The sequence below is a fragment of the Lichenihabitans psoromatis genome, from assembly GCF_004323635.1.
Taxonomy (GTDB): domain Bacteria; phylum Pseudomonadota; class Alphaproteobacteria; order Rhizobiales; family Beijerinckiaceae; genus Lichenihabitans; species Lichenihabitans psoromatis.
Genome location: NZ_CP036515.1, coordinates 3,816,697 through 3,873,975 on the forward strand (window position 1 = coordinate 3,816,697; position 57,279 = coordinate 3,873,975).

56 protein-coding genes (2 of these 56 cut by a window edge) are annotated in these 57,279 nt (G+C 62.5%); 22 read left to right on the plus strand and 34 right to left on the minus strand.

Going from position 1 to position 57,279, the window contains the following annotated elements:
- Window positions 1–588, minus strand: the 5' portion of a protein-coding gene (gene glmU, locus EY713_RS17810) for a bifunctional UDP-N-acetylglucosamine diphosphorylase/glucosamine-1-phosphate N-acetyltransferase GlmU (RefSeq protein WP_245572774.1). It extends 720 nt beyond the left edge of the window; 588 of the gene's 1,308 nt are visible here — the first part of the coding sequence; its start codon is at window positions 586–588; its stop codon lies off the left edge, out of view.
- Between the two features lie 279 nt (window positions 589–867).
- On the opposite strand from glmU, the gene EY713_RS17815 reads away from it, so the two are divergent.
- Together EY713_RS17815 and mdoH are read left to right on the plus strand one after the other, a co-directional pair.
- The gene (locus EY713_RS17815; protein ID WP_131117472.1) at window positions 868–2,430 is read left to right on the plus strand and encodes an OpgD/OpgG family glucan biosynthesis protein; all 1,563 of its coding nucleotides are present in this window, start codon (window positions 868–870) and stop codon (window positions 2,428–2,430) included.
- Window positions 2,431–2,477: 47 nt separating this feature from the next.
- Window positions 2,478–4,610, plus strand: coding sequence for a glucans biosynthesis glucosyltransferase MdoH (gene mdoH, locus EY713_RS17820; protein ID WP_245572775.1), 2,133 nt, complete (start codon window positions 2,478–2,480; stop codon window positions 4,608–4,610).
- Window positions 4,611–4,635: 25 nt separating this feature from the next.
- Here the strand turns inward: mdoH and lipA are convergent, their stop codons facing one another.
- The 9 genes from lipA to eno form a co-directional block, all read right to left on the minus strand.
- The gene (gene lipA, locus EY713_RS17825; RefSeq protein ID WP_131117478.1) at window positions 4,636–5,619 is read right to left on the minus strand and encodes a lipoyl synthase; all 984 of its coding nucleotides are present in this window, start codon (window positions 5,617–5,619) and stop codon (window positions 4,636–4,638) included.
- A gap of 143 nt (window positions 5,620–5,762) precedes the next feature.
- Window positions 5,763–6,044 (minus strand): GlsB/YeaQ/YmgE family stress response membrane protein, encoded by a 282-nt coding sequence (locus EY713_RS17830; protein WP_131117482.1) that lies wholly within the window; start codon window positions 6,042–6,044, stop codon window positions 5,763–5,765.
- An 84-nt stretch (window positions 6,045–6,128) separates the two neighbouring features.
- A complete protein-coding gene (locus EY713_RS17835; RefSeq protein WP_131117485.1) occupies window positions 6,129–6,380 on the minus strand; it encodes a GlsB/YeaQ/YmgE family stress response membrane protein in 252 nt (83 codons plus the stop codon).
- A gap of 141 nt (window positions 6,381–6,521) precedes the next feature.
- Window positions 6,522–7,964 carry a dihydrolipoyl dehydrogenase gene (gene lpdA, locus EY713_RS17840; RefSeq protein WP_131117488.1) on the minus strand — a complete coding sequence of 481 codons (1,443 nt, stop codon included), beginning with the start codon at window positions 7,962–7,964 and terminating at the stop codon, window positions 6,522–6,524.
- A 78-nt stretch (window positions 7,965–8,042) separates the two neighbouring features.
- Window positions 8,043–9,452: a pyruvate dehydrogenase complex dihydrolipoamide acetyltransferase gene (locus tag EY713_RS17845; protein WP_131117491.1), complete on the minus strand. Its 1,410-nt coding sequence runs from the start codon at window positions 9,450–9,452 to the stop codon at window positions 8,043–8,045.
- A 55-nt stretch (window positions 9,453–9,507) separates the two neighbouring features.
- Window positions 9,508–10,965: a pyruvate dehydrogenase complex E1 component subunit beta gene (locus EY713_RS17850; RefSeq protein WP_131117493.1), complete on the minus strand. Its 1,458-nt coding sequence runs from the start codon at window positions 10,963–10,965 to the stop codon at window positions 9,508–9,510.
- Between the two features lie 23 nt (window positions 10,966–10,988).
- Window positions 10,989–12,020: a pyruvate dehydrogenase (acetyl-transferring) E1 component subunit alpha gene (gene pdhA, locus EY713_RS17855; RefSeq protein ID WP_131117496.1), complete on the minus strand. Its 1,032-nt coding sequence runs from the start codon at window positions 12,018–12,020 to the stop codon at window positions 10,989–10,991.
- A gap of 205 nt (window positions 12,021–12,225) precedes the next feature.
- Window positions 12,226–12,573, minus strand: a complete 348-nt coding sequence (locus tag EY713_RS17860; RefSeq protein WP_245504059.1) for an FtsB family cell division protein — start codon at window positions 12,571–12,573, stop codon at window positions 12,226–12,228.
- A gap of 109 nt (window positions 12,574–12,682) precedes the next feature.
- Window positions 12,683–13,972, minus strand: a complete 1,290-nt coding sequence (eno, locus tag EY713_RS17865) for a phosphopyruvate hydratase (RefSeq protein WP_131117499.1) — start codon at window positions 13,970–13,972, stop codon at window positions 12,683–12,685.
- A 113-nt stretch (window positions 13,973–14,085) separates the two neighbouring features.
- On the opposite strand from eno, the gene sseA reads away from it, so the two are divergent.
- Window positions 14,086–14,946: a 3-mercaptopyruvate sulfurtransferase gene (gene sseA / locus EY713_RS17870; RefSeq protein WP_131117502.1), complete on the plus strand. Its 861-nt coding sequence runs from the start codon at window positions 14,086–14,088 to the stop codon at window positions 14,944–14,946.
- A 9-nt stretch (window positions 14,947–14,955) separates the two neighbouring features.
- Here sseA and EY713_RS17875 read toward each other — a convergent pair whose 3' ends face one another.
- The 6 genes from EY713_RS17875 to EY713_RS17900 form a co-directional block, all read right to left on the minus strand.
- Complete coding sequence (locus EY713_RS17875; protein ID WP_131117505.1) at window positions 14,956–15,828, minus strand: phytoene/squalene synthase family protein; 873 nt, start codon at window positions 15,826–15,828, stop codon at window positions 14,956–14,958.
- Complete coding sequence (locus tag EY713_RS17880) at window positions 15,825–16,211, minus strand: Mth938-like domain-containing protein (RefSeq protein ID WP_131117508.1); 387 nt, start codon at window positions 16,209–16,211, stop codon at window positions 15,825–15,827. The genes EY713_RS17875 and EY713_RS17880 overlap by 4 nt, the downstream gene beginning before the upstream one ends.
- Window positions 16,212–16,250: 39 nt before the next feature.
- The gene (secF, locus tag EY713_RS17885) at window positions 16,251–17,210 is read right to left on the minus strand and encodes a protein translocase subunit SecF (RefSeq protein WP_131117511.1); all 960 of its coding nucleotides are present in this window, start codon (window positions 17,208–17,210) and stop codon (window positions 16,251–16,253) included.
- Window positions 17,211–17,282: 72 nt separating this feature from the next.
- Window positions 17,283–18,878 carry a protein translocase subunit SecD gene (gene secD / locus EY713_RS17890; protein WP_131117513.1) on the minus strand — a complete coding sequence of 532 codons (1,596 nt, stop codon included), beginning with the start codon at window positions 18,876–18,878 and terminating at the stop codon, window positions 17,283–17,285.
- A 67-nt stretch (window positions 18,879–18,945) separates the two neighbouring features.
- Window positions 18,946–19,290: a preprotein translocase subunit YajC gene (gene yajC, locus EY713_RS17895; protein ID WP_131117516.1), complete on the minus strand. Its 345-nt coding sequence runs from the start codon at window positions 19,288–19,290 to the stop codon at window positions 18,946–18,948.
- Between the two features lie 137 nt (window positions 19,291–19,427).
- Window positions 19,428–20,411, minus strand: a complete 984-nt coding sequence (locus tag EY713_RS17900; protein WP_131117519.1) for an aldo/keto reductase — start codon at window positions 20,409–20,411, stop codon at window positions 19,428–19,430.
- 195 nt (window positions 20,412–20,606) lie between these two features.
- Here EY713_RS17900 and EY713_RS17905 point away from each other — a divergent pair, with 195 nt between their 5' ends.
- The 3 genes from EY713_RS17905 to EY713_RS17915 all read left to right on the plus strand — a co-directional run bounded on the left by EY713_RS17905 (window position 20,607) and on the right by EY713_RS17915 (window position 24,818).
- Window positions 20,607–22,508 carry a SurA N-terminal domain-containing protein gene (locus EY713_RS17905; protein ID WP_131117522.1) on the plus strand — a complete coding sequence of 634 codons (1,902 nt, stop codon included), beginning with the start codon at window positions 20,607–20,609 and terminating at the stop codon, window positions 22,506–22,508.
- Complete coding sequence (gene trpE / locus EY713_RS17910; RefSeq protein WP_131117525.1) at window positions 22,505–24,025, plus strand: anthranilate synthase component I; 1,521 nt, start codon at window positions 22,505–22,507, stop codon at window positions 24,023–24,025. The genes EY713_RS17905 and trpE overlap by 4 nt, the downstream gene beginning before the upstream one ends.
- Window positions 24,026–24,203: 178 nt before the next feature.
- On the plus strand, window positions 24,204–24,818 hold the full coding sequence (locus tag EY713_RS17915) for a hypothetical protein (protein WP_131117528.1): 615 nt from the start codon (window positions 24,204–24,206) through the stop codon (window positions 24,816–24,818).
- A 39-nt stretch (window positions 24,819–24,857) separates the two neighbouring features.
- Here the strand turns inward: EY713_RS17915 and panB are convergent, their stop codons facing one another.
- Window positions 24,858–25,676: a 3-methyl-2-oxobutanoate hydroxymethyltransferase gene (gene panB / locus EY713_RS17920; RefSeq protein ID WP_131117531.1), complete on the minus strand. Its 819-nt coding sequence runs from the start codon at window positions 25,674–25,676 to the stop codon at window positions 24,858–24,860.
- Window positions 25,673–25,984, minus strand: coding sequence for a hypothetical protein (locus EY713_RS17925; protein ID WP_131117534.1), 312 nt, complete (start codon window positions 25,982–25,984; stop codon window positions 25,673–25,675). Before EY713_RS17925 ends, panB begins: the two co-directional genes overlap by 4 nt.
- Before the next feature lie 139 nt (window positions 25,985–26,123).
- On the opposite strand from EY713_RS17925, the gene EY713_RS17930 reads away from it, so the two are divergent.
- The 11 genes from EY713_RS17930 to queF all read left to right on the plus strand — a co-directional run bounded on the left by EY713_RS17930 (window position 26,124) and on the right by queF (window position 35,807).
- Window positions 26,124–26,729 (plus strand): anthranilate synthase component II, encoded by a 606-nt coding sequence (locus tag EY713_RS17930; protein ID WP_131117537.1) that lies wholly within the window; start codon window positions 26,124–26,126, stop codon window positions 26,727–26,729.
- 3 nt (window positions 26,730–26,732) lie between these two features.
- Window positions 26,733–27,752, plus strand: a complete 1,020-nt coding sequence (gene trpD / locus EY713_RS17935; protein ID WP_131117539.1) for an anthranilate phosphoribosyltransferase — start codon at window positions 26,733–26,735, stop codon at window positions 27,750–27,752.
- A 10-nt stretch (window positions 27,753–27,762) separates the two neighbouring features.
- A complete protein-coding gene (trpC, locus tag EY713_RS17940; protein WP_131117542.1) occupies window positions 27,763–28,569 on the plus strand; it encodes an indole-3-glycerol phosphate synthase TrpC in 807 nt (268 codons plus the stop codon).
- Window positions 28,566–29,054, plus strand: coding sequence for a cyclic pyranopterin monophosphate synthase MoaC (gene moaC, locus EY713_RS17945; protein WP_131117546.1), 489 nt, complete (start codon window positions 28,566–28,568; stop codon window positions 29,052–29,054). Before trpC ends, moaC begins: the two co-directional genes overlap by 4 nt.
- Window positions 29,051–30,283, plus strand: a complete 1,233-nt coding sequence (locus tag EY713_RS17950) for a molybdopterin molybdotransferase MoeA (protein ID WP_131117549.1) — start codon at window positions 29,051–29,053, stop codon at window positions 30,281–30,283. The genes moaC and EY713_RS17950 overlap by 4 nt, the downstream gene beginning before the upstream one ends.
- Window positions 30,284–30,433: 150 nt before the next feature.
- A complete protein-coding gene (gene lexA, locus EY713_RS17955) occupies window positions 30,434–31,141 on the plus strand; it encodes a transcriptional repressor LexA (protein WP_131117551.1) in 708 nt (235 codons plus the stop codon).
- A 149-nt stretch (window positions 31,142–31,290) separates the two neighbouring features.
- Window positions 31,291–31,857, plus strand: coding sequence for an invasion associated locus B family protein (locus EY713_RS17960; RefSeq protein ID WP_131117553.1), 567 nt, complete (start codon window positions 31,291–31,293; stop codon window positions 31,855–31,857).
- A 309-nt stretch (window positions 31,858–32,166) separates the two neighbouring features.
- On the plus strand, window positions 32,167–33,312 hold the full coding sequence (locus EY713_RS17965; RefSeq protein ID WP_425374321.1) for a class I SAM-dependent methyltransferase: 1,146 nt from the start codon (window positions 32,167–32,169) through the stop codon (window positions 33,310–33,312).
- 256 nt (window positions 33,313–33,568) lie between these two features.
- Window positions 33,569–34,603 carry a cysteine synthase A gene (locus EY713_RS17970; protein WP_131117559.1) on the plus strand — a complete coding sequence of 345 codons (1,035 nt, stop codon included), beginning with the start codon at window positions 33,569–33,571 and terminating at the stop codon, window positions 34,601–34,603.
- A complete protein-coding gene (locus tag EY713_RS17975) occupies window positions 34,600–35,325 on the plus strand; it encodes an alanyl-tRNA editing protein (RefSeq protein WP_131117562.1) in 726 nt (241 codons plus the stop codon). Before EY713_RS17970 ends, EY713_RS17975 begins: the two co-directional genes overlap by 4 nt.
- A gap of 23 nt (window positions 35,326–35,348) precedes the next feature.
- Window positions 35,349–35,807, plus strand: coding sequence for a preQ(1) synthase (gene queF, locus EY713_RS17980; RefSeq protein ID WP_131117565.1), 459 nt, complete (start codon window positions 35,349–35,351; stop codon window positions 35,805–35,807).
- Here queF and EY713_RS17985 read toward each other — a convergent pair.
- From EY713_RS17985 to tpiA, 7 genes are all read right to left on the minus strand, one after another.
- Window positions 35,789–36,754: a lysophospholipid acyltransferase family protein gene (locus tag EY713_RS17985; RefSeq protein WP_165491181.1), complete on the minus strand. Its 966-nt coding sequence runs from the start codon at window positions 36,752–36,754 to the stop codon at window positions 35,789–35,791. The two genes, queF and EY713_RS17985, sit on opposite strands and share 19 nt — an antisense overlap.
- 93 nt (window positions 36,755–36,847) lie before the next feature.
- Window positions 36,848–37,687 (minus strand): 3-deoxy-8-phosphooctulonate synthase, encoded by an 840-nt coding sequence (gene kdsA, locus EY713_RS17990; protein ID WP_131117571.1) that lies wholly within the window; start codon window positions 37,685–37,687, stop codon window positions 36,848–36,850.
- Between the two features lie 15 nt (window positions 37,688–37,702).
- Window positions 37,703–39,424, minus strand: coding sequence for a cation:proton antiporter (locus EY713_RS17995; protein ID WP_131117574.1), 1,722 nt, complete (start codon window positions 39,422–39,424; stop codon window positions 37,703–37,705).
- Between the two features lie 41 nt (window positions 39,425–39,465).
- A complete protein-coding gene (locus EY713_RS18000) occupies window positions 39,466–40,368 on the minus strand; it encodes a VOC family protein (RefSeq protein ID WP_131117576.1) in 903 nt (300 codons plus the stop codon).
- 9 nt (window positions 40,369–40,377) lie between these two features.
- Window positions 40,378–42,006, minus strand: coding sequence for a CTP synthase (locus EY713_RS18005; RefSeq protein ID WP_131117579.1), 1,629 nt, complete (start codon window positions 42,004–42,006; stop codon window positions 40,378–40,380).
- 111 nt (window positions 42,007–42,117) lie between these two features.
- Window positions 42,118–42,519, minus strand: coding sequence for a preprotein translocase subunit SecG (gene secG, locus EY713_RS18010; protein ID WP_131117581.1), 402 nt, complete (start codon window positions 42,517–42,519; stop codon window positions 42,118–42,120).
- A gap of 138 nt (window positions 42,520–42,657) precedes the next feature.
- A complete protein-coding gene (gene tpiA / locus EY713_RS18015; RefSeq protein WP_131117584.1) occupies window positions 42,658–43,413 on the minus strand; it encodes a triose-phosphate isomerase in 756 nt (251 codons plus the stop codon).
- A gap of 237 nt (window positions 43,414–43,650) precedes the next feature.
- Between tpiA and EY713_RS18020 the strand changes: the two genes are divergently transcribed.
- Window positions 43,651–45,270 (plus strand): adenylate/guanylate cyclase domain-containing protein, encoded by a 1,620-nt coding sequence (locus tag EY713_RS18020; protein ID WP_165491182.1) that lies wholly within the window; start codon window positions 43,651–43,653, stop codon window positions 45,268–45,270.
- Window positions 45,271–45,319: 49 nt separating this feature from the next.
- Window positions 45,320–46,192: an ATP-binding protein gene (locus EY713_RS18025; RefSeq protein ID WP_131117589.1), complete on the plus strand. Its 873-nt coding sequence runs from the start codon at window positions 45,320–45,322 to the stop codon at window positions 46,190–46,192.
- Between the two features lie 171 nt (window positions 46,193–46,363).
- Here the strand turns inward: EY713_RS18025 and EY713_RS18030 are convergent, their stop codons facing one another.
- From EY713_RS18030 to EY713_RS18070, 9 genes are all read right to left on the minus strand, one after another.
- Complete coding sequence (locus tag EY713_RS18030) at window positions 46,364–47,857, minus strand: peptidoglycan DD-metalloendopeptidase family protein (protein WP_131117592.1); 1,494 nt, start codon at window positions 47,855–47,857, stop codon at window positions 46,364–46,366.
- A gap of 172 nt (window positions 47,858–48,029) precedes the next feature.
- On the minus strand, window positions 48,030–48,737 hold the full coding sequence (locus EY713_RS18035) for a protein-L-isoaspartate O-methyltransferase family protein (RefSeq protein WP_131117595.1): 708 nt from the start codon (window positions 48,735–48,737) through the stop codon (window positions 48,030–48,032).
- A gap of 20 nt (window positions 48,738–48,757) precedes the next feature.
- Window positions 48,758–49,522 (minus strand): 5'/3'-nucleotidase SurE, encoded by a 765-nt coding sequence (surE, locus tag EY713_RS18040; RefSeq protein WP_131117598.1) that lies wholly within the window; start codon window positions 49,520–49,522, stop codon window positions 48,758–48,760.
- A gap of 1 nt (window position 49,523) precedes the next feature.
- The gene (serS, locus tag EY713_RS18045) at window positions 49,524–50,819 is read right to left on the minus strand and encodes a serine--tRNA ligase (RefSeq protein WP_131117601.1); all 1,296 of its coding nucleotides are present in this window, start codon (window positions 50,817–50,819) and stop codon (window positions 49,524–49,526) included.
- A gap of 111 nt (window positions 50,820–50,930) precedes the next feature.
- Entirely contained in the window at window positions 50,931–51,725 is a 795-nt protein-coding gene (gene tatC, locus EY713_RS18050) for a twin-arginine translocase subunit TatC (protein WP_131117604.1), read from the minus strand.
- Complete coding sequence (tatB, locus tag EY713_RS18055) at window positions 51,722–52,423, minus strand: Sec-independent protein translocase protein TatB (protein ID WP_131117606.1); 702 nt, start codon at window positions 52,421–52,423, stop codon at window positions 51,722–51,724. The genes tatC and tatB overlap by 4 nt, the downstream gene beginning before the upstream one ends.
- Window positions 52,424–52,498: 75 nt before the next feature.
- Window positions 52,499–52,762: a twin-arginine translocase TatA/TatE family subunit gene (locus EY713_RS18060; protein WP_131117608.1), complete on the minus strand. Its 264-nt coding sequence runs from the start codon at window positions 52,760–52,762 to the stop codon at window positions 52,499–52,501.
- 114 nt (window positions 52,763–52,876) lie between these two features.
- On the minus strand, window positions 52,877–53,389 hold the full coding sequence (gene ldtR / locus EY713_RS18065; protein ID WP_227400698.1) for a transcriptional regulator LdtR: 513 nt from the start codon (window positions 53,387–53,389) through the stop codon (window positions 52,877–52,879).
- Window positions 53,390–53,615: 226 nt separating this feature from the next.
- The gene (locus EY713_RS18070; protein ID WP_131117613.1) at window positions 53,616–54,080 is read right to left on the minus strand and encodes a DUF6163 family protein; all 465 of its coding nucleotides are present in this window, start codon (window positions 54,078–54,080) and stop codon (window positions 53,616–53,618) included.
- 205 nt (window positions 54,081–54,285) lie between these two features.
- Between EY713_RS18070 and hemB the strand changes: the two genes are divergently transcribed.
- The 3 genes from hemB to EY713_RS18085 form a co-directional block, all read left to right on the plus strand.
- Window positions 54,286–55,329, plus strand: a complete 1,044-nt coding sequence (hemB, locus tag EY713_RS18075; RefSeq protein ID WP_131117616.1) for a porphobilinogen synthase — start codon at window positions 54,286–54,288, stop codon at window positions 55,327–55,329.
- A gap of 106 nt (window positions 55,330–55,435) precedes the next feature.
- Window positions 55,436–55,990, plus strand: coding sequence for a YciE/YciF ferroxidase family protein (locus EY713_RS18080; RefSeq protein ID WP_131117618.1), 555 nt, complete (start codon window positions 55,436–55,438; stop codon window positions 55,988–55,990).
- A 63-nt stretch (window positions 55,991–56,053) separates the two neighbouring features.
- Window positions 56,054–57,279, plus strand: the 5' portion of a protein-coding gene (locus EY713_RS18085; RefSeq protein WP_131117621.1) for a branched-chain amino acid ABC transporter permease. The gene runs 115 nt beyond the window's last position; only the first 1,226 of its 1,341 coding nucleotides appear in the window; it begins with the start codon at window positions 56,054–56,056; its stop codon lies beyond the right edge, outside the window.

The following is a 57,279-nucleotide window of genomic DNA, read 5'->3' on the forward strand; positions in this document are numbered from 1 at the left end:
CCCCTCTGCCACCGCCGCTTCCACGGCGTCGGTCAGGTAGAATTCGCCCTGTGCATTGTCGCAACCGATGCTGCTGAGCAGTCGGACCGCGATCGTTCCGTCGAGCGCCATAAGCCCGGAATTACACAGATCGATGGCGCGTTCGGCCGGCGTCGCATCCTTCTGCTCTCGAATGGCCGTCAGCGATCCGTCCGCTGATTGGACGAGACGCCCATAGCCGGTCGGGTCGGCGGCCTTGAAGCCCAAGGTGGCCACGGCGCTGCCATCGGCAAGGGCGGCGCGAAGTCGGCCAAGAGTGTCGGGCCGGATCAACGGAACGTCGGCATAGAGCACGACCAGATCATCGAAATCGACGCCGATGGCGTCACGCGCGCTCAGAACCGCATGGGCGGTTCCGCGTCGCTCGTGCTGGAGCACGATCGTGGCGTCCGGTGCGATCGCGCGGATCTCTTGAATCACCGCGTCGCGGCCGGGCGCCACCACGACCGCGATATGATCGGCGCCCATGGCTTGAGCGGCTGCGACGACGTGAGACAGCATCGAACGGCCCGCGATGCCATGCAGCGCCTTCGGCTTTGCCGATTTCATGCGGGTGCCTTCGCCTGCAGCGAGGATGACCGCGATGCAGCGCCTTTCGGTCTGACCAACTTGGCTTATGACACCCTCCCTCACCCGCGATGACGTGCCGAGTGTGCGCTTGCGAACACACTCGCGATCCTACGGTTCGAACCCTCGCCGATCCGTCGCAATAACGGTTCAAAAACGCCTCGCTGCCGCAATAAATTCGGTTATAGAGTGCCTTGGCCGGTCCGCAAATTCGGGGTCTCGGCTCCCCGAAGCACCAGTGACGAAGCGCCAGTCTCATTGATGATCATACGTCGAGATGTTCTGAAATTGGCCGCGTTGAGCATCGGTGCGACAGCATCGGGTGCCCTCGCTCAGTCGACACAGCCCACGCCTCCGGCCACGACGGCCGGCAGTTCGACGGCGTCATCCGCCCCAATCCCGAATTTCGACGCCGCTTCGATCGTTGATCGGGCGCGCGACCTCGCCAAGAAACCTTTTGTGGCTCTCGATACGGATCTTCCGGCGCCATTCGCCAAGCTGCCGTACGAGAAATATGTCGCGATCCGGCCCCAGCCCGGATCTGCGACGTGGGCCGGCGATAACGTTGGTTTCGCGCTCGAACCGCTGCATCGCGGCTTCCTTTTCTCGGCACCGATGGAGATCAATGTCGTCGAGAACGGCAAAGCGCGACGGCTGGGTTATGACCCGTCGCGTTTCGACTTCGGTGGCTTGCAGGTTCCAAGCACTATCCCGGATATCGGCTTTTCCGGTTTCCGCGTGCTGCAGCCGATGGGGCCGGACGGTTTTCACGAAGTCGCGATCTTTCAAGGCGCGAGTTTCTTCCGAGCGATCGCGCGAGGACAGAACTTCGGTGTGACGGCCCGCGCGCTATCGATCCGCACCGCAGATCCTAAGGGGGAGGAATTCCCAATGGTTCGGGCGGTCTGGATCGAACGCCCGACGCTGGCCAATAACGCGCTCGTGCTGCATGCCCTGGTCGATAGCGAAAGCATGACGGGCGCCTATCGCTTCACGCTGCGGCCGGGCGACATCACCATCATCGACACCGAATGCACCTTGTTCACCCGCGCGATCGTGGACGGTGTCGGGCTCGGCACCATGGCGGGGATGTCGTTCTTCGGCCCAGCCAACCGACGCAACCGCGACGATCTGCGCGAGGGCGTCTACGAGACCGGCGGCCTGCAGATCCACAACACCAACGGCGAATGGCTGTGGCGGCCGGTGTCCAATCGCGAGACGCTGCAAATTTCGTCCTTCATCAACAATAGCCCGCGCGGTTTCGGCATGTTGCAGCGCGAACGACGGTTCGCGCAGTTTCAGGACGACGATCAGCATTGGGAGCTTCGCCCTTCGCTGTGGATCGAGCCACTGAGCGATTGGGGCGAAGGCAACGTCGTGCTGGTGGAAATCCCGTCCGACGCCGAGATCAACGAGAACATCGTATGCTTCTGGCGGCCAAAGGCGCCGTTGCAGGCCAACACCGAAATGGCGCTCTCCTATCGGCAATCCTGGTGTTGGACGCCGGTCGAGCGGCCGCCCCTCGCGATCGTGACGGAGACTCGCCAGGGTAAAGGCGCGTCGGGCAAACGTCGGCGCTTCTTGGTCGAATTCACGGGCGACATCTTCGCCGACGCGAAACAGGTCGCGGATCTGAAACCCGCGCTATCGAGTTCGGTGGGGACGATCGCCTTGCTGCGGACGTTCGTGTCGCAGCCTAACAAAACCTATCGCCTGCTGTTCGAACTCGACCCCGCAAGCGAAAATCTGTCCGAGTTGCGGTTGGCGCTCGAAAACAACGGCAAACCTGTGAGTGAGACTTGGCTTTACAGATGGACAGCGTAGCAGGCGAAGACCAAGCCACAGCGGAACCGGCCGAGCGAAGCCGGCGCATGCAGCCGTCGATGCCCGCCGAGCAGCCGCTTGCCATGCCGGTTCAGTCTCTGTCCCGCTTCGACAAATCGACCCGTCGGTCCTGGCAGGAGGCGCGCAATCGCACGATTCCATGGTTGTCGCGTCTGGTCGTGTTCGGCGGCGGCCTTGCGATCACGGCCTATGGCACATGGCAAATGTACCGGGTGGTCGATGTCGGCGGCGTTACCCTGCTCGAATGGGTTTTGCTGGTCCTGTTCGTGGCAAATTTCTCCTGGATCGCGTTGTCGTTCGCGAGTTCGGTCGTCGGTTTCGTCTGGCTGCTGTTCTTCGCGCCGAAAGCCCCCGACTTGCCGTCGTCGTTGTCGGCCCAGACCGCCATCGTCATGCCGATCTACAATGAGGCAACCGCGCGGGTGTTCGGCGCGCTTCAGGCGATCTGCGAGGATGTGGCCCGCACCGGAGTTGGCCAGCATTTCGATTATTTTCTGCTCTCCGACACCACCGATCCGGATGTGTGGATCGCGGAGGAGCGGGCCTATGTGGCGCTGCGGGAACGGCTCCGCGGCAAAGGCCGGGTTTTCTATCGCCATCGATCGAAGAATACGAGCCGCAAGGCCGGCAATATCGCGGATTTCGTCACCCGCTGGGGAGGCGCTTACGAGCATATGGTCGTGCTGGATGCCGATAGCCTGATGACGGCACATTCGATCGTCAGCTTGGCATCGGCTATGGAAGCCGATCAGGATGCCGGCATCATTCAGACGCTGCCGCTCATCATCAACCGCAACACGCTGTTCGCTCGCCTCCAGCAATTCGCGGCTCGCGTCTATGGCCCGGTCATCGCGGCCGGCTTGGCCGTGTGGATGGGGCGCGACGGCAATTACTGGGGCCACAATGCTATCATCCGAACGGCAGCCTTCGCGGCGCATTGCGGGCTGCCCGATCTGCGCGGACGGCCCCCGTTCGGCGGCCACATCCTCAGCCATGATTTTGTCGAGGCGGCGCTGATCCGCCGTGCCGGCTACGGCGTGACGATGCTGCCGGTGCTCGGCGGCAGCTTTGAGGAAAGCCCCCCCTCACTAATCGATGTCGGCATTCGCGACAGGCGCTGGTGCCAGGGAAATCTGCAGCATATCCGTGTGATGTTCGCTCGCGGTTTCCACCTTGCGTCTCGGCAGCATTTCGCCAACGGCATCATGGGCTACATGGCCTCACCGCTGTGGATGGCGCAATTGCTGGTCGGTATCGTTCTGGTGCTGCAATCGACATACATCCGGCCAGAATATTTCACACAGGATTTCTCGCTGTTTCCGGCTTGGCCGCGTTTCGACGCGCAACGCGCCCTCGACCTCTTCGCGATCACGATGGGGTTCCTTCTGGCGCCGAAACTCTTCGGCCTCATCATCGCGATCGTCCAGACGCCCATTCGCCGGGCCAGCGGTGGCGCCATCCGGTTGATCCTATCGGCACTCCTAGAGGTCATCATGTCGGCCCTGCTGGCGCCGATCATGATGCTGGTACAATCCGGCTCCGTCATGCAGATCCTGTTCGGGCGGGATACGGGTTGGAGTCCGCAGCGGCGCGACGACGGCTCGATTCCCATGCGCGACATCGTGCGCCGTCACCGTTCACATGTCGTGCTCGGTGCCGCGACCCTGGCGGCCGGTCTTCTGATTTCGCCGTCGCTCGTCGCTTGGATGTCGCCAACGGTCGCCGGACTGCTACTCGCGATCATACTGTCCTGGGCCAGCGGACAATTGTCGATCGGCCTCTTTCTCAAGCGTCTCGGCCTGCTGATGACGCCAGAGGAAACGTCTGTTCCGCCCATCGCGCAGCGTGCGAATGCTTTGGCTCTCGATCTCGCCCGCACCGGCTACGACGACGCGGATGGCCTGCTCGCCATCTACGACGACCCGTCGTTTCGTGACATTCACGAGGCCTTCTTGCCGGTTGTCCCGTCGCGCAAACGTGGCGATGTCGATATCGAGCGCGCCATGGCGGCCGCCAAGCTGACCGAGGCCGCGACGATCGACGAGGCTTGCTCCTGGCTTAAGCGGAAGGAACGTACAGCCGTCCTAACGGACCGCGCCTTGATCGACATGATGGTGCGGTTGGGCGGTCAGCGCGAGCAAGCCCTAACGAGCGACTGACCGAGACTCGGCTTGGCGGAGCTCGTCAGGTCGCCGAGGGTCCGATTGCCTTCGCGCGAGCCAGACGCAGACGAGCGAAGTCTTCGCCCGCATGATGCGACGACCGTGTCAGCGGCGACGCCGAGACGAGCAGAAACCCTTTGGCGGTGGCAATGCTGGCATAGGCTTTAAACTCATCCGGCGTCACAAACGACATCACGGGATGATGCTTTTTGGTTGGTTGAAGATATTGGCCAATCGTCAGGAAGTCGACATCGGCGGACCGAAGGTCGTCCATCAGTTGCAAGACCTCGTTCCGCTGCTCGCCCAGCCCCACCATGATGCCGGATTTCGTGAAGATGGAAGCGTCGAGCTCCTTGACCTTCTGCAACAGCCGGATCGAGTGGAAGTAACGCGCGCCGGGCCGGACGCTCAGGTAATGCGACGGCACGGTCTCGAGATTGTGATTGAACACGTCCGGTTTGGCCGCCACGACGGTCTCGATCGCGCCAGGCTTGCGGAGGAAGTCGGGCGTGAGGATCTCGATCGTCGTGGTCGGTGCCGCCACGCGAATGGCCGCGATCACGGCTGCGAAATGCGCGGCCCCGCCATCGGCGAGATCGTCACGGTCGACCGAGGTGATCACCACATGCCCGAGACCAAGCTTGGCGACCGCATCGCCGATCTTGGCGGGTTCATCCGCATCGAGAGCGCCGGGTAGGCCGGTCTTCACGTTGCAGAACGCGCAGGCCCGGGTGCAGGTGTCCCCCATGATCATGAAGGTCGCGTGCTTCTTTTCCCAGCACTCGCCGATGTTCGGGCAGCCCGCCTCCTCGCAGACCGTCACCAGACCATGTTGACGGACGATCCGGTTGGTTTCGGCATAAGCCGGCGATCCGGGCGCTTTGACACGGATCCAATCAGGCTTCCGCAGCACCGGTTGATCGGGCCGATGCGCTTTCTCGGGATGGCGCGCGCTCTCCGTCTTTGAGCGCGCATCCTTGCCGAGGAGATCGAGAACCAAAACCATGGGGCGTTCGATGCTTCTTGCTTGCGGGCCGCTGGGATCGACAGCTTAGCCCATCATTTGGGTTGCAACACTATCTCGTGCCGCATGGCCGATATAAGCCCCGGGCGACACGCCGCAAGCTTACCGCATCCATAGCGCTTCTGTCAGACTTGCGCAGGATGAAGCGCGCGCCACACGATGAGGAGGATAACCGAGCCGGCTAAGGCCGCGACGAAGTAGTCGATCGATCCGACCAGGCCGAAGTTCAACACACGGGCCAGATTGGAGCCGATGTAGGAGCCCGCGATGCCGATGAGGATATTGGTGAACAGCCAGTGACGTGAGCCGACGATCATCCCGGCGATCCAGCCGGCTAGGCCGCCAAGAATGATCAACGACAGAAACCCGATGCCCGGCGTTCCCATCACGGCAAGCGGTTGATCCATTGTTCCCCTCCAACAACACGCCGCTGCGGAACGTCCGCGCGGCCTAAGCTCGCCTAGCTGAAGAGCACGACGGGGGTTTGACCGTCAGGCCACGATCCGGGCGATCGCGACCACAACCACCGCGCCGATCGTCGAAATCACGATATCGGCAATCAGCGGATTATGGATCGGGAGGGGAACGCCGAAGCCATGTACGATCAAGCTTCCCACAAAAGCACCGATCAAGCCCGTGACGAGATCGCGGATCAAGCCTCCGCCACCCATGATGAGGCTGGCAAGCCAGCCAGCCACAAGGCCGACGAACAGGACGGTGATCAGGCTATGGGCTTCGAACATCTTCAGCTTCCGGAAATCGCGACACGATGACCGTGCGGCAAGGTTGAGCGGCTTCTATAGGCGAACTCGCTCGACATAAAAATACGAGTGGTGGTGGCGGGATCGAAAGGCCCGATGACCCGATCCCTGCCGACACGGCTCTTACGTGTGGATGACACGCCCGTAGGCGTCCAGAACGCTCTCGTGCATGGTTTCCGACAAGGTCGGATGCGGGAACACCGCATTGATGAGGTCCTCCTCCGTCGTCTCGAGGTTCATCGCGACCACAAAACCCTGGATCAGTTCGGTGACTTCAGCCCCGACCATATGGGCCCCCAGCAACTGCCCCGTCTTGGCGTCGAAGATCGTCTTGACCATCCCCTCGGGCTCGCCGAGAGCGATCGCCTTGCCGTTACCGACGAACGGGAAACGTCCCACCTTTAAGTCGAAACCGGCCTCCTTTGCCTTGGCTTCGGTCAACCCGACGGAGGCAATCTGCGGCAGGCAGTAGGTGCAACCCGGGATCATGGCGCGATCGAGCGCATGCGTGTGCATGCCCTTGATGGTCTCGACGCAGATCACACCCTCGTGCTCGGCCTTGTGGGCCAACATGGGCGCACCCACGACATCGCCGATCGCATAGATGCCATCGACACCCGTGCGGCCGAAGCCGTCGGTCGCGATGATGCCGCGGTCGATCGTTACGCCAAGCGCCTCGAGCCCGAGATTTTCGCTGTTGCCGACCACGCCGACCGCCGAGATCATCCGATCGGCCGTGATGGTCAGCGTGCCACCCTTCCCGTCGTCGATCGTTGCCGTGATGTCGTTTTCACCCTTCTTGACCCCGGTCACCTTGGCGCCGGTCATGATCTTGATCCCGGCTTTCTCGAACCGCTTCCGCGCGAAAGCGGCGATTTCCGCATCTTCGACAGGGAGGATCTGCGGCAACACTTCGACGACCGTAACCTCGGCCCCCATCGTGCGGTAAAAATAAGCGAATTCGATGCCGATCGCGCCAGACCCCATGACCAGAAGGGACTTCGGCATAGCCTGCGGCACCATCGCCTCGAAATAGGTCTGGATCAGCTTGCCGTCGGGCTCGATGCCGGGCAAGGCGCGCGGCCGCGCCCCCGTTGCCACAATAATGTGCTTGGCCTGATAGGTGCCGGGCCCTTTGGCACCCTTGGGCGCCGGCACGGGCGGTTTTCCCATGGCCGACTTCGTGGCCGGCACGACCGCGATCTCGCCAACCTTGGTGATTTTGGCTTCACCCCAGATCACGTCGATCTTGTTCTTCTTCATCAAGAAGCCGATGCCGTTGACGAGTTGCTGCGACACGCCCCGCGAGCGCCCGACCACCTTGCCCAGATCGAAGCCAATGCCGCTGGCGCTCAGGCCGTAGGCCTCCGCATGGGTCATGTTGTGGTAGATTTCAGCCGAGCGAAGAAGCGCCTTGGTTGGAATACAACCCCAGTTCAGGCAGATGCCGCCAAGATGCTCGCGGTCCACCACGGCCGTCTTGAAGCCGAGCTGTGCGGCCCGAATGGCGGCCACATAGCCGCCGGGTCCAGCGCCGATCACGATGATGTCGTAGGTGTCAGCCATGGGAGAGAACTCAATTCAATCGCGTTGAGACGGAACATGGGGTCCTGCACGGCGGCGTTGCAGACCGTGCAATGCAGGTCAGACCAGCATTCCCATCGGGTTCTCGATCAAGGTTCGGAAGGCCGAGATCAATTCAGCCCCAAGCGCGCCATCGACCGCCCTGTGGTCGGTCGACAGCGTTACGGTCATGACGGTCGCGACAGCGGGCGCGCCATTCTTGGCCACGACGCGCTTCTCCCCGGCGCCGACTGCCAGGATCGAGGCATGAGGCGGATTGACGATCGCGGCAAAATTCTTGATGCCGAACATGCCGAGATTAGACACCGCGGAGGTGCCGCCCTGATACTCCTCGGGCTTCAGCTTGCGGTTACGCGCCCGCGCGGCATAATCCTTCATCTCGTTCGAGATCGTCGACAGCGTCTTGGTCTCGGCGGCACGAATCACGGGCGTGATCAAGCCGCCAGGGATCGAAACCGCGACGCCGATATCCGCGGTCTTGTGCTTCAGCATCGCGGCTTCGGTCCAAGTCACGTTGGCTTCAGGCACGCGGATCAAGGCGAGCGCCAGCGCCTTGATCACAAAGTCGTTGACTGAAACCTTGTAGGCGGGCTTGCCATGCTTATCCTTCTGAGCGGCCGCATTGATCTGCTCGCGCAGCGCCATCAGCGCATCGAGATCGCAGTCGACCGACAGATAGAAATGCGGGATTGTCGTTTTGGCCTCGACCAGACGACGCGCGATGGTTTTCCGCATCGAATCGTGCGGCAGCTCCTCGAACGAGCCGGCCGGATACATTTTCTTGATGGTCTCGTCCGAGGCGGCGGCAGGCTTCGGCCCCGGCGCTTGAACGGGAGCCGGCGCCGCGGCTGTTGCCTGCGGGGCCACGACCGGGCGCGGCGACGCGAGCGCGGCTTTCACGTCCCGCTCGACAATCCGACCATGCGGGCCCGACCCGTTCACTTGGGACAAATCGAGATTGCCATCCTTGGCGATTCGTCGGGCGAGCGGCGAGGCGAAAATTTGCGCGCCTAAATCGACGGCGTCACGGGCCGCAGTTTCCTCACCTTTGGAGGCCATGGGAACATTCGCAGGCTCACGCTCGCCGCGCAGACCCTGCGGCGCGGAGATTGCGGCACCCTGCTCGACGGTCGCAGGCTCGGCCTTCGTTTCAGGCGCAGCTTCGGGTGCCGCCTTGGCAGCAGGAGCGGCGTCGATCGACTGGCTCGCGATGGTCTTCACATCCTCGCCTTCGGCCGCGATGACCCCAATGACGGCGTTGACATCGACGTCCGCCGTGCCTTCCGGCACCACGATCTTGGCGAGCGTGCCTTCGTCGACCGCCTCGACCTCCATGGTGGCCTTGTCGGTTTCGATTTCGGCGATCACGTCACCGGATTTAATCGTATCGCCTTCCTTCTTGAGCCACTTCGACAGATTTCCCTTCTCCATGGTCGGAGACAGGGCCGGCATCAGAATGTTGGTGGGCATATGCGCCTCGACGAAATCAAATCAGAGCAGGATCGACAAACCGAACCACGCGGCGTCAGCGGTAGGTCACGGCCTTTGCGGCTTGCACCACTTCGGCAATGCTGGGCAAAGCCAGTCTCTCGAGGTTAGCGGCATAAGGCATCGGAACATCCTTGCCGGATACGCGCATGACGGGTGCGTCCAAATAGTCGAACGCGCCTTCCATGACGCGCGCGCTGATCTCGGCGCCAACGCCCGATTGTGCCCAGCCTTCTTCGACCGTCACGCAGCGGCCCGTCTTTTTGACGGACGCCAGAATCGTCGCCGTATCCATCGGGCGGATCGTGCGGAGATCGATGACCTCCGCTTCGATACCGTCTTTGGCGAGTTCGTCAGCTGCCTTCAAGGCGTAGCTCATGCCGATCGACCACGACACGATGGTGACATGTTTACCCTTGCGGGCGACACGCGCCTTACCGATCGGCACGGTGAAGTCCTCGAGATCCGGCACGTCGAACGACTGCCCGTACAGGATCTCATTTTCCAAAAACACGATCGGGTTAGGGTCGCGGATCGCGCTCTTTAGCAACCCCTTCGCGTCTGCGGCCGAATAGGGTGCGACGACCTTGAGCCCCGGCACGCTCGAATACCAAGCGGTAAAATCCTGGCTATGCTGTGCCCCGACGCGCGCGGCAGCTCCATTGGGACCGCGGAACACGATGGGTGACCCCATTTGCCCACCCGACATATACAGCGTCTTGGCGGCCGAATTGATGATCTGGTCGATCGCCTGCATGGCGAAATTGAACGTCATGAACTCGATGATGGGGCGCAGCCCCGCCATTGCGGCGCCGACGCCGATCCCCGCAAAGCCATGTTCCGTGATCGGTGTATCGACGACGCGCTTGGCGCCAAATTCCTGCAACAGTCCCTGGGTCACCTTATAGGCGCCCTGATATTCGGCGACCTCTTCACCCATGATGAACACATTGCCGTCGCGCCGCATTTCTTCGGCCATCGCGTCACGCAGGGCTTCACGCACCGTGATCTGGACGAATTTGGTGCCCTCCGGCACCTCGGGCGCCTCATCGGCCGCGCCACCATCCATGGCGTGATCGGCGGTATGAGCAGCGCCGTTCAGCTTAGACGTCGCGAGAGCCCGTTCATCCGACTTCGCTGCAACATCCGGCTTCTCGGATGCAGGCACGTTGCCGTTGGCCGCACCACCGCCCTGATCCGTCGACTCGGTCGGCGCCTTGACGGTCGCCGTCGGCATCGCATCCGCCGCCTCGCCTTCAGCGACGATCACCCCGATCGGGGTGTTGACCGCCACATTCTCGGTCCCCTCATCGATCAAGATGGCGCTGAGCGTCCCCTCATCGACGGCCTCGACTTCCATCGTGGCTTTGTCGGTTTCGATCTCGGCCAGGATATCGCCGGACTTCACCTTGTCGCCGACCTTCTTGACCCATTTGGCCAGCTTGCCCTGCTCCATCGTGGGCGACAGCGCCGGCATCAACACATTCGTTGCCATCAGTGCTTCCTATAGGCCGTGCGTCAGAGAAGAATGTCGGTCCAAAGTTCGGACGCGTCGGGCTCGGGGTCGTGCTGGGCGAAATCCGAAGCCTCATTGACGATCGCGCGCACCTTGGCGTCGATCTCCTTGAGTTCATCTTCCTTGACGCCGTGCTGGTCGATCAAACGCTGGCGAACCTGCTCGATCGGGTCCTGCTCGTCGCGCATCTTCTGCACTTCCTCGCGCGACCGATACTTGGCCGGATCGGACATCGAATGGCCGCGATAGCGGTAGGTCTCCATTTCGAGGATCATCGGACCATTGCCAGAGCGGCACCACTCCAGCGCCCGCTCACCCGCTGCCTTGACGGCCCGAACGTCCATCCCATCCACTTTGTCGCCAGGGATATTGAACGACACGCCGCGACGGGAAAAATCAGTCTGCGCCGACGAGCGGGCGACAGAGGTGCCCATCGCATAACGGTTGTTTTCGATCACATAGACGATCGGCAGCTTCCACAGCTCAGCCATGTTGAAGCTCTCGTAAACCTGCCCTTGGTTGGCGGCGCCATCCCCGAAATAAGCCATGGTGACGGACCCATCGCCCCGATAGGCGTTGGCAAAGGCGAGGCCGGTCCCCAGCGACACCTGCGCCCCGACGATACCGTGGCCGCCGTAGAAATGCTTTTCCTTGGAGAACATATGCATCGAGCCGCCCTTGCCGCGGGAATATCCTCCGCGCCGACCGGTCAGCTCCGCCATCACACCCTTCGGATCCATGTCGCAGGCCAGCATATGACCATGGTCGCGATAGCCGGTGATGACTTTATCGTTTTCCTTGGATGCCATCTTCATGCCGACCACAATCGCTTCCTGGCCAATGTAGAGATGGCAGAAGCCGCCGATCATCCCCATGCCGTAGAGCTGGCCTGCCTTCTCTTCGAAGCGGCGGATCATCAGCATCTTGTCGTAGGCCGCCAGCTCCTCGTCCTTCGTAAAGACGGCGAGGTTCGACGACGGGGCGGGTTTGGACGCGTTGACCTCTGGACGAGGCGATTGTGCGGCGAGGGACATGAACGATCCTTGCGAACCATCGGCCTGGGCAGACCGGGCCTCTATAAACTCGCAGGGAAACTAGCGGAGCATTCGGCCAAAAGCGAGGGGCGCCACGCCGCATTCGGGCCGAATAAGCCTTTGATTTTGCGAAAACAAAGCGACTTTGCCCATGCCGCACTGCACCATAGCGCTGCGCGCAGATCAGGTCTGTTGTAGACGCGGGTCAGGGTTTTGCGGAGACTTTCGAAAACACAACAAGATCACGGGGATCGACGAAATCGAGCTTTAATCGCGCTTGCTCTTCCAAGAGGTCACGATCGACTGCCTCCGAACGCATAAGTGTTATGCGATGCTCCCAGAGCGTTCGCTCGGTCTTCAACTGTGTCAGATTATCTCGCAATGCAGCAATCTGGACTTTGTATTCCGCCTTTGTTTTCAAGCCACGCTCGCCATTCACGGCCGTATAGATGAAATACGATGCTGCGACGCCAGAGAGAGCGTAGAGCAGAACGGGATAGAGAATGGCGCGGAGACGCGTGCGAACGACCATGATTTGAGCCTGCGCCAGCATGGTTGAAAAAGCTTTAATCCGCCTGCGAGTCGCACCAGCTACGTCTCCCTGAAACGCAGAAGGGCGAGCCCTATGGCCCGCCCTCTCACGATGGTCTGTTGTGGTCCGTTCAGCCGAGCTTGGCGAGCGCCTTGAGGGCATTGCGACCAGCGTATTTCGCCTGGCTGCCGAGCATTTCCTCGATGCGGATCAACTGATTATACTTGGCCAATCTGTCCGACCGCGCGAGAGAGCCGGTCTTGATCTGTCCGCAATTGGTCGCGACCGCGAGATCCGCAATCGTCGAATCCTCCGTCTCGCCGGACCGATGGGACATGACCGCCGTGTAGCCGGCACGCTGCGCCATTTCGACCGCCGCGAGGGTTTCGGTCAGCGTCCCGATCTGGTTGACCTTCACCAGCAACGAATTGGCGACGCCATCCTTGATGCCACGCGCGATGCGCGATGTGTTGGTCACGAAGAGATCGTCACCCACGAGCTGACATTTCGAGCCGATGAGATCGGTCAGGATCTTCCAACCCTCCCAATCATCCTCCGACATGCCATCTTCGATCGAGGCGATCGGATAGTCGGTCGCAAGCTTGGCGAGATATTCGGCCTGCTCCTGAATCGAGCGGACCTTGCCCTCCCCTTCATAATGATACTGGCCGTCCTTGAACCAATCCGTCACGGCGCAGTCGAGCCCGAGCACCATGTCGTCGCCCGGCTTGAAGCCGGCTTGTCGGATCGCGTCCATGCAAAAGTCGAGCGCAGCTTCCGCCGATGGCAGGTTCGGCGCAAACCCGCCTTCGTCACCGACGTTGGTGTTCTGACCGGCCTTTTTCAGTGCGGACCTGAGCGTGTGAAACACTTCAGAACCCCAGCGCACGGCCTCTTTTAGGCTCGGCGCGCCAACCGGCAGGATCATGAATTCCTGAAAGTCGATCGGGTTGTCGGCGTGGGCGCCGCCATTGACGATATTCATCATCGGAACCGGCAGCACATGCGCCTGGGTGCCGCCGACGTAGCGGAACAGCGGTAGACCGAGTTCTTCGGCCGCCGCCTTGGCGACCGCAAGCGACACGCCGAGGATCGCATTGGCGCCGAGCTTCGCCTTGTTGGGCGTGCCGTCGAGGTCGATCATGGCTTGATCGATCCGCACCTGCTCCTCGACCGGGATGCCGGCGATCGCTTCAAAAATGGTCTGCACACCGGCCACGGCCTTCAGGACGCCTTTGCCACTGAACCGGCTCTTGTCGCCATCCCGTAACTCGACGGCTTCATGCGCGCCGGTCGAGGCTCCCGACGGAACAGCGGCCCGGGCCTGAACGCCCGATTCGAGGATCACATCGACTTCAATCGTCGGATTGCCTCGACTATCCATGATCTCACGGGCGAGAATATCGACGATCGCGGTCATGCGGGGCCTCTTGAGCTCGTGGAGTTTGCAACACCCGCCTTCTAGGCCAAGCCAAAAGCCTTGGGAAGCTGATAGAGAAAAGCACGTCCCGTCTTATCTGATGCGAGTTCGCCATGCCGACCCCCTCCGCTCCCTCATCGCCTTTCGTCACCACGGCCTGGCTGGCCGAGCACCTCGACGACCCGACCGTCATCGTCGTCGATGGATCCTGGTATCTGCCGACCCTGAACAGGAACCCGCGCGCTGAATATAATGCGGCGCATATTCCTGGCGCCGTCTTCTTCGACGTCGATGCGATCGCGGACCATTCGACCGGCCTGCCCCACATGCTGCCGACCCTCGAGATGTTCACGGCTGCGGTCAGCGCTCTCGGGATTTCCGATCAGCACCACATCGTCGTGTATGACGGATCGGGTCTCTTCTCGGCGCCGCGCGTGCGTTGGACGTTCAGGACCTTCGGGGCTAAGGCTGTCTCGCTTCTCGAGGGCGGCCTGCCGCAATGGAAAGCGGAGAACCGTCCCCTCGTTGCGGGAGAAAGCAGCCCGAAACCCGCCGCCACCTTCAATGCCGTGCTCGATCCGAAGGCTGTCGCGACCTTGGCGGATGTCCGCGCCGCACTCGACGATGGCTCGGCTCTCGTGGTCGACGCACGCCCGGGCGAGCGCTTCCGGGCCGAAGTGAGCGAGCCGCGCCCCGGCCTGCGATCCGGCCACATGCCAGGCAGCAGCAATCTCCCGTTCGACAAACTGGTCGTGAATGGCCGGCTTCAGACTCCCGAGGTGCTGCAGGATCTCTTCGACGAGACCGGCGTCGAACCGTCCGAACCGGTCATCGCTACGTGCGGATCGGGCCTGTCGGCCGCGATCGTCGCCTTGGCGCTCGAATCGGCAGGCCACGACGGGGCGCGTATCTACGACGCCTCCTGGGCCGAATGGGGAGCACGAGACGACTTACCGGTGCTGACCGGCCGCTAAGCGGAGCACTCAGAGAGCGTTGCGTCGGCTGGCTCGCCACATGATCCACTGCCGCTTCCAGCGCGGGAGCAGCAGAGGCTCGGTGAAGGGGTCCCGTCCCTTGCGCTCGCTGAGGCGTAGGGTCGGCTCGACCAGACTGGTCAGCAGGTAAGCCGGCAATGCGGCCGGCTCTATTGTCGATGCTTGATTCCGCAGGGCGTCAAGATGCAGTCGTGCGATGCCCCGCATGTCGGCAAGCATCTGCTCAATCTGCTTGGTCGCGTGACCGGCTTCGATGTCGGCGGGCTTGAGCTTATGACGCGCCAAAAGATCAGCCGGCAAATAAACCGGCGTGCGGTGCCGCGAAAGGTCGGCGAGTTGCCCGATGACGCTGAGCGCCACGCCGGCATGGGAGGCGGCCCCGATGCCACCCGGCTCCTGCTTCCCGGTCAAGATGATGGCCAACACCTGGATCGGCCCCGCCGCCGTCTGCTCGCAATAATTCTCCCAATCGTGCAGCGTCGACATGGGATCGTCGTAGAGATCGAAGCGATGCGCCTCGATCAGGTCAGTCAGCACCTCGCGCGGAAGGCGACAAGTCTGAATTGTATCGAGCAATGCGGCCGCGACCGGATGCGACGCGACATCGCCCCGGGCTTCGCCCTCGATCGCGTCGCGCCACCATTGCAGCCGCAATTCCCCAGCCAATGGTTCCGTGACGCGTTCGCGCACCTGCGCGATCTCGAGCAGGAATGCCCGGACGGCATAAAGATGCGGACGCTTCGCAGCCGGTGCGAACAGCATCGCAAGCCAGAAGTCGCGATCGCCCGCTCGGACATGGGCTTCGCAATGGACATAATGTTCAGCAAGCGAGGCCGCGGCTGATGGCGGAATGTGGCTCATGCGACGGCCAGAAGCGCGGCCGCGACCAAACGCCCTTCGCCGATGAGAATATTATACGTCCGCGCCGCAGCGCCGGTCGACATCGGGTCGGATCGGATGCCGGCTTGTTTCAGCCGTTGGCGCAAGGCGTCCGGCAGCGGAACAAGATCGGTCCCGGTTCCGACAAGCAAAAGTTCAATGCTGCCCTTCGGCGCGTCGAAGAGCGGTCCGAGCGTTCCGGGCAAGATATCGGCCGGGCTGTCGGCGGTCCACGCGTAGATTCCCGACGACATCACGATGATCGAGCCCTTGTGGGACATGCTGGCAAAGCGGAAACCGCCGTTGCCGTAAGCCTCGATCAGATGATTGCCGGGGACGAAGCCATCGTGAAGTTCGCCAGCCATTGTGCCTCGGTCCTCAGAGCACGATCGAGCCAGGATCGATCAGGCGGTGGCCTTCGTGGTCTGCACGGGTTTCTGTTTCGGCTCGTTAACCGGAGCATCCCGCGTTTCGTTGCGAACGCCAAGATAGATCAGAATCGGCGAGCAGATGAAGATCGACGAATAGGTCCCGACGAAAATGCCCCACATCATCGCGAGCGAGAAGGACTTGATGACTTCACCGCCGAAGAACACCAGCGCCAACAAGGCCAGGAACACGGTCGTGGCCGTCATGATGGTCCGCGGCAGCACAGCGTTGATCGACATGTCGATCATGTCGGCCGTCGAGATCCGCTTATATTTCTTCATGACTTCCCGGATGCGGTCGAGCACCACCACGGCTTCGTTCAACGAGTAGCCGACGATCGTCAGAATCGCGGCGATCGACGTCGTGTTGAACTCGAGATGCGTGACCGAGAAGAAGCCGACCGTCAGCAACAGATCGTGCATCGTCGCGATGACGGCGCCGACCGCAAATTGCCACTCGAACCGGAACGCCAGATAGACCAGGACGGCGAAGATCGAGACGACGACGCCGAGCGTCCCCGATTGGACCAATTCGCCCGAGACCCTCGGTCCGACGACCTCGACGCGTCGAAACTCGTAGCCATCGCCGATCGCGCTCTTGAGTTTGGCGACGGCGGCTTGTTGAGCCGGATCGCCGCCGGGTTGGAGGCCGACCCGCAGCGTGACGTCGGACGGCTGGCCAAAGCCCTGCACTTCGAGGTGACCAAGGCCAAGATTGTCGCCGACACGGCGCAACGTCGAGAGATCCGCCGTACCGGATTTCGCACGAAGTTCGAGCAACGTGCCACCCGCGAAATCGATGCCGAAGTTCACCCCGACCATGATGAACATCACGACCGACACGATCGACATGAAAGCCGAGAACGGATAGCTCCAGCGCCGGAAGCGCATGAACCCGAATTTGGTGTTCTCGGGGGCCAGACGAAGAAGTTTCATACGGTGGATTGTCCTAAGCGCCGATCGATCGAAGCCACCGGCCAGGATCGACAGAACGACAAGTGAAGCGCGTCAGATCGGCAGTTTGGTCGGTCGCTTGGCCCGATACCAGAGCGCAATCATCATGCGGGTCATGGTGACGGCTGTCACGATCGAGGTCAGAATCCCCAGCCCGAGCGAAACCGCGAAGCCCCGCACCGGACCTGACCCGAAGAGATACAGGATCAGGGCCGCCACGAACATCGTGACGTTCGAATCGACGATGGTTGCGAAAGCCCGCTTGAAGCCTGAGTCCAGCGACGAGATGATCGAGCGCCCGGCGTGATTTTCTTCCCTGATCCGCTCGTAGATCAGCACGTTGGCATCCACCGCGAGGCCGATCGTCAGCACGATCCCCGCGATACCCGGCAACGTGAGGGTGGCGCCGAGCAACACCATGGCGGCGAAAATCAGCAAGATATGAACCGCCAAGGCAATATCGGCGAAGATGCCAAAAATACCGTAGGTCGTGATCATGTAGGTGAGGACGAGAGCGGCCGCGACATAGAAAGCGGTCTTTCCGGCGTTGATCGAGTCCTGCCCGAGGCCAGGACCGACGGTGCGTTCCTCAACGACCGTCAGCTTCGCCGGCAGCGCGCCGGCGCGAAGCAGCACCGCAAGGTTGTTGGCCTCTTCGACCGTGAAGCCGCCGGAAATCTGGCCCGAGCCGCCGGGAATCGCGCCACGGATCACCGGAGCCGAGACGACCTTGCCGTCGAGCACGATGGCGAACCGCTTGCCGACATTTTCGGAGGTGACCTGACCGAATTGTTGCCCACCGCGCAGATTGAAGCGGAAATTGACGACAGGCTGCCCGGTCTGCTGCTCGAAGCCGGGGGACGCATCGGTGAGATCCTCGCCCTGAACCATGATCTGACGCTGCACCGGCGTCGTCCCGGGACTATCGGACTTGTAGTTCGGCAGGTCCTCGATATCGGCCGGGTTGGCGCCGGGGTCGGCGACGAGGCGAAACTCGAGCTTCGCGGTCGTCCCGAGGATATCCTTCAGGCGCTGCGTGTCCTGCAGGCCCGGAACTTCGACTAGAATTCTGTCGTCGCCGACCCGCTGGATGTTCGGCTCGGTCGTGCCGAGGGCATCGACGCGACGTCTCAGAACTTCGATCGACTGATCGACCGCACGCCGGACCCGGTCGTTGATCCCTGCGTCCGAGAGGGTCAGTTGGATCAGTCCATCACTGCCCTGGTTGATCGTGAAGCTGGAGACGGCGCCCGTCAGGCTCGCACCGATCGGAGCGGCCAACGCCTGAAGCTTGGGCAACAACTTGTCGCGCTCGGCTGCGTCCGGCACGCGCAACTGCACCCCACGGCTCTGCATACCGACGCCGCCGGTGAGACGAACATTCTGCTCGCGCAGCAGCCGCCGCACATCGTCGCGCAGGTTTTCGACCTGCGTCTTGGTCACGGCATTCGCGTCGACTTCGAGAAGCACATGCGCGCCGCCCTGAAGATCGAGCCCCAGCACGATCGCGCGCGCCGGCAACCAGGACGGGCTATGTTTGAGAACGTCTTCGCGCAGATCGGGCGGAAGCAAGCTCGGGATCACCAGAAGGATGGCGATCAATGTCCCTGCGAGGATCGACAAGATCTTCCAGGTGGCAAAACGCATCATGGGCTTGCTTCAACACTCTTGAGGCGCGTGCCTTTGGCTCAGGCCACGCGACGAAACGAAGGAGCGGTCAGGCCTTGACCGGGACGTCCTTGACGGGCTCGCCCTTGGCGCGCACCTCGGAAATCATCGTCCGCAACAGGCGAACCCGCACGTTGACGGCAATCTCGAGTTCGATCTCGGCCGGCTCGGTCGCCTTGGTGACCTTGCCGATGAGGCCGCCCGTCGTGACGACGGTGTCGCCGCGGCGCACGTTGCTGACGAGATCGCGGTGATCCTTAGCGCGCTTTTGCTGAGGGCGGAGGATCAGAAAATACATGATGACGAGGATGACCGCGAAGGGGGCCATCTGAAGAACGAGGTCCATTCCGCCACCGGACATGCCGGGCGTTTGTGCAAATGCGGGCGTAAACAAAGCGGGCAGACTCCAAAGCTCGGCCGGGATGTGCCCGGGTGGTGCGAGCGGCGCGGACTATACAAGCCGCCAATGCGATTGCAATGGCGGCTTGGAACCGACCGACCGCTTGGATCAGCCGCGCCGGTTTGACGGTTTCATTCGAATCCGGCGACCGCATGAGGCGTGTAAGCAGCCTCCAATTTGGCGACCTCCTCGGTCGATAAGTCGATCGCCAGCGCCGCCACGGCATCGTCGAGGTGATGTGGCTTCGAGGCGCCGATAATTGGAGCGGTTACGCCCGGCTGCGCCAACAGCCAGGCAAGGGCTACCTGCGCCTGCGGTACGCCGCGCGCAGCCGCGACCTCGGCTGTGGCGGCCACGACGGCTTTGTCGGAGGCGTCGCTCGCATAAAGCGTCTTGCCGAACTCGTCCGTCTCGGCCCGCTTGGTGGTTGGCTGGTCCTCCCACGGGCGGGTCAGCTTGCCGCGAGCCAGCGGGCTCCAGGGAATGACGCCGATGCCTTCCTCAATGCAGAGGCCCATCATCTCGCGCTCCTCCTCTCGATAGATGAGATTGTAGTGGTTCTGCATCGAGACGAAGCGTGTCCAACCATGCAGGTCGGCGAGGTAAAGCGCTTTGGCGAACTGCCACGCATGCATCGACGAGGCACCGATATAGAGTGCCTTTCCGGCCTTCACGACATCGTGCAGCGCCTCCAGCGTTTCTTCGATCGGCGTGTGCGGATCGAACCGGTGGATCTGGTAGAGGTCGACGAAGTCGGTGCCGAGCCGCTTAAGGCTTGCGTCGATTTCGGCCATGATGGCCTTGCGCGATAGCCCGCGCCCGTTGGCGTCCTTCCGCATCGGGCCGTTGACCTTGGTGGCCAGCACGATCTCGTGGCGCGGCACATAGTCGAGCAGCGCTTTCCCGACGATCTCCTCGCTCGACCCGGCCGAATAGACGTTCGCTGTATCGAAAAACGTGATCCCGGCGTCGAGCGCCCGCTTGAGAAAGGGCCGGCTCTCTGCTTCGGGCAACGTCCAGGGATGCGGGCCGCGATCCGGCTCGCCATAGGTCATGCAGCCGAGACAAAGCCGCGACACTTGGAGACCGGTGCCGCCGAGGTTCAAGTAATGCATTGCTGATCCACCTCTTGAAAAGGGATATGGCGCAAGACTTGGCCCAGGCCGGCAACCCCGACAAGTCCCCGTCGCCGCACCATCGCTTCGCGTTGCGCGGGCGGGACACGCTCCCTATAGTGCGCCGCGCCGGCCCGGAGCGGGCCACTTGGCCCAGGCGCCATTCCATCGATGATCCGTTGAACGAGACCACATATGCTTGAGAGCCTGCGCGCCATCCAGAACACGACGGCGGGCAAAGCCGTCGTCGCGGTCATCATGGGCCTGATCATGGTGAGCTTCGTGATCTGGGGAATCGGCCCTGTATTTACTGGCTTTAACGCCAACCAGATCGCCAGCGTGGGAACCGCCAGTGTCACGGTGGAGGCCTTCCGCCAAGCATATCAGAACGAGTTGCAGCAATTGCAGCAGCGCGCCCGGCGGCAGATCACCAACGCCCAGGCGCATCAATATGGCATCGATACGCAGGTGCTCTCGCGCCTCGTGTCGGAAGCCGTGCTGGATAATCAGACCTCGACCATGGGCCTGTCGATCTCGGACGATCAGATCGCCAAGGCGATTGTCTCCGACCCGACCTTCAAGGGCGCCAGCGGACAGTTCGACCGCAATCAGTTCAACGCCATTCTTCGCGACAATGACATGACCGAGCAGATGTTCGTGCGCGAGCAGCGCAACGTCTACCTGCGGCAGGAGCTCGTTCAAGGTCTCGTCGGAAGCATCAAGACCCCCGTCGCGGCGGTCGAAACGCTGCACCGTTTCGATGCCGAAACGCGCAGCATCGACTCGATCGTGCTGCCGAGTTCGGTGGCGGGAACGATCCCGCAGCCCGACGACGCCACGCTGAAAAAGTTCTTCGACGACCGCGCCCAAACATTCCGGGCCCCGGAATATCGCAAGCTCGTCCTGCTGCCGCTGACGCCGACGGCTCTGGCCAAGCCAGACGACGTGTCGGATGCCGATGTCGCCAAGCTCTATGACAGCGTCAAGGATGCTCGATACGGCACGCCCGAATATCGGACGTTGCGCCAAATCGTATTCCCGTCCGAGGCGGAGGCGGTCGCGGCCGCCCAGGCCATCAAGTCCGGCAAGAGCTTTGCCGATATCGCGACCGAGCGGAAGCTCAGCGACAAAGATCTCGATCTCGGCCGCGTCACCAAAGCCAGTCTGTTCGACAAGGCCGTGGCGGATGCGGCTTTTGCCTTGCCGCTCAACGGGGTCAGCGATCCGATCAAGAATGCCTTCGGGGCCGCGATCGTCGAGGTCACGGCTATCGATCCGGCCACGGTTCGTCCGCTCGCCGAGGTCGCGCCCGCGCTGCGCGGCGAGATCGCGGCCAGCCGCGCGGCCGAAAACATTCGCGCCCTGCACGACAAGGTCGAGGACGCGCGCGCGTCGGGCCAGAGCCTCGTCGATGCCGCCAAGGCCGCCGGGCTGTCGGCTCGCACGACGGAGCCCGTCGACGCTTCCGGACGCGACAAGGACGGTAAGCCGATCGCCGATATTCCCGATGTCGCCGCCGTCCTGAAAGCCGCCTTCGCGTCCGACGTCGGCGTCGACAATGATGTCGTCCGGACACCGGACGGCGGCCAGATCTTTTACGAGGTGGCGGCGATCGAGCCCGCCCGCGCGCAGAGCCTCGACGAGGTCAAGACGAAGGTCGAGGCTGCATGGCGTCGCGACGAGACCGCAAAAGCGCTCAGCGCCAAGGCCGAAGCGCTGGTTAAGGAGATCGACGGCGGCACCTCGATCGAGGCCGTGGCCAAGACCCTCGGCCTTCCGGTGCAACATGTCGCCGACGTGCGCCGCCAAGGTGGCACCGGCCTCGATGCCAGCACGGTCGCACAGGTGTTCAATGAGCCGGTCGGTCAGGCCGCCTCGGCGGCTGGCGGAGGCGACACACGCATCGTGTTCAAGATTCTTGGGAGCGTCGTGCCCCCGCTCGACGCGGAGTCGCCACAGACCAAGCAGATGGACGCGCAGTACCAATCCTGGCTCGCCGAGGACATGCTTGCCTCCTATCTCACCCAAGTGCAGGGCAAGATTGGCGTCCGAATCAATCCGACGGCCTATCGCGCCGCGATCGGCAGCGACTCATGACGACGACGCAAGCGTTCGACGCTTTCTCGACGGATTATGACGCGGGCCGGCCGACGCTAATCCGGTCCGTGCTGGTCGCCGATCTCGAGACGCCGGTCTCGGCTTTCCTGAAGCTGTCGCAGGGGCGCGAGGGGAACATTTTCCTGCTCGAATCGGTCGAAGGCGGCATGACACGCGGCCGTTATTCGATGATCGGGCTCGACCCCGACGTCATCTGGCGCTGCACGGGTGAAAGCTCCGAAATCGACCGTGACGCTCTGTCGGGCAACGGCCATTATCAGCCCTGCCCCGGCAAGCCGCTCGCGGCATTGCGGGCGTTGTTGGTCGAATCGGGCATCCCGCATGTCGAGGGCCTACCCCCGATGGCGGCGGGGGTGTTCGGCTATCTCGGCTACGACATGGTGCGCCACATGGAGCGGCTTGCCCCGGCCAAGCCCGACCCGATCGGCGTGCCCGACGCCATCATGATCCGGCCCACCGTCATGGTGGTGTTCGACGCGGTGAAGGACGAGATCTCCGTCGTGACCCCCGTGCGCCCGAGGCCGGGTGTGTCGGCCGCGACCGCCCATGCCTCAGCCATCGACCGGCTCGACGCGATCGTGGCGATCCTGGAAGGTCCGCTCGCGGTCGTGGCGCAGCCGGTCGATCCGCTTGTCGAGGCGAGCGAGCCGGTCTCGAACACGGGCACCGCGGCGTTTCTCGACATGGTCGCGACCGCGAAGGACTACATCGTTGCGGGCGACGTGTTCCAAGTCGTCCTCAGCCAGCGCTATTCCGCGCCTTTCGCGCTTCCGCCGTTCTCGCTCTATCGGGCGCTGCGCCGTGTCAATCCGGCGCCGTTCCTGTCCTACCTCGATTTTGGCGGCTTCCAGATCTGCTGCTCAAGCCCCGAAATTCTGGTCCGGGTTCGCGACGGCGACGTCACGATCCGACCGATCGCTGGGACCCGGCGGCGCGGTGAGACGGCCGAGCAGGATCGTGCTTTGGAGGCAGAACTCTTGGCCGACCCGAAAGAGCGTTCCGAACATCTGATGTTGCTCGATCTTGGGCGCAACGATGTGGGACGTGTCTCCGAGATCGGGAGCGTCACTGTCACCGAAAGCTTCGGCATCGAACGCTACAGCCATGTGATGCATATCGTCTCCAACGTCGTGGGCCGGCTTGGTGAGCGGTTCGACAATATCGACGCGCTCGCCGCAGGCTTCCCGGCCGGTACCGTCTCGGGTGCTCCCAAGGTGCGCGCGATGGAGATCATCGACGAACTCGAGCTGGAAAAGCGCGGCATCTATGGTGGCTGCATCGGCTATTTCGGCGCCGGCGGTGAGATGGATACGTGCATCGTCCTGCGCACCAGCGTCATCAAGGATGGCGTCATGCACGTGCAGGCCGGCGCCGGCATCGTCTACGACTCGGACCCCGCGTCCGAAGATGCCGAATGCGCCAACAAGGCCCGCGCCCTCGTGCGCGCCGCTGAGGAAGCCGTCCGGTTCGCGACCTCGGCCAAACGGGGGCAGTGAGTCGCAACCCTTCTCGAACCGAAAGCGACTGCTGCGGTTCATTCACCGTGCCGACCGAATGCGGAACCTCAACCGAACAGATGAGGGACCTTAAGCGTTACAGCAGGGTATGAACCGTCAAGACCACAGTGAACGCGGTGCGGCACAGAGTGGGTTCGGTTCTGTGAAAGAGGTTTCGGTGAACACTCAAGCAAAATGGGGCATCGCGCTCGCTGTCCTGGTCGGCGTCGCCGACGTCGGCCTGTCTGCCGCGCAAGCGCAGGACACGACCCACCATTCCGCCCGGCATCGCCGGACTGCAACAATTACCGACGTGTCGGATGGTGATCGGCCGCTGACCATCAACCCACGCCGCCGCCACAGCTTCGGCAATCTCGGCCAAGCCAATAATGGACCTGTGGTTCAGGTCGGGCCAAATGAGATCTACGCGCCAGGCGGCTTCAAGCTGCCGGGCCGTCCGCTCAACTTCCAGGAGCGGCAGGAAGTCCGGAAAGAGGCCCGCAACCAGTTCATCCGACGCGCGACGAGCGGGATCTATGGCTACGGAATCGATGGGCTCGGCGGCTTCGGCTTTGATAACGACTCGGAGGTCGGGTATGACAATCCGAACTACGGCGGCTCCTTCAACACCTACACGGGCTATAATGGCGTGCCGTCCAACCTTGCGTTCGGACCAAGCTATGCCTTCCGCTACGTGACCGATCACGACCCGGAAGACGACGATACCGAGCGCGGCCATCCGCCTGCAGCGCCGGGCTCGGAGCCCTCGAACCCGTTCGACATCGACAACTGACGTCAACTCCTGACGCGAGCCGAGTGGCTTGCGTCAGCTTTATGCCTGGGTGAACGTCTGCTCGTCACCTGGGAAGGCGCGTGAGCGCACATCCGCCGCATAGGCCGCCACTGCCGCATCGATGGTCTCGCCCGTTTCCGCATAGCGTTTGACGAATTTCGGCGTGAAATCGGCAAACATACCGACGAGATCATCCGTCACCAGGATCTGGCCATCGCAGGCGACTGACGCCCCAATGCCTATGGTCGGAATGCTCACCTTTTGTGTGATGGTCCGCGCCAGAGGCTCAACCGTCCCCTCGATCACGACCGCGAACGCGCCGGCCTGCTGTACCGCAAGAGCGTCGTCGAGAAGCTTACGGCCTTCCTGCTCGCCCCTGCCCTGCACCCGGAACCCGCCCAGCGTATTCACCGATTGGGGCATGAGGCCGATATGCGCCATGACCGGGATGCCGCGCTGGACCAGGAATGCGATCGTTGCGCCCATTTCCGCGCCGCCTTCGAGCTTCACGGCGGAGCAGCCGCTTTCGGCCATGATCCGGGCCGCGCTTCGAAACGCTTGCTCGGGCGACGCCCCATAGCTGCCGAACGGCAGATCGACCACGACACAGGCGCGCTCCGTTCCGCGCATCACCGCAAGCCCATGATTGATCATCATGTCGAGCGTGACGCCCAGCGTCGTCGGCATGCCGTAGAGCACCATTCCGAGCGAGTCACCGACGAGGATCAGGTCGCAATGGGTATCGAGAAGGCGAGCGATCGGCGTCGAATAAGCCGTCAGCGCCACGATCGGCGTCGCCCCTTTTCGCTCGCCGATCTGACGTGGGCTGATCCGCTTTGATCGGGTTGGAGCGCTCACGCCTGCTCTCCTTGCGACGCGGGTCGCAGCAACTGGTCGCGGATCGCGGCTGCCTCTTCTGCAAGCGGGCCGCGATCGATCGGCTTGTCGGCGCGGGCATACCAATAAGCCGCATTGCTGGCATCACCCTCTCGCCGGTGAAGGTAGGCATGAACCCATGCGGCCGCAGGGCTTTCGTCATCGGCGACGCAGCGATGCGCCGCGTCCCAATCGCCTTTCCGGTCCCACCACAAGGCCAGCAGCGGAGCCGTCAATCCGTGCGGCGGGCGATCGGACGCCAGCGTGGTTTCGAATTCCGGACCTGTCATGACGTCCTCCACTCCATGATCGTCTTGTGTCCCGGTGGCCCGGCGACCGCAAGATGACGGTCGGCATCCTGCGGTGTCGCTTGACCTCCGCGTGCCGGCGTTTCACTTAACGTGTTATTCTCTGGTTCGGACATGTCCGGTGCAAAACGTCACGCTTATCGACAATTACGACAGCTTCACCTGGAACCTGTTCCACTACCTCGGTGGGCTCGGTGCGACCGTGACGGTATGGCGCAACGACGAGGTCGGTGTCGCGGACGTGATGAATGGCAAGCCGGACGCCATCGTCCTGTCGCCCGGCCCCTGCTCGCCGCGCGAAGCGGGGGTCTGCATCGATCTGATCAAGGAAGCGGGCGCCACCACGCCCATTCTCGGCGTGTGTCTCGGCCATCAGGCGATCGGTGATGCCTATGGGGCCGCTGTCACGCGTGCCGCCTCGCCGATGCATGGGAAAGTCTCCGACATCCATCACACGGGTCGGACGATCTTCCGGGGCATCAACGGTCCGTTCCGTGCCACGCGATATCACTCGCTGATCGTCGATCGTGACACGCTGCCGGGCGACTTGAGCGTGACGGCCGAGACTGGCGACGGGGTCATCATGGGCCTGTCGCATCGGGACCATCCAGTGCACGGCGTACAGTTTCATCCCGAGAGTTTCCATTCCGAGCACGGGCACCTCATCTTGAAAAACTTCCTGGATCTCGCGGTCGGCTGGAACCGCCAAAGCCAGGCCGGGCGGTAGGGCATGGATCAGTTCAAGCCCCTACTTGGCAAGGTCGCGACGGGAGCGACCTTGACGCGCCCCGAAGCCGAAACGGCTTTCAACGATATGCTCTCGGGCGAGGTCACGCCGGCGCAGATCGGCGCCTTCCTGATGGCGCTCCGCGTCCGAGGCGAGACGGTCGATGAGATCACGGGCGCCGTCACGGCCATGCGATCCAAGATGCTGGCCGTGTCGGCGCCCGACAATGCCGTCGACGTCGTCGGCACCGGCGGCGACGGAGCGGGCACCTATAACGTCTCGACGCTGGCAGCCCTGATCGTGGCAGGTTGCGGCGTTCCGGTCGCCAAACACGGTAATCGCGCCGCGTCGTCGCGTTCTGGCTCCAGCGACGTGCTGACGGCGCTCGGCGTCAAAATCGGCATCTCGGCCGCGTTGGTGTCGCGTTGTATCAACGAGGCGGGCGTCGGTTTCATGATGGCGCAAACGCATCATGCCGCGATGCGCCATGTGGGCGCGGCGAGGTCCGAACTTGGCACTCGCACCATCTTCAACCTGCTCGGCCCGCTCTCGAACCCCGCCGGCGTGAAACGTCAGTTGCTCGGCGTGTTTTCCGCCGCGTGGTTGGAGCCGCTCGCCGACGTCTTGCAGCGCCTCGGCAGTGACCGACTTTGGGTCGTGCATGGGTGGGACGGGCTTGACGAATTGACGACGACGGGGCCGAGCACGGTCGTCGAACTCATCGATGGGGCGTTCCGTCGCTTTACCGTGATGCCTGAGGAAGCGGGTCTGAGCCGCGCCACGACGGCGGATCTTCGCGGCGGCGACCCGGCCCATAATGCAGCCGCTCTGCGGGGCGTTCTCGATGGTGCGCGCAACCCCTATCGCGACATCGCGGTGTTGAACGCGGCCGCGACCTTGGTGGTGGCCGGTAAAGCCGCAACTTTGATGTCCGGCGCGGCCTTGGCCACCCAGGCTCTCGAGAGCGGCGCGGCCCGCGCGCGCCTCGACAGTTTGGTGACCCTCTCCAACAGCCCGATCTAGGATCACGATCATCACCGATATTCTCCGTAAAATTGAAGCCTACAAGCGCGACGAGATTGCGGCCGCCAAAGCCGCCGTTACGTTGGGCGAGCTCGAGCGCCGGATCGCCGAAGGGGACGCGCCGCGCGGTTTCGTTGCGGCGATCCGCGCCAAGCTGAAGCAGGGCCGCACGGCCCTTATCGCCGAGATCAAGAAGGCGAGCCCGTCCAAGGGGCTGATCCGCGCCGACTTCGACCCGCCCGCGCTGGCTCACGCCTATGCGGCCGGCGGTGCGGCCTGCCTCTCGGTTCTGACGGACGCCCCGTCCTTCTCCGGACACCCTGATTTCGTCAGGGCTGCACGATCGGCAGTGGCGTTGCCGGTGCTCCGCAAGGATTTCATGTTCGAGCCCTATCAGGTCGCGGAAGCGCGGGCCTGGGGCGCGGATTGCATTCTGATCATCCTCGCGGCGGTGTCCGATCAGGTCGCGGCAGACCTGACCGCGGCCGCCCACCATTATGGAATGGATGTGCTGGCGGAGGTTCATGATGAGGCGGAACTCGACCGCGCTCTGCGGCTGGACGCGACGCTGATTGGCGTCAACAACCGCAATCTCCGCACCTTTGAGGTGTCGCTCGCGGTTGCCGAGCGGCTCGCGCCGCATATCCCGGATGATCGGATCGCGGTGGGCGAGAGCGGCATCTTCTCGGTCGCGGACCGCCAACGCTTAGCGGTGGTGGGGATCAACACGCTGCTGGTCGGCGAAGCCCTGATGCGGCAAGACGATGTCGAGGCTGCCACCAAGGTTTTGCTGGCCGATCTTGCGGAGGCCACATGAGCACCCTGACCCATATCGAGGCGAGCGGCGATGCTCGCATGGTCGATGTCTCCGACAAGGCGCAGACATCGAGGGTCGGCGTTGCGGAAGGCCTCGTCCTCATGCTGCCTGAGACGCTCGATCTCGTGCTCAGCGGTGACGCCAAAAAGGGTGACGTTCTGGGGACCGCTCGGATCGCCGGCATCATGGCGGCCAAGAAGACGCACGACCTTATTCCGCTCTGTCATCCTCTGCCGATCACATCCGTAAAGGTCGTGCTCACGCCTGATCGGGCCCTGCCGGGCATCCGCGTCGTCGCGACCGTCAAGGTCACGGGCCAGACCGGCGTCGAAATGGAAGCCCTGACGGCTGTCAGCGTCGCCTGCCTCACGGTCTACGACATGGTGAAGGCGGCCGATCGCGCCATGCGGATCGAGGGGATCCGCCTGCTCGAAAAGTCGGGCGGGAAATCCGGCCATTATCGCGCCGGGACCGACGCCCCATGACGGCCGATGCGATGCTCAGCGTCGCCGACGCCCTCGCGGCGATTTTGTCGACCGCCCCCCAAGCCCTTCCCGAAGAAGATGTCGCATTGGCCTCGGCGCGTGGGCGCACGCTGCGACGCGATCTCCTGGCGCTCAGAACGCAGCCGCCGCTCCCGGTTTCGGCCATGGATGGCTATGCGGTTCGGGCCGCCGATCTCGCGCGTGCGCCTGTGGATCTCCGCGTGATCGGAACCAGCCAAGCCGGCCGAGCCTTCGACGGCGCGGTCCAGGCCGGGGAAGCGGTGCGGATCTTCACCGGCGCTCCCGTGCCGGACGGTGCCGATACGGTGCTGATGCAGGAAAACGCGAGCCTCCAAGGCGCAACCATGCGTGCCCTCCAGGCGGAACAGATCGGCCGCCACGTTCGGGCCGCGGGCCTCGATTTCAGCGAAGGGGATGTCGGTCTTCGGGCCGGTCGGCGCCTTGGCGCTGCGGAACTCGCCTTGGCGGCCGCCATGAATCACGCAAGCCTGCCTGTGGCTCGCCGTCCACGCGTCGCGATCTTGGCGACCGGTGACGAACTGGTGTCGCCCGGGATGGTGCCCGGCCCCTCGCAGATCGTCGCGTCCAATTCCTTTGCGCTCGCTGCCATCGTCGAGCAAGCCGGTGGATTGCCGATCGATCTCGGTATCGCGGGTGATAATTTCGAAGCCTTGAGTCGCGGCATTCGCGCCGCGAGCGACCAGCAGGCCGACCTTCTGATCACACTCGGAGGCGCCTCCGTCGGTGACCTCGATCTCGTGCAGAGCGCGCTGGTCCGGGAGGGGCTAGAGCTCGGCTTCTGGCGGGTCGCGATGCGGCCCGGCAAACCGCTGATGCACGGTAAACTCGGCGCCATGCGGGTCCTCGGCCTTCCCGGCAACCCCGTCTCGTCGATCGTTTGCGGCATCCTCTTTGTGCGACCGCTCATCCGCGCGCTCTGCGGGGACCCCGATGCGGCCGCCTCCATCGCCGAGCCGGCCCGTCTCGCGGTCGATCTGCCGGCCAACGACCGGCGCCAAGACTATGTTCGCGCAACCCTCGCGCTCCGCGCCGATGATCTGCCGCTTGCTCATCCTGCAACACTGCAGGATTCATCGATGCTCAAAGTACTGGCGGGCGCACAATGCCTGATCGTTCGTGAGCCGCATGCGCCCGCCGCTCGGGCCGGCGATCGTTGCATGATCATCCGGCACGATCGCTACCTCTAGCAACCCACGTGCAGGGCGTTGCGGCAGGTGGTTTGCGAGCGGGCCAAGCATGAACGCAGCAAGAACATTCGTGCAATTGTTCTCTTTTTGTTTTACCGTCTGGCGACGAATCGTAAGGCTCTGACGGGCCATCGCGGCCGAGGGTGACGAATGCTGACGAGCAAACAGAACGAACTTCTCCGCTTCATCCACGAACGGCTGAAGGAGCAGGGCGTGCCGCCCTCCTTTGACGAGATGAAGGAAGCCCTGGATTTGCGATCCAAGTCCGGCATCCATCGCTTGATCATGGCGCTCGAGGAACGCGGGTTCATCCGTCGTCTGCCAAACAGGGCTCGCGCCATCGAAGTGTTGAAGCTTTCGGACTCGTCGACCCCCACCGAGACAAAGCCATCGAAGTTCTCGCCGAGTGTGATCGAGGGAACGCTGGGGCGCCTGCGCCCGCGTGGATCGCACGGATCCAACCACGAAGACGTCATGGCCGTGTCGGTGCCGATGATGGGGCGTATCGCGGCCGGCACCCCGATCGCGGCTATCCAGACTCGCAGCCAGACCATCACGGTGTCGCCGGACATGTTGGCGGCCGGCGAGCATTTTGCCCTTGAGGTTCGTGGCGACTCGATGATCGAGGCTGGTATTCTCGATGCCGACACGGTCATTATCCGCCGTCAAGATTCAGCCGACACGGGCGACATCATCGTGGCGCTGGTCGACGACGAAGAGGCGACCCTGAAGCGCTTCCGTCGACGGGGCGCGTCTATCGCTCTCGAGGCCGCCAATCCGGCCTATGAGACACGAATCTTCGGCCCAGACCGCGTGAAGATCCAAGGCAAGCTGGTCAGCCTTCTCCGCCGCTACTGAGCCGTGTCTCGCAATCGCGAGGTCCGGCGGGGCGCAAAAGAGAGCCGCGCGCCGGTTATCCACGTCTTGTGTGTGTGATATCGAGCCGATAACGCTGCCCGCGACACCGGCCATCGTATTTCGGCGGCGCGTGTCACCGGGGATTGTTCATGTCTGCTCGCCTGCTGTCGATTTTTGGCCCGATTGTCGTTGTGTTGAGTTTTTCTCAGGCAGCCGCTCAGCAGAAACCAGTGACCCCGGCCGCGAAACCACTCGCACCCGTGAGTTCCGAGCCGGCGACCACATCGGCAAGCTACGGCGACTGGGTTCTCCGATGCGGGCGCATTGGCGATGGCGACCAGGCGAAGCGCGTTTGTGAAGTCGCTCAGACTATCCAATTACCCAACCAGACGGCGCCTATCGCGGAGGTTGCGGTCGGTCATCTCCCGGATGGATCCTTACACCTGACCGCCGTGCTGCCTCCGAGCGTGTCGTTTCCGAGCACGGTGGCGTTTGCCAATGCCGGCGACAAAGCTCGTGTCGATCTTCAATGGCGGCGGTGTCTCGCTGGCGGGTGTTTCGCCGACACCCCCGTCAGCGACGATCTCCTCAAGGCTTGGCGTGTCTCGACCGATGCTGGGAAGATGACGTTCAAGGATGCTGGAGGGCGTGATATCGCGTTGGCGATCTCGTTTCGCGGGCTGGCCCAAGCGCTCGACGCCTTGCCGAAATCTTAAATCCGGCCTCTCGGTTCAGGCGCAAACCTCGGCGGAACAGCCCCGTTCCTTACGGCAACTTGAAACGTGGCAATTGAGCGGCATATTTGAGGGAGGTCGAAGCCGACTATCCAGCTAGGATGCGAGCACCACGCGACGATGAACGAATCCACGAACGATCGGCGTTCACCTCTTCACAAATCTGAAGACGCCGAGTCGACTGCTCTCGCTGAAGCCGAGGCTCAATCGCAGATATCCACAGCACACGATATCGCGACTCGCGCTCGCCATTATCCGCGCTCGGCCAGAAACGCACTGGATCTCGCGCGATTGCTCGAGGTTGGGATTCTCGATGTGGTCATGCCGGATGGCCAATCGTTCCGCTTCGGCGGTCGCGTTCCTGGCCCCGCTGCCGTCATGACAATCAAGGACGCCAATTTCGCGAAGCGGTTGATCGGCGGTGGCGACATCGGCATGGCCGAATCATTTCTCCATGGCGAATGGGAGAGCCCCAACCTCACCCGGTTTCTCGAACTCTTCTGCCTCAATCGTCCGATGATCGAAAAGCTCGGCGCGCATCCGATCGTCAGGATTATCCAGGCTTACGGTCACTGGCGAAACCGGAACACCAAGGCAGGATCGAAGCGCAACATCTTCGCGCATTACGATCTCGGCAATGCTTTTTATTCCTCATGGCTCGATAAGAGCATGACCTATTCGTCGGCCTTGTTCGAGGACGCGTCGGGGCATTCCACGATGGATCTGTCGGCCGCGCAGGAAGTCAAATATCGGAATCTCGCCGATCAGGTCGGGATCGATCCAGGCCACCATATCCTTGAGATTGGATGCGGCTGGGGTGGCTTTGCCGAGTTTGCCGCCAAGTCGATCGGATGCCGCGTCACGGGCCTGACCATCAGCCAAGCCCAGCACGATTTCGCCAAGCGGCGAATCTTCGAAGCGGGTTTGAACGAAAAGGTCGAGATCAAGCTGCTCGACTATCGCGATGAGCGCGGCACCTATGACCGGATCGCGTCGATCGAGATGTTCGAAGCGGTCGGTGAGGCCTATTGGCCGAGCTACTTCACGCAATTGGCGGACCGCCTGAAGCCCAATGGGCTCGCGGGTCTTCAGGTCATCACGATCCGCGATTCACTTTTCGCGAGCTACAGACGAGAGATGGATTTCATTCGCAAATACGTGTTTCCCGGCGGCATGCTGCCCAGCCCGTCGATCATGCGCGAACTCGGCACCGCACATGGCTTTCGCCTATCGACCGAGCGCGTGTTCGGCCACGATTATGCCAAGACGCTCTCGCTTTGGCGCATAAGCTTCCGCGCGGCCTGGCCGGGGCTGTTGTCGCAGGGCTTCGACGAGCACTTTCGGCGCCTCTGGGAATATTATCTGGCCTATTGCGAGGCGGGCTTTCTGAGCGAGTTGATCGACGTCCGCCAGATGGTCTTCGCCAAAACCGCTTAAGGTCGCATCGCCTTACTCGATAACGGCGCGACGACCGTGCGGGGAGCGCTTGCGATCGCGTGACGCGGACCTTAGGTTCGCGGTTCATCGTCGGGATCTGCGCTGCTGTGTCTGAGCCGGACCTTTTTATGAAAAGGCCGACTTGGACCGATCATACCGGATTAGGGACAGACCTGCGTTTTCGACGACCAAGCCTTTCAGACGCGCGGGACACTTGCGGTCTCTGACGACGCGTCTCCAGGAGCGTGCATCACCCATGAGCATCACCAGCACCGTCATCGACGCCATCGGCAACACGCCTTTGATCAAGCTGCAGCGTGCGTCCGAGATGACGGGTTGTACGATTCTCGGCAAAGCCGAATTCATGAATCCGGGCGGTTCGGTGAAGGATCGCGCCGCCCTCGCCATGGTCCAGGATGCGGTCGCGACCGGCAGCTTGAAGCCCGGCGGCACCATCGTGGAGGGAACGGCGGGTAATACCGGCATTGGACTGGCGCTCGTCGCCAGCGCGCTTGGCTACAAAACCGTGATCGTGATCCCCAACACGCAAAGCCAGGAAAAGAAGGACGTGCTTCGCTTATCGGGCGCGGAACTCATCGAAGTTCCGGCCGTGCCCTATGCCAATCCGGACAATTACGTCAAAGTCTCTGGCCGTCTTGCCCATCGGCTCGACCAAACCCGTGAACACGGGGCAGTCTGGGCCAATCAATTCGACAATCTCGCCAATCGCCGGGGACATTTCGAGACCACCGGACCTGAAATATGGGCCGCGACGCTCGGGCAGGTCGATGGTTTCATCTGTGCGGTCGGTACCGGCGGAACGCTGGCCGGTGTCAGCATGGCGCTCAAAGCCAAAAACCCGGCTATCCAAATCGGCCTCGCGGACCCGATGGGCGCCGCCCTCTACGATTACTACACGACCGGGCAATTGCGCGCCGAAGGCTCATCGATCACGGAGGGCATCGGCCAGAACCGCATCACTCCCAACCTTGAAGGCGCGATCGTCGACCAAGCCTATCAAATCACCGATGCCGAGGCACTCGAGATCGTGTTCGATCTCGCCGAACATGAGGGCCTTCTGCTCGGAGGGTCGTCCGGCATCAACGTCGCGGGGGCGATACGGCTCGGCAAGACACTTGGACCCGGACACACGATCGTGACGATCCTGTGCGATTCGGGCTTTCGCTACGCCTCGAAACTTTACAATCCCGACTTCCTGCGGAGCAAAGGCTTGCAGGTTCCTGGCTGGCTCGAACGCGCGCCGAGCGTCACAAGCGAGGATCTCCGGTGACCCGGTTACTATTCCGCGACGATGCCGATCAACGCCACTGCGAGGCGACCATCTTGGCGATCGGCCCGGATGGCGCCATCGTGCTCGATCAAACGGTCTTCTACGCACAGGGCGGCGGGCAGCCGGGTGATCGCGGCACGTTGACGACGCGACAAGGCGAAGTGATCGCCATTCTCGATACGGTTTATGGCGAGGACAAAAGTACTGTCCTGCATCGTATCGATCCAACCCATGCCACAATGTTGACGATCGGCGAAACGGTGCGGCTTGATCTCGATTGGCCGACCCGGCATGCGCGCATGCGGATCCATACGGCTCTTCATCTGCTGACGGCCGTGCTGCCCTACCCGGTCACAGGCGGCTCGATCGGCGATGGCGAGGGACGGCTCGACTTCGACATGCCGCCGGGCGGCCCGGACCGTGACGCCATCACCGACGATCTGAATGCGCTGATCGCCAGGAACGCGGATGTGACCACGACCTGGATCACCGACCAGGAGCTTGATGCCAATCCCGGCCTCGTCAAGACCATGTCGGTCAAACCGCCGACAGGCTCGGGGCGCGTTCGGCTCGTCAAGATCGGCGACATCGACCTCCAACCTTGTGGCGGCACCCATGTGGGAAACACGCGCGAGATCGGGCCTGTCGCCGTGACCGCCATCGAGAAAAAGGGCAAACAGAACCGCCGTGTGCGGATCGCTCTTCAAAGCCCCTCCGCTTAGACCGCGACGTTCTGGATGATCGAATGACGACTCCCATCGAAACGACCCAACTCGGTCACACCGTATCGGCCCCCGCTTCACCCGCGGACGCAACCCTGGATCGGGTGCCGAACCCGCATGTCGGTACGCTTTATCTCGCGCGCTTCACAGTGCCGGAATTCACATCGCTTTGTCCGGTCACGGGCCAGCCCGATTTTGCCCATCTCGTGATCGATTACGTCGCGCGGGATTGGCTGGTCGAGTCGAAATCGCTGAAGCTGTATTTGACCTCATTCCGCAACCACGGCGCCTTTCACGAGGATTGCACCGTGGGAATCGGCAAAACCTTGGTCGAACGGCTCGACCCCGTCTGGCTGCGGATCGGCGGCTATTGGTACCCGCGCGGCGGCATCCCCATCGATGTCTTCTGGCAAACAGGCGTCCCGCCCGAAGGCCTATGGTTGCCCGACCAGGGCGTGCCGACCTATCGCGGGCGGGGCTGAGACACGCGCCCGAGTTTGCGCGCCCAGGCCGGCCGGCGAAGCTTATGGCGCTGCGTCGGCAAGCCGCGGAGTCGGTCCGCAAAGCCGCGGAGTGTCTTCGGCCGCCGGGGCGCAATATGGGCCATCGCGCTGGCATCGGCCTGCAGCGCATAGGTTTTGGCACGAAGCGCGTCCGCCAGCGTCTGGCGATCCTTGATGCCGACCAGGTCCGCGTAAGGAATGGGTGCACCAATCGCAACCGCCATCGAGGTTCCGATCCGGTTTTTGACCTCGCGAAAGATCAACGACAGGCGCAGCGTCGCGCTGAGATGGCTCGCGATCTGGAAGATGCGGCTGTTTTGTCCCATGAAGCAGATCGGCACGACCGTGGCCTTGCCGCGGTGAACGAGCTGCGACGTAAACGGCTGCCAGGGCGCGTCGATGGCAGGATGTCGCCCAAGCCGATCCGGCGCGGTCGATACCCCCCCGGCTGGGAAGATGACGACGCAGCCTCCCTTTTCGAGATGATCGCGAGCCGCAGCCCGGGATTTCAGGTTGGTCTGCATCGCCTCTTCGGTCGGCGAGAAGTCGACCGGGAGCACGAAGGACTGAACCTCAGGCGCGCGGAGCAGGACCGCATTGGTCAAAACCAGAAAGTCGCTGCGGACCTTCTCGATGAGCCACGAAATCACGATTCCGTCGAGCACGCCGTAAGGGTGGTTCGCCACGACGACGAGCGGTCCGGTTTTCGGAATAGAGGCCAGTGCCGCAGGCGAAAATTGAACATCGAGCGCCAGTCGGCGGACGGCCGAATTGAAAAAGCTTTCGCTGGCGACAGGATAGCGCCGATGTTCGAGGTAAAGCTGCTTGAGCTTGCGTTGGCCGGTCGCAGCCTCGACCATACGGATGATCTTGCGCTTCATCGCCGAAGCATCCGGATCAGCATAGCTGAAAATCAGATCGTCCATAGTCTCAACCATGACGTCGTGAGATGACGACATTGTGACCTGCCCGTGCCTGTTGGCTGCGACGACCGCGCAGACGCGCAGCCTACGGCGATGTCATTGCACCCGTTTGGCGAGAACGTCAAAGGCCTTGAGGGTTTCGAGCAGCGCCCGCATCTCGCTGAGCGGCACCATGTTGGGCCCATCTGACAGAGCTTGGTCCGGTCGGTCATGCGTTTCGATGAAGACCCCGGCCACACCGACCGCGACGGCGGCGCGCGCCAGCACCGGGACAAACTCGCGCTCGCCTCCGGAGGTCGTCCCCTGCCCACCGGGCTGTTGCACCGAATGGGTTGCGTCGAAGATGACCGGCGCCGCTGTGCTGCGCGCCATGATCGGCAGCGAGCGCATGTCGGACACCAGGGTGTTGTAGCCGAAACTCGCACCGCGTTCGGTCACCATCACGGCGTCATTGCCGGAATCCCTGATCTTGGCCACGACGTTTTTCATATCCCACGGCGCGAGAAACTGGCCTTTTTTGACATTGACGATTCGACCCGTCTTGGCTGCCGCGACGAGCAGGTCCGTCTGTCTGCACAGAAATGCTGGGATCTGCAGGATATCGACGACTTCGGCGACGGGCGCGCATTGATCGGCCGCGTGGATATCGGTCAGGACCGGCACACCGAAACGCTCCTTGATCTCGGCAAACACGGGTAAAGCTTCGTGGAGACCGACGCCCCGCGCACTGCTCGACGCGGTCCGGTTGGCTTTGTCGAACGACGCCTTGAACACAAGGCCGATCCCGAGATCGTCCGTGATGGCGACCAGCGCCTCGGCCATGTCGAGCGCGTGAGCGCGGCTTTCCATCGCGCACGGCCCAGCGATCAGGGCCAGCGGCAGATGATTGCCGAAAGCCACCGCCCGGGGACCCTGACCGGCAACGATCCTATTCATCGAAGATTCCTCTTTTTACGCAAGCACTTCATGGCGATTTTTCAGGCGACGGTCGAGATGTCCGCGCTTTTCATCCAGCAATCCGCCGTCGATGGTTTCAAGGATTTCGCAAAGCTCGGTCGACTCAGTCATGCGCGACACGAGGACATAATCAGCGCCGGCCGCGTAGAGGTCTTCGACATCGCTCAAAAGGTCGGCTGGTGCGACGATCACGGCTTTGGGATTGATGGCGCGTAATTGCCGCACAAGCCGCTCGTTTGTCGTGCCCTTTAGGAGGAAATCCGGCACGCTGCAGATCAGGACTTCGGCCTCGCCCACGCCGGCATGCACAAGCGTTTCGCGCTGGCCGATATCGCCATAGATCACCTTAATGCCGCTCGCGCTGAGCTTTTGAAAGACGACCGGGTTGAAGTCGATCACGGCGATGTCTTTCAGTGTCGCGGAGTTACGCGCCTCAAGATCGGCGATCAACGAGCTCGCGGTTCTGAAAAAGCCCAGCAGCATGATGCGCGCGCCACCATGCTGCGTCGTCTCGGCATCGCGCGGCCCAACCTGATCGAGATCCCTCAATCCGACGCGCTTGAGAAGCGGCACGAGCGTCCGAACGATCGCATTGCTGCGCCCCATCGCGAATGTGCTGATTGCTGCCAGAACCACGAAGGTGAACGACGTGGCGGCCTTGGCGTCATTGCCGATGTGACCCGAAACCACGCCGATCTGCAGAAGAACCAATGAAAACTCACTGAGTTGACTGAGATTGATTGCCGGGAGCAGGCTGGCACGCAGGCCCTGGCGGAGGGCATAGAGCGGCGGGAACGTCGTCAGGAAACGGCTCAGGATCGTGAAGGCGCCGAGAGCAAAGGCGAGGCCGAGCATGCTCATCGTCGGGATCGGAATGGTCATGCCAACCCCGACGAAAAACAGCGTCACGAAAAAGTCCCGCAGGCTCGTGACCTTCGCGGCCACGTCGAGCGCATAGGGGAAGGTCGACAGCGACACCCCGGCCACAAGAGCCCCCATCTCGCGCGAGAGGTGCAGATATTCGGCTAATTCGCTGGTGAACAGGCACCAAGCGAGGGCGCCGACCAGAACGAGTTCGGGCAACCGGGCAATGCGGTAGAATAAAAACGGCAGCACGTAGCGGCTGACCAGCAAGGCCGTGGCCACCAGCGCCCCGACACGCGCCAGCGAGATCAGGAGGACGCTGATCCGCAGATCGTTGAGGCTCGGCTGAATGGCGAGGAACAGGATGACGAACAGATCCTGAAGCACCAGGATGCCGAGCGTGACGCGGCCCGGCAACGTATCGAGTTCTCGCTTATCGTAGAGCACCTTGACGATGATGACCGTGCTGCTGAGCGATGCCGCGACGCCAAGATAGAGTGCATCCCAATGGCCGCCGCCAAGCGGCAAACCCAACATGACGAAAAACGCTACGCCGAGCGCGCAACACCCAACGATTTGCGCTGCCGCGCTGACGATGATGACCCGCCCGGAGCGGATGATCTTCTTCAGGTCGATTTCCAGCCCGATCATGAAGAGCAGAAAAATCAGCCCCAGTTCGGAGATAACCCCGATCGTTTCCTGTGAGCGAACGAAGTGGAGACCAGAAGGCCCGAGCAGAAATCCCCCGACCAGATAGGCCAGGATCACGGGTTGACCGATCAGCTGCGCCGCAACGCCGAGCGTCCAAGCCGTGACGGTGCAGAGCGCCATGTCGAACAAAAGATCATTCATCGCACCCCCACATCAGCAGCAACCGACTGGATGCCCTGTCTTCACGAGGTCGAAGCCGATCGTCCCTCATGGGACGAGGGCTCGAGCACCAGTGTAATCCCCCCGGACTCAACGGCCTCGATCGCCCAACCGTCCCGACACGCAACCGCTCGGGCTGGCGCGATCTGATCGGAGCTTGCTTCGAGTTGGGATGTTGCACAGCAGACCGCTGCGAGAAAAGGCCGAAATCCGGCCTGACGCGATCGACGTGAGAGCGTAGCGCCGAAGCGATCCTGAAACGCGTCGGGTGTCACCACCTCGAGACGACTGCCGCCGATCGGAATCAGCAGACCCCCATCCCGCCCGGCCGCGACCGAGTGATCGGAGAAGGCGCCGAGAAACGTCGCATGGTCGGCGGGGCGATCCGCCACAAAGATGACCCCGCTGATGCCAATTACGCCGTTGGCATGGCGTTGGGCGGCTGGGTTCCAAAAATTCTCTGGATAGTGCTGCTGGCAGACAAAGAAGCCGATATCCGGCATCGATGGCGCTTCGGCGAAAGCGAGGCTGAACGCGACGCGCTTGGTCGAACCATCCGCCGCTGCCGCATCGCGAGCAAAGTCGAGCCGGTGCCTGGTGCCGATTCCCAATCCGGCGAAGCGTTCCGCGTCAGCGACAGCATCGGCTGAGCCTAACACCAGCATGCCGGATGGATCTGTCGAGGTCGTCACACCGTTGAGGAAGCCCGCAAAGCGAAATGCGTCCGCTTCAGGCGACACAGGCTCCGCTTCTGGCGCGAGCCCGATCAACTCGATGAAAGCGCCCGGCACTTGGATGAGGTGGTTCTCTGTACCCCAAGGGTGGCGGTTTCGACGACCGACCGTAAAGCCCAACGCCTCGAACCGCCTTGCCTCGGCGCCGAGATCGCTGCAGGGCCAGACCACATGATCGAGCGCGCGGACCATCGCGCCGCCTCAGACGAGACGGGATTGTTCGAGCGCGGCTGCGATGAAGCTAGCGAACAGCGGATGCGGCGCGAACGGTCTCGATTTCAATTCAGGGTGATATTGAACCCCGATGAACCAGGGGTGGTCGACAAGCTCGATCGTCTCGGGCAGCAAACCGTCGGGCGACATGCCTGCGAACGACATGCCATGCTGCTCCAGCCGCTCGCGATACGCCGTATTGACCTCGTAGCGATGACGGTGACGTTCCGAAATCTCCTGCGAGCCATAGATCGCGGCGATCTTGGACCCCTCACGCAATTCAGCCTTGAAGGCTCCGAGCCGCATTGTCCCGCCGAGGTCTCCCTCGTGGACGCGCCGCTCGAGTTCGTTGCCCCGCATCCACTCGGTCATCAACCCGACGACCGGTTCGGCACAGGGACCGAATTCCGTCGAATTCGCATCCGGAACGCCGCCGAGGCTTCGGGCCGCCTCGATCACGGCCATCTGCATGCCGAAGCAAATGCCAAAATAAGGCACTTTCCGCTCCCGCGCGAACTGCGCCGCACGGATCTTCCCCTCCGCGCCGCGCTGGCCGAAACCACCTGGGACCAGAATGCCGTGGACATGATCGAGCCGCGTCGCGGGATCGTTCCCCTCGAATACCTCGGCTTCGATCCACTCGAACTTGACCTCGACGCGGTTCGCCAGACCGCCGTGCACGAGGGCCTCGTGCAACGATTTATAAGCGTCCTTCATGCCGGTATATTTGCCGACGATCGCGATCGTGACTTCGCCTTCGGGGTTCTTGACCCGCTCCATCACGGCATTCCAGCGCGTCATATTCGGCTTCGGCGCCGGCTCGATGCCGAAGGCCGTCAGCACCGCACGGTCGAGCCCAGCCGAATGATAGCCACGCGGCACGTCATAGATCGACTCGGCGTCGCGCGCCTCGATGACCGCATCTTCACGCACATTGCAGAACAGGCCGAGCTTGCGGCGCTCCTCGCTCGGGATGGTGCGATCGGTCCGGCAGAGCAAAATATCGGGCTGGATGCCGATCGACCGCAACTCTTTCACGGAATGCTGAGTCGGCTTGGTCTTCAATTCGCCGGCACTCGGGATGTACGGCAGTAGCGTCAGATGAACATAAACCGCATGACCACGCGGCAGATCGTTGCCGAGTTGCCGGATCGCCTCGAAGAACGGCAGCCCTTCAATGTCGCCGACCGTGCCGCCGATCTCGACCAGGATGAAATCGACGCCCTCGTTGCCATCGAGCACGAAATCTTTGATGGCGCCGGTCACATGCGGAATGACCTGAACGGTGCCGCCGAGGAAGTCACCGCGCCGCTCCTTGGCGATAATCTCCTGGTAGATGCGACCCGCGGTCGTGTTGTCGTCTCGCGTCGCAGGGCGGCCGGTAAACCGCTCGTAATGCCCGAGATCGAGGTCGGTTTCGGCCCCGTCATCCGTCACGAAGACCTCACCATGCTGGTAAGGGCTCATCGTGCCTGGATCGACGTTCAGATAGGGGTCAAGTTTCCGAAGCCGGACCGTGTAACCACGAGCCTGCAGCAAAGCACCGAGTGCCGCGGCCGCAAGGCCTTTTCCGAGGGAAGAGACCACGCCGCCGGTGATGAAAATATACCGCGCCATGGGAGTTCACGCTTATCCAGTTTTCAGCGGTTTGACGAGAATAAACCGCACGGGGCCGCGCAGGGCAGCCATGACCCCAGCCGTTTGGCCGAAGAACGAAACGAGGGTCGCTTACTGCGACTTCGGCGCCTCAGGCGTGGCCGGAACGGCCGGCGCGGTGGGAGCCGCGGGCGCGGTCGAATTACGTTGCTGCTCGAGCCGCTTCAACTGGTCGAGCGGGGTACCGCCCTGAACCGGAGCGGTCGTCGTGACACCCGCCGGAACGGCTGTGTCAAGGATTGATTTCGGGGCGCGATTATAGCTCGCGATGATCGAGAGCGATAAGCTGGTGACAAAAAACAAACCGGCCAGGATCGCGGTCGCGCGCGTCAAGGCATTCGCCTGTCCGCGGCCGGTCATGAAACCCCCGCCTCCACCGACCCCGAGCGCGCCACCTTCGGACCGTTGCAGAAGGACGCTGGCGACCAACGCCACAACGATCATCAGATGAAACACGATCAAAACGGTTTGCATGAAGGAGCTCGAAACGCAGGCCTGCCCGCAACGGACGCACGAAGCGCCCCGTTACGATGACGGAGGTGTCGGCGCGGGTTTTACACGATGGCACCCGCTAAGCAAACAATTCCGAGCCGAAGCCGGCTGCGCTAGCCGTCAGGCATAGACCGAGGCGATGGCCAGAAAATCTTTTGCCTTGAGGCTCGCGCCGCCAATGAGCGCGCCATCCACGTTATCGATCCCCATCAGGCTCTCGGCATTGTCGGGCTTTACCGATCCGCCATAGAGAATGCGAAGCGCGTCACCTCCATGCGGCAGCAACGCTTTAAGTTGGGCGCGGAAGAAGGCATGCATCGCCGCAACGTCATCGACGGTCGGGACAAGCCCTGTGCCGATCGCCCACACCGGTTCGTAGGCCAGGACGGTGTTGTCGGGTGTGGCGCCGGGCGGCAACGAGCCTTCGAGCTGTGCGCCGCAGATCTCGAGAGCGTCGCCAGCGTCGCGCTGCGGACGGGTCTCGCCGACGCAGATGATTGCGGTCAGGCCGGCGCGATACGCCGCTTCCGCCTTGGCACGAACCACGGCGTTGGTCTCACCATGGTCGGCACGACGCTCGGAATGCCCGACGATCACGAGGCTCGCGCCCGAGTCGCGGAGCATCTCAGCCGCGAGATCGCCCGTGTGGGCGCCGAACGTCTCGGCAGAGCAGTCCTGGCCGCCGACGAGAAGATGCTGACCCGCGATTTCGGCGCCACGCGCTAGCAGCGTCGCGGGCAGGCAGATGGCACAGGCAGCGGTCCCGGCGGCACCTCCGGCAACCCCCTCGGCGATCGCCTTCAGCTCCGCCAAGGACGCCGAAACGCCGTTCATCTTCCAATTTCCGGCCACAAGTGCGTTGCGCGAGATCGCCATGGTTCCGTCCTGATCCTCCGTCATATTTTTTGGCCGCGATCGCAGCGGCTTAGTCCGACGCAACGCAACTTTATGCAAACAGCAGCTATCCGGCTCGCAAGCCGCCCGCAAGAGTGCAACATGACGGACTGACCGATTCGGTTCGTCGACGGATGATGCGGCTGGGTTGTCGACGGCTATCGTACAAGCATCATGCTTCCGAGGCGCGACCGCCCGGATTTTGACGATCGAGACGATATGCTTCTGCAGACACCAGCGCCCAAGAGCGACTCACTCGAAACCGATCAAATGGCGCGCGCGCTGGCCTCGTTCGTCAGGGCGGAATTCGAGGCACCTGTCCACGTCGTTGCGGGCTTCGTCGATCTCCTGATCGAGGATGCGCACCGAGACGGGATGGATCACTATCTCTCGGACCTCGCCAAGATTAAAGTCGCAAGCGACCGGCTCGACCAAATGGTGGTTGGTCTTCTCGATGGCGTGCATGAAGGCTTGCCTCTCGCGGGACGCGAGATCGAAGCCATGTCGAGCAAGCTGCGCCACGATCTCCGGACGCCGATCACGGCGATCCTCGGCTACGGCGAGTTGCTGAGCGAGGAAGCGCGTGACAACGGAGACGACGCCTTTTGCGGCACGATCGACGGCATGGTCGACGCGTCCCGCCGCTTGCTGGGGCAAATCGATGGCATGATGCACCTGCTGCGGGGGCAAGGGTTGACGCCGACGACCGTCGAGGAAACGCCAGCTGAGCCGCCGAAGCTGCAACAGGCTGTCGAGGCGATCCGTGCCGTGCTGTTCGACCAGCACGTCTTACAGCCGAAGACGGTCGGTCGCATTTTGGTCGTCGACGATAATGTTTCCAACCTCGATCTTCTCTCGCGCCGTCTTACCCGCGACGGGCACTCCGTCCAGTTATGCGATTCCGGCGAGGGCGCACTCGCCTTGCTGAAGAGCGAGCCGTTCGACCTCGTTCTCCTCGATCTCATCATGCCCGGGATGAATGGCATCGATGTCTTGCGGCAGCTTCGTTCCGACAGCGCGACGCGGCAACTCCCGGTCGTGATGATTTCGGCCATGGACGAGGTCGATGGTGCCGTTCGCTGCATCGAGGCTGGAGCGGACGATTTTCTCTCGAAGCCGCTCAACCCCGTGCTGCTGCAAGCCCGCATCAACGCGGCGCTTGAACGAAAGCTGCTGCGGGAGCGCGAGGCCGCCATCACCGAGCGGCTCCAAGCCGAACGTGAGCGCTCGGAAAACCTCCTTCGCAACGTGTTGCCGGCGTCGGTGGTGGATCGACTGCGGGCCGGCGAAACCGTGATCGCGGACCATTATGCCGATGTCTCGATCCTGTTTTGCGACCTCGTCGGCTTCACGGCGCTTGCCTCGCGGCTCAGCCCGGGCGAGACGCTGGATCTCCTGAACGGCATCTTCTCCGAATTTGACCGCTTGGCCGCGCAGAACGGGTTGGAAAAGATCAAGACGATCGGCGACGCCTATATGGTGGCTGGCGGTCTCCCGCAGGAGCTGCCGGACCATGCAGCGCTGGTGGCCGCGATGGCCTTGGAAATGCCCGCCGTCGTGGCGGCGGCGAGCCGCTCCGCTGGCGAGCCGTTGAACGTGCGGCTCGGCATGCACACTGGTCCCGTCGTGGCCGGCATCATCGGCACCCACAAATTCGTCTACGATGTGTGGGGCGACACGGTGAATACGGCAAGCCGGATGGAGCGCTACGGCACGCCGGGGCGCGTTCACATCACGCAGGCAACGCGGGACGTCCTCGGCGCGCGCTACACCTATGAGGCCTTGCCCCCCATGAGCATCAAGGGCAAAGGCATCATGGAAACCTATCTGATCCGCTGACGCTCTAAAGCGGTCACATCATCAAGCCGCAACACGCCGGACGGAGGCCATGCCAACACTCGACCCCTCTTATCTCGCGCTGCTCGAGCGCATCGCGAGCGCGCTCGACCGCATGACCCCACCGGCCGCGACCGATCCCGATTTCGATGCGGCGGACGCGTTCGTCTGGTCGGCGTCGATGTCGGAATTGCAGCCTGTGCGCCGCGTCAACAAGGTCGACGTCGAGCTGCTGCGCGGCATCGACCGGGTTCGCGATCAGTTGCTCGACAACACGCTGCGGTTCGCCAAGGGTTTGCCGGCCAACAACGCGCTGCTCTGGGGCGCACGGGGCATGGGCAAATCATCGCTGGTCAAGGCCGCTCATGCGGAAGTCAACGCAAGTGGCGCGAAACGTCGACTGAAATTGATCGAGATTCATCGCGAGGACATCGACTCGCTACCGGTGTTGATGGGCCTGCTTCGTGAAGCGCCACATGCCTTCATCTTGTTTTGCGACGACTTGTCGTTCGATGGCGACGACACGTCCTACAAGTCGTTGAAGGCGGTGCTCGAAGGCGGCATCGAAGGGCGACCCGACAATGTCCTCTTTTATGCAACCTCGAATCGGCGGCACCTGATGCCCCGCGACATGATGGACAACGAACGCTCGACCGCGATCAACCCCGGCGAGGCGGTGGAGGAAAAGGTGTCGCTGAGCGACCGCTTCGGCCTCTGGCTCGGTTTCCACAAATGCTCGCAGGACGAATATCTCGAGATGGTCCGCGCCTATGCCGATAAATTCGGCTTGGATGTTCCGGACGACCGTCTCGTGGCCGACGCGCTGGAATGGTCGACGACACGCGGCGCTCGCTCGGGCCGCACCGCGTGGCAGTTCATCCAAGATCTCGCAGGGCGTCTCGGAATGACGATCACGACGTCATAGCTTGCCCAAGATGCTGTGAAGGCGCGGCAGACCGCCAGAAGCAGCAAGGCGGCAGGCCTTTCCTTGGACCTGCCGCCTCATGTCGCTTCCCAGGTTTCGTGTCTCGCGGAACCTCGGAAGCTTGCCGGACGACGGAGCTCTCTGGGCTCAGTCGAATGGGTTGGCGGGGCGCTAGAGCCCGGCCAAATAGCTGGTGGGGTCGACCGGGGTCGAACCCTTCCGCAGCTCAAAATGCAGCTGCGGCGAGGCGACATTGCCGGATTGACCGGATTTCGCGATCGTTTGACCGCGCTTGACCTGATCGCCGCGCTTGACGTCGAGCTCGCCATTATTGGCATAGGCGGTCACGAAGCCGTTTGGATGCCGGATCAGAACGAGATTGCCGTATCCCTTCAATTCGCTCCCCGCATAGGCAACCGTGCCGTTTTCGGCCGCCTTAACCGAGGTGCCTTCCGGCACCGCGATATTGATGCCGTCATTGCCGCCGCTACCGCCCTTGAAACCCTGGATGATGCGGCCGCGAGCAGGCCAGCGGAACTCAGGATTACCGGACGCATCGGTTGCCGGTGCGGAAGCCGCGACGCTGGCTGTGGGCGCCGGATCAACCTGCTTCGCCGCTGCGGGAGCGCTCGGAGCGGCTTCGAGCGAGGCCGTGCGAACGGCGGCAGGAGCCTTGGTGGCAGGAGCCTTGGTGGCAGGAAGCGCCTTGATGGCTGCAGTCTTGACCGGAACCATCTTCGCGGTTGCAGGCTCCGCCTTCTCGGTCCGAGCGGTCTTTTCTGCCTTCTTCTCGGCGTCGGCAGTCCTCGCTTCGGCTTTCGCAGCCTTGACGCGCTCGGCGATTGTCACTCTTTCGGACACGATGCGCGGCGCGGCGGCCACGACACGGCCTTGAGCCGGGGCGGCTGCATGCGCCGGTGCTCGCTCGGCCGCAGCCGCCATGCGCTCGGCTTTCGGCTTCAGCAGCTCGGCCTTGGCAAGTTTGCGATCGGCCATTTTGCGCAGCGCGGGCGGCTCGGTTACGCGTTGGGGCTCCTGACGTGCTTCGCGGGCAGGCTCGTTCCGGGCAGGCTCGTTCCGGATCGGTTCGGCCCGCGCGACCTGAGGCTCGGGCCGTTGAGCGGCCGCGACCGCGTTATAAACCGGGATCGTTATGCGGCTGCCGGGCCGAACGTCAGCCGAGGTCCGCAGGCCATTGGTCTGCAGCAGAGCCGTCGGCGGTACGCCATAACGCTTCGATAGCAGGTCGGCGCTCTCGCCGGGCCCAACCGTCACGGCAACGCCGCCCGACGAGGTCCAGCCGCCGTAGGACGAGCCGGAAGCCGTGCGAACAGGAGTTGGCTCGATCGAGCCCGTCGTCTCGTGGCTGACTGGTGCGTTGTAAGACGTCATCAGGCGCGGACGAAGTGGCTCGGCCGCGGCGACCGACGAGGTCGGCGCAGAGAGTGCGCGGCTTATGACAGGGGGGGAGCGACCCGCCGGGATGGTTCGGCCGTGCATTGGCGCGGGAGCCGGCTCGTTCGACGCGGTCGCAAAAGGATTGGAGAACGGATCCGTCAACCGCGTCGAGTCGGTCGAGCAACCTGCCATCAAGGCCGCGACGGCGCCGACGGCACAGAATTGGAGGGCAAGGCGGCCATGCCCGAAGGGCGCAATCTTACTCATCAGCGAAACCCATCCACGAACCCGTCGTCACTGAGGATGATTAAAGACCGGGGGGGTTAAGGGACGGTTTAAGATGAATCGAAACCTTCGATTTTGACGAAATCTCGTGTGCCTTAAGATTTGGGCCACACGAATGCCATGATGAGTTGCGGATCGGCGAGCGCAGTCGACGTCACAAAACCGCGGATCGTCCCTTGCAGGCGCCCTGCAATCGCGAGGGGCGAATGGCGGTTTCGAGCGGACCGCCATCGCGGTCGAGCGTGATCCGCATGAGAGTTTGCGATCGCCGCCGTTCTCGGGTCGAGGCCAGATTTTCGGCGTAGATGAGGGTACCGCCCGGCGCCAATCGTCCGAGCAGCGACAAGGGCGCTTCGTCGAGCCCGGCATGAACGACGATTCGATCGAACGATCCCAGCCTTTGATGCGGGTCGAGACCGTCCTCCCAGTCGATCGTCGCATTGGTGATGCCAAGCCGATCGAGCCGCGCGCAGGCTTCGATCGCGAGATCCTGAAACCGTTCGATTGCCACCACGTCCCGCGCGAGGCGCGACAAAATCGCGGTCGCGTAACCCGTTCCAGCACCGACCTCGAGCACGCGGCATTGCGGTGTACAGGAGAGTGCCTCGAGCACGGAGGCAACGAAACTTGGCTCGGGCATGGTCTGCCCGCATCCGATTGGCAAAGCGATATCGCGGCCCGCGAGATCGGCATAGCGGTGGGGAACGAAGATGGCGCGCGGCACGGCTTCCATGGCGCGTAAAAGCGCGAGGTCCCGGATGCCCGAGGCTCGCAGGCGGAGCAAAAACGACGCGGTTGCCTCAGCCGATCTCCGCTCGGGGTCGTCTCGATCGACGATGCCGGGAGGGAGCGACCACGTCATGGCTCAGGCCAACCGGGCTTTCACGCGAAAACTTCCGCATACCGTTGCAAAGACGCGTGATGGGTTAGATCAAGTCGCAATGGCGTGATCGAGATGGCATGGCGCGCCAGAGCTTCGAGATCGGTCCCCTCCCCCGGCGTGATCCCATCTCGCGCGAAGCCGATCCAGTAATAGGCGTTGCCGCGCCCATCCTGACGCTCGTCGATATGGACGAGATCGCTGCCGCGCTGTCCCTGCTTCGTCACCGCCACCCCACGTACGGCATCAGGAGCGCAATCGGGGAAGTTGATGTTCACCAACGTGCCGCCCGCGATGGTCTCGTCTAGCAATTTGCGGATCAAAGCCGGGGCATGCGCTTCGGCACAGTCCCAAAACGGGTTCTTACGGCCGGTCGTTGGACCATAGGCTTGGCTCATGGCAATCGAGGGAATACCGAGGAGCGTGCCTTCCATGGCGCCCGCGATGGTGCCCGAATAGGTCACATCTTCCGCGACATTCTGGCCGCGATTCACACCCGACAGGATGAGATCGGGCCTCCGATCTTTCAGAATCGCCTTCACGGCCATGATGACGCAATCGGTCGGCGTGCCCTTTAGGGCGAAATGCTGCGGACTGATTTCGCGCAATCGCAACGGATCGGAGAGCGACAGCGAATGCGCCACGCCCGACTGATCGGTTTCGGGCGCCACCACGACGACATCGTCCGTCAGGCTGCGGGCAATCCGCTCCATCACGGCCAAACCAGGCGCATGAATCCCATCGTCGTTGGTGATCAGAATGCGCATGTCAGTCCTTTCGCACGGGATGGAGCACCTCGATGCCTCCCATATAGGGCCGCAACACCTCAGGCACCGTGACGCTTCCGTCCTGATTCTGGTAATTTTCGAGAACTGCGACGAGAGCACGGCCCACCGCGACCCCCGATCCGTTCAGCGTATGGACGAAGCGCGTCGCTTTCGCGCCGGCGGGACGGTAGCGCGCGTCCATGCGCCGGGCCTGGAAGTCGCCGCAGCCCGAGCAGGAGGAGATCTCGCGATATTTCCCCTGCCCCGGCAGCCAGACCTCGAGATCGTATGTTTTCACCGACGCAAATCCCATATCGCCGGTGCAAAGCAACATGACCCTGTAGGGCAAGCCAAGTTTTTGCAGCACGGCCTCGGCACAGCCGGTCATCCGCTCGTGCTCCTCACGCGAGGTTTCGGGTGTCGTGATCGACACCATTTCGACCTTGGTAAATTGATGCTGTCGAATTATGCCGCGTGTGTCGCGTCCAGCCGATCCTGCTTCGGCCCGAAAGCAATTGGTCAATGCCGTGAGCCGCATCGGCAACTGCTTGTCGTCGACGATGCTGTCGCGCACCAGATTGGTAAGCGGGACCTCGCCTGTTGGAATCAACCACAACTCGTCGCCGGCCCGGAACTGGTCGTCTCGAAATTTCGGCAATTGCGCGGTGCCAACCATCGCGTCGGCACGCACCAGCAGCGGCGGATCGATCTCCTGATAGCCATGCTGATCGGTGTGTAGATCGAGCATAAACTGCCCGAGGGCGCGATGGAGCCGCGCTAAGCCGCCACGCAGCACCACGAATCGCGCGCCGGACATCTTGGCGGCCGCCTCGAAATCCATGAGGCCGAGCGTTTCACCGACCTCGAAATGTTCACGCGCAGGGCTATCGGCCGGAAAGGAGCGAGGCTCGCCGTGCCGACGGATCTCGACATTATCGTGTTCGTCCCGACCACGCGGCACGTCGGCATCCGGAATATTTGGAATTTCGAGCAGGGCGGTCTGCAAGGCCATCACGGCCTCGCGCTCCTCCGCTTCGTAGGTCGCCGAGGAGGCTTTCAGGCTCGCGACCTCGGCTTTCAACTCATCGGCGCGCGCCATGTCCTTGCGGCCCATAGCCTGGCCGATTTCCTTGGCGGCCGCGTTACGCCGCTCTTGAGCCGATTGGGATTTCGCGATTGCCGCTTTGCGGATGTCATCGAGCCCCAACAGCGTCGCGCTGAGCGCATCGAGGCCACGAAGCTCCCTGCCGTGATCGAAAGCCTCGGGATTCTCGCGGATCCACTTGATGTCGTACATTGCGATCTATGCGCCCTATGAGATCACGGGCGGACGAAGCGCCCGCGATCGATCAAACCGACGGAGACGTCAGCGAGGCGCGCCCCGCTCTCGTCTCGCGCGTCGGTCTTATCAGGTCGAACGATCTGCCGCAGCCTTCCTGGCGCGTGATTTCTCGATCATGCTGACAGCGATGACGGCACCCTCGTAGAGAACCAGCATCGGCACCGCCAGCGACATCATCGAGATCACGTCGGGCGGTGTCAGGATCGCGGCCGCGATCGCGACGATGACGATCGCGAAACGGCGTTTCGATCGTAGGAATGCGGCATCGATGACGCCGATCTGACCCAGCAGCGTTAAAATGACCGGAAGCTGAAACGCGATCCCGAAAGCAAAGATCAGCGTCATGATGAGAGAGAGATATTCGCTGACCTTCGGCAGCAACTCGATCGTCGCTTCGCCAGGCACGTTGACCTGCGTATAGCTGACCGAAAAGCGGATCAGCAGCGGTAGAACGACGAAATAGACCAGCAACGCCCCAAGAACGAAGAATAGCGGGGTCGCGACAAGATACGGCACGAAGGCATTCTTCTCGTGCTTATACAGCCCAGGCGCGACGAACATGTAGATTTGCGTCGCGATGATCGGGAAAGCGATGACGGCAGCGCCGAACATCGACAGCTTCATGTTGGTGAAGAATTGCTCGAGAAAATGCGTCGCGATCAGCTTCGCATTCTCCACCCCGACCACCGCGACGAAGGGATAGACCAAGATATTGTAGATGTGCTTCGAGAAATAGAAGCAGATCACGAAGGCGACCAGGAACGCGATCACCGACTTGATCAGCCGCGAGCGCAGCTCGATCAGATGCTCCATCAAAGGAGCTTTGGAGGCCTCGATGTCGTCGATCGGCACGGTCGTCATTGTTCGGTCGCCTCGTGCCGACGAACCCGCACAGTCCTGGCGCGCAGGCCGAGATCGGCCTGCGCCTCTTGCCGGAGCGCCGCGGCCCCGACGCGTCGCTTCGGGAGAACGATCTTCCGCTTGCGCGAGGGGCCATCCCCGACCGACGTCATGTCGTCCGCCAGAGCGCCGTTGACAGTTGATGGAGCAGCGACGATCGCACTATCAAGAACGGCCAAAGGCGGTTCGATCATAGGCTGCTCGATCGCCGGGTGATGGCTAATCGCCTCGGTCACGGCGTTTTGCTCGACCACGGGCGCAAATCCGGCGGCAGCTGCCGTTGCGCTCACATCGTCAGCGATCAGGTCGGATTGATGCGGGAGCGAAAAACCGTCGGTCGCGGCCGATGTTGGCGGCGCAAGAAGCGGACCGGACGGGGTCACCGCATTAGTCAATTCACTTTGAATGTCGCGGACAGGGTCGAAATGCACCTTGAGATCAGCTTGGCTGGTCATCTTGGCCATTTCGTCGCGGATGTCCTGAATGTCGGCCTCTTTCATGGCATCCATGAACTGGCCCTGGAACTCGCTCGCCATCCGACGCAACCGGCCGACCGCCTGCCCCACTTGCCTCAGCACGCGCGGCAGATCCTTCGGGCCGATCACGACCAACGCGACCACGCCGATGATCAGAAGCTTTCCGGCGTCGAAATCGAACATGGATACTCAAGTCGTCGTAAGAAGATGAGCCTCACGGCGAGGTCGCCCGAGGCTGCCGGCGGCGAAGCGGTCGGATCAAACGACCCGATGCGTTTCCGTGGTCTTCTCGATCGGCTTGCCCTGATGATCGATCGAACGAACCTGATCGACATTGACGGGCGTCACGGGCGTGATCGGTGCCTTGGCATCAGCCACGTCGTCGTCAGCCATGCCCTTCTTAAAGGACTTGATGCCCTTGGCGAAGTCACCCATCAGATCGGAGACCTTGCCCTTACCGCCGAACAGCAGCAGAAGCACGCCGCCGACGATGATCCAGTGCCAAATGCTCATACCACCCATCGACGCAACCCTCAGGCAATGTCGTCACCGCTCGCCGAGACGGCAGCAGGACCCTTGACCGCAACCTAAGCGTCAAACGGGGCAAAAACAAGCGCGCGCGGCATCCTGCACCGCTTAGAGGCGGTAGCGGATCTGATCCGTCCAGAAGCGCTCGAGACGCGTCAAAGCTTGGTTGAGCTTAGCGAATTCGTCACCCGAAATTCCGCCGATCTGCTCCACAGTCGTGACATGCTTTTCATAGAGCGACGTGACGATATTGTGAATGTCCTGCCCTTTTTCGGTCAGGCTGATCCGCACCGACCGACGATCGATGCGCGACCGGGCGTGGTGAAGATAGCCCATTTCGACCAGCTTCTTGACGTTGTAGGACACGTTCGAGCCGAGATAGTAGCCGCGGGTGCGGAGTTCGCCGGCCGTCAGTTCCTTGTCGCCGATGTTGTAGAGCAGCAGCGCCTGGACCGAATTGACGTCGTTGCGACCGCGCCGGTCGAACTCGTCCTTGATGACGTCCAGAAGCCGGCGATGCAGCCGCTCCACCATGGTGAGCGCTTCGAGATAGACCGGACGAACGTCGTTGATCCGCTCGCTTCGGGTCTGTGCCACATCAACTTTAGCAACCGTTGCCATTCGACGCCCCATGTCTGATCTGCGAGGCGGCTCTACCGACCCCCTTCGCTCTGATCCAAGAAATAGGCTAAGCGCATGAAGACGAGTTTAAACAACAGAATGAACGCAGCGTTTACTCGTTTGGGTAAATCGAAAGTGAAGTAGCCGATTTTTAAAAGCGTGTATTTGAATTAAATACATCGATTAATTGTTTAGTTTCCTTACCGCCGTTGCTCGTGAAGACTTGTTAAACATAAGCCGCGTTCTCGCGAGCCGCCTGATACGTAAGCAGGAAGTAAACGATCACCAGAACGACATCGACGACACCGACCACAAGGTCGAAATCGAAGAAGCCGGGCAGGATCAGGATCGTGAGCCATTGCGCCGCAACCGTGACCAGCCAGACGACCCCGCCCCAGGCCGCCGCCAGCCATAGTCCAACGGCCGCGACGAGATCGATCACCGCGAAAAACATGACCGCCGCGACCCCGATCGAGGTCATCGTACTCAAGGTCGCGGTCGAGTCCGCGTCGCTGGATAGAACAGACCACCAATGCAGCAGGCCTTGCAGGACCCAAAGGAGCGAGAGCAGCCGCATGAACCACACCAACAACGTGCCGAAACGCGTCTCCGCGCCGGACCGCTCGGCCGACCCGATCTTGATGGCCGGGAGCGGGGGCTTGTAGCGCGGCGTGTTGGACACTGACTTCACGCTTCGGGCGTCCTCTCGTTGGATCGTCGCCGCTGCACATGCAGACGCGATGCTCGGAAGAGATGGTCGGACCCACATTTGTCAAGTGCGCGACCCGATCGGTCGGCGCGACGATCCGCTCCGCCTCAATCCAGCGTCTTTTCGTCAAACCACAGGCTATGCTAGGTTTGAAACATTATAAGAAGGCCGAGAGGCGGAGATCACCATGTTGCATCGCGTCGAGGACGACCGGAATGGCCGGCCCGAGCAGCGCCCGAGAGCGCATTTAGAGCTCTCCCACCGTCCCCGCCGCAACCGCAAATCGGAGTGGGCGCGTCGGCTGGTGCGGGAGAATGTGCTGACGACCGATGACCTGATCTGGCCGATGTTCCTTGTCGAAGGCAGCGGGCGCCGGGACGCCATCGCTTCGATGCCGGGTGTTGATCGCTTTTCGGTCGACGAGGCAGTGCGGGCCGCCGTTCGGGCGCGGGAACTCGATATTCCGGCGATCGCCTTGTTCCCCAATACGGCGCCGACGCTGCGCGACGCCATCGGCTCCGAAGCGCTGAACGATCAGAACCTCGTTTGTCAGGCATGCCGCGCCATCAAGGCGGAGGTGCCGGACCTCGGCATCGTGGCCGATGCAGCGCTCGATCCCTACACGAGCCACGGGCACGATGGGATCATGCATGGCGAAGAAATCCTCAATGATGCGACCGTCGACCTCTTGGTCGCGCAGGCCATCAACCAGGCTCGATCGGGTGCCGATATCATCGCGCCCTCGGACATGATGGATGGCCGCGTCGCCGCGATCCGGGCCGGGCTCGATGCCGAGGGCTTCGACGACGTGCAGATCATGAGCTACGCGGCAAAATATGCGTCGGCATTCTACGGGCCGTTCCGCGACGCGATTGGCACCAGCACGACGTTAATCGGCGACAAGCGGACCTATCAGATGGATTCGGCCAATAGCGACGAAGCCATGCGAGAGGTCGCGCATGACCTCGCCGAAGGCGCCGACATGATCATGGTCAAGCCGGGCATGCCCTATCTCGATATCGTGCAGCGCGTGAAGGCGGAGTTTAGCGTCCCGACCTTCGCGTATCAGGTGTCAGGCGAATATGCGATGATCGCGGGCGCGGCGCGGAACGGCTGGATCGATGGTCCGCGCGCCATGATGGAGAGCCTCATCGCCTTTAAACGCGCGGGGGCTGACGGCATTCTTACCTATTTCGCCCTCGAGGCGGCCGAGCGGCTGCGCGCGGGTTAAACATCGTCGCCGCAATCAGCGTGTCGCACCATCGCCCTAAAAGTTGGCCGTCGACGGAAGCATTGCTCTCGTCACCAGGGACATCCAGCAATTTGAGGGGAACGACATGGGATCGAAAACAAGGACGTTGAGCGACCTCTTCATGCATACGCTGAAGGACGTCTATTACGCCGAACGGCATATCGGCAAAACCTTGCCGAAATTGGCCAAAGCCGCTGATTCGGATGAGCTGAAGCAGGCGTTCGAGCAGCATCGTGACGAAACCCATGCGCAGATCGAACGACTCGAACAGGTCTTCGAGCTGCTCGGCAAGAAGGTCCAGAGCGTGCCGTGCGAGGCGATCCAAGGCATCATCGAGGAAGCCAAGGACATCATGGACGAGTTCGAGGGCAGCCCGGCGCTGGATGCCGGGCTGATCGCGGCCGCGCAAGCCATCGAGCATTACGAAATCGCACGCTATGGCGCGCTGCGCTCCTGGGCATCGCAGTTGGGGCTGAATCAGGTTGCGACCTTGCTTGAGGAAACGCTGGCCGAAGAAAAACACGCGGACGCGCGCTTGAGCGAGTTGGGCGAGCGGCTCAACGCCGCGCAAGGCGGCCATGACGCGATGTCGGATGCGCTGAGCGAAAGCCACACCGACACGAAGACCACCGAACACTAGCGGCCTCGCAGCCCGATCGTCGATGCCGCTTTCTATTCGAGGCGGCTCGACTACGATCGAGGCATGAAACTCCCGGTCCGTGTCTGCGTCCTGGTCCCCCTGGTCGTGATGGCCCTCTCGCTTGGCGCCTGCACGCCCGCGTTGGATCGAGATCAGGCGCGGATGTGCCGGATGGTCATCGAAGCGCTGACGGACGATGCCGCCGTCACCATCGTGCATCAATCCCTCGTGGTCGCCGGGCCTGATCCCACGATCCGCGTCGACTACCGGCTCAGCGACGTGGCCGCCAACGCAACCGCCCGTTGGGTGCAATGCAGCTTCGACAATGGTGCCCGACGACTCTCGCTGACCGCGCTGCGGACCGAAACGGGACCCTTGTCAGAGCCGCGCGTCTTCATGCTCAACCGGTTCTGGCTCGAATCGAGCGATCGCGTGCCGAACGACCCCTTGCCCATCGCCGGCGCCGAGAATGCCGTCGTGCTTCCGGTCGAAATTGGCTATTGGCTGCAGCAACTCGTCAACGCCTGTCCATCATGTGCGGTCTATGGCCTGTTGGCGGCCGCCTACTCGCTCGTCTACGGGCTGATCGGCCGGATCAATCTCGCCTTTGGAGCCTTTGCGGCGATCGGGGGGCTTGCGGCGCTTATCGTCGTCCTCGGCTTGAGCGGATTGCCGGTCTGGCTGATCCTGCCTGGTTCCATCGCCATCGCGATCCTGTGTACGCTCTGCCACGGGCTAGCGATCAGTCGGCTCGTTTTTCAACCGCTTCAAGGCGCGACCGGGCAACAGGGACTGGTTGCGACGGTCGGCTTGTCTCTGTTTCTGGGAGAGTATTTGCGGCTGGTCCAAGGCAGCCAAGCGCGCTGGATCGTGCCGATGCTCGATACCCCACAAGCGCTCGCCAGGGACGACGCCTTCACGGTCACGGTCACGCCGATCGCGGTGCTGGTGAGCCTCGTGGCGGGCGTTGCGGCGGCGGCGCTTCTTCGCGCCATGACGTCTTCGCGGTTTGGCCGGGAATGGCGGGCCTTCAGCGACGACCCGCAAGCCGCCGCCCTGTTTGGCATCGGCCGCAATCGGATCGTGGCTCAAACCTTCGCGCTCGCCTCGGCCCTGGCCGGACTCGCCGGTGCAATCACGATTCTGATGTTCGGCGACTTCAGCGTCGCGTTTGCGACTACCCTCGGTTTGAAGGCGTTGACGGCCGCCGTGCTAGGCGGGATTGGCTCGGTGCCGGGCGCATTTCTCGGCGGCGTGTTCGTCGGGATGATCGAATCGGGATGGTCTGC

Bases quoted from the DNA above. Each gene is read 5' to 3' on its own strand.
- EY713_RS17815 (WP_131117472.1), top strand. From the start codon at position 868: ATGATCATACGTCGAGATGTTCTGAAATTGGCCGCGTTGAGCATCGGT.
- mdoH (WP_245572775.1), top strand. From the start codon at position 2,478: ATGCAGCCGTCGATGCCCGCCGAGCAGCCGCTTGCCATGCCGGTTCAG.
- lipA (WP_131117478.1), bottom strand. From the start codon at position 5,619: ATGGTTTTGGTTCTCGATCTCCTCGGCAAGGATGCGCGCTCAAAGACG.
- EY713_RS17830 (WP_131117482.1), bottom strand. From the start codon at position 6,044: ATGGATCAACCGCTTGCCGTGATGGGAACGCCGGGCATCGGGTTTCTG.
- EY713_RS17835 (WP_131117485.1), bottom strand. From the start codon at position 6,380: ATGTTCGAAGCCCATAGCCTGATCACCGTCCTGTTCGTCGGCCTTGTG.
- lpdA (WP_131117488.1), bottom strand. From the start codon at position 7,964: ATGGCTGACACCTACGACATCATCGTGATCGGCGCTGGACCCGGCGGC.
- EY713_RS17845 (WP_131117491.1), bottom strand. From the start codon at position 9,452: ATGCCCACCAACATTCTGATGCCGGCCCTGTCTCCGACCATGGAGAAG.
- EY713_RS17850 (WP_131117493.1), bottom strand. From the start codon at position 10,965: ATGGCAACGAATGTGTTGATGCCGGCGCTGTCGCCCACGATGGAGCAG.
- pdhA (WP_131117496.1), bottom strand. From the start codon at position 12,020: ATGTCCCTCGCCGCACAATCGCCTCGTCCAGAGGTCAACGCGTCCAAA.
- EY713_RS17860 (WP_245504059.1), bottom strand. From the start codon at position 12,573: ATGCTGGCGCAGGCTCAAATCATGGTCGTTCGCACGCGTCTCCGCGCC.
- eno (WP_131117499.1), bottom strand. From the start codon at position 13,972: ATGACCGCGATCGTCGATATTCTCGCCCGTGAGATCATGGATAGTCGA.
- sseA (WP_131117502.1), top strand. From the start codon at position 14,086: ATGCCGACCCCCTCCGCTCCCTCATCGCCTTTCGTCACCACGGCCTGG.
- EY713_RS17875 (WP_131117505.1), bottom strand. From the start codon at position 15,828: ATGAGCCACATTCCGCCATCAGCCGCGGCCTCGCTTGCTGAACATTAT.
- EY713_RS17880 (WP_131117508.1), bottom strand. From the start codon at position 16,211: ATGGCTGGCGAACTTCACGATGGCTTCGTCCCCGGCAATCATCTGATC.
- secF (WP_131117511.1), bottom strand. From the start codon at position 17,210: ATGAAACTTCTTCGTCTGGCCCCCGAGAACACCAAATTCGGGTTCATG.
- secD (WP_131117513.1), bottom strand. From the start codon at position 18,878: ATGATGCGTTTTGCCACCTGGAAGATCTTGTCGATCCTCGCAGGGACA.
- EY713_RS17900 (WP_131117519.1), bottom strand. From the start codon at position 20,411: ATGCATTACTTGAACCTCGGCGGCACCGGTCTCCAAGTGTCGCGGCTT.
- EY713_RS17905 (WP_131117522.1), top strand. From the start codon at position 20,607: ATGCTTGAGAGCCTGCGCGCCATCCAGAACACGACGGCGGGCAAAGCC.
- trpE (WP_131117525.1), top strand. From the start codon at position 22,505: ATGACGACGACGCAAGCGTTCGACGCTTTCTCGACGGATTATGACGCG.
- EY713_RS17925 (WP_131117534.1), bottom strand. From the start codon at position 25,984: ATGACAGGTCCGGAATTCGAAACCACGCTGGCGTCCGATCGCCCGCCG.
- trpD (WP_131117539.1), top strand. From the start codon at position 26,733: ATGGATCAGTTCAAGCCCCTACTTGGCAAGGTCGCGACGGGAGCGACC.
- moaC (WP_131117546.1), top strand. From the start codon at position 28,566: ATGAGCACCCTGACCCATATCGAGGCGAGCGGCGATGCTCGCATGGTC.
- EY713_RS17950 (WP_131117549.1), top strand. From the start codon at position 29,051: ATGACGGCCGATGCGATGCTCAGCGTCGCCGACGCCCTCGCGGCGATT.
- lexA (WP_131117551.1), top strand. From the start codon at position 30,434: ATGCTGACGAGCAAACAGAACGAACTTCTCCGCTTCATCCACGAACGG.
- EY713_RS17960 (WP_131117553.1), top strand. From the start codon at position 31,291: ATGTCTGCTCGCCTGCTGTCGATTTTTGGCCCGATTGTCGTTGTGTTG.
- EY713_RS17970 (WP_131117559.1), top strand. From the start codon at position 33,569: ATGAGCATCACCAGCACCGTCATCGACGCCATCGGCAACACGCCTTTG.
- queF (WP_131117565.1), top strand. From the start codon at position 35,349: ATGACGACTCCCATCGAAACGACCCAACTCGGTCACACCGTATCGGCC.
- EY713_RS17985 (WP_165491181.1), bottom strand. From the start codon at position 36,754: ATGGACGATCTGATTTTCAGCTATGCTGATCCGGATGCTTCGGCGATG.
- kdsA (WP_131117571.1), bottom strand. From the start codon at position 37,687: ATGAATAGGATCGTTGCCGGTCAGGGTCCCCGGGCGGTGGCTTTCGGC.
- EY713_RS17995 (WP_131117574.1), bottom strand. From the start codon at position 39,424: ATGAATGATCTTTTGTTCGACATGGCGCTCTGCACCGTCACGGCTTGG.
- EY713_RS18000 (WP_131117576.1), bottom strand. From the start codon at position 40,368: ATGGTCCGCGCGCTCGATCATGTGGTCTGGCCCTGCAGCGATCTCGGC.
- EY713_RS18005 (WP_131117579.1), bottom strand. From the start codon at position 42,006: ATGGCGCGGTATATTTTCATCACCGGCGGCGTGGTCTCTTCCCTCGGA.
- secG (WP_131117581.1), bottom strand. From the start codon at position 42,519: ATGCAAACCGTTTTGATCGTGTTTCATCTGATGATCGTTGTGGCGTTG.
- tpiA (WP_131117584.1), bottom strand. From the start codon at position 43,413: ATGGCGATCTCGCGCAACGCACTTGTGGCCGGAAATTGGAAGATGAAC.
- EY713_RS18020 (WP_165491182.1), top strand. From the start codon at position 43,651: ATGCTTCTGCAGACACCAGCGCCCAAGAGCGACTCACTCGAAACCGAT.
- EY713_RS18025 (WP_131117589.1), top strand. From the start codon at position 45,320: ATGCCAACACTCGACCCCTCTTATCTCGCGCTGCTCGAGCGCATCGCG.
- EY713_RS18030 (WP_131117592.1), bottom strand. From the start codon at position 47,857: ATGAGTAAGATTGCGCCCTTCGGGCATGGCCGCCTTGCCCTCCAATTC.
- EY713_RS18035 (WP_131117595.1), bottom strand. From the start codon at position 48,737: ATGACGTGGTCGCTCCCTCCCGGCATCGTCGATCGAGACGACCCCGAG.
- surE (WP_131117598.1), bottom strand. From the start codon at position 49,522: ATGCGCATTCTGATCACCAACGACGATGGGATTCATGCGCCTGGTTTG.
- serS (WP_131117601.1), bottom strand. From the start codon at position 50,819: ATGTACGACATCAAGTGGATCCGCGAGAATCCCGAGGCTTTCGATCAC.
- tatC (WP_131117604.1), bottom strand. From the start codon at position 51,725: ATGACGACCGTGCCGATCGACGACATCGAGGCCTCCAAAGCTCCTTTG.
- tatB (WP_131117606.1), bottom strand. From the start codon at position 52,423: ATGTTCGATTTCGACGCCGGAAAGCTTCTGATCATCGGCGTGGTCGCG.
- EY713_RS18060 (WP_131117608.1), bottom strand. From the start codon at position 52,762: ATGGGTGGTATGAGCATTTGGCACTGGATCATCGTCGGCGGCGTGCTT.
- ldtR (WP_227400698.1), bottom strand. From the start codon at position 53,389: ATGGCAACGGTTGCTAAAGTTGATGTGGCACAGACCCGAAGCGAGCGG.
- hemB (WP_131117616.1), top strand. From the start codon at position 54,286: ATGTTGCATCGCGTCGAGGACGACCGGAATGGCCGGCCCGAGCAGCGC.
- EY713_RS18080 (WP_131117618.1), top strand. From the start codon at position 55,436: ATGGGATCGAAAACAAGGACGTTGAGCGACCTCTTCATGCATACGCTG.